The 57,671-nt window shown below is 63.1% G+C and carries 46 protein-coding genes, 4 tRNA genes and 1 pseudogene (2 of these 51 running past the window's edge); 33 read left to right on the top strand and 18 right to left on the bottom strand.

Annotation, left to right across the window (positions count from 1 at the left end):
- The 4 genes from YQ44_RS27450 to tatC all read left to right on the top strand — a co-directional run.
- Positions 1–108, top strand: the end of a protein-coding gene (locus YQ44_RS27450) for a histidine triad nucleotide-binding protein (RefSeq protein ID WP_071326791.1). Its footprint begins 264 nt before the window's first position; only the last 108 of its 372 coding nucleotides appear in the window; the start codon falls outside the window, past its left edge; its stop codon occupies positions 106–108.
- Between the two features lie 80 nt (positions 109–188).
- Positions 189–425 (top strand): Sec-independent protein translocase subunit TatA, encoded by a 237-nt coding sequence (gene tatA, locus YQ44_RS27455; protein WP_071326067.1) that lies wholly within the window; start codon positions 189–191, stop codon positions 423–425.
- Between the two features lie 48 nt (positions 426–473).
- The gene (gene tatB, locus YQ44_RS27460) at positions 474–1,016 is read left to right on the top strand and encodes a Sec-independent protein translocase protein TatB (RefSeq protein ID WP_071326068.1); all 543 of its coding nucleotides are present in this window, start codon (positions 474–476) and stop codon (positions 1,014–1,016) included.
- Entirely contained in the window at positions 1,013–1,768 is a 756-nt protein-coding gene (gene tatC / locus YQ44_RS27465) for a twin-arginine translocase subunit TatC (protein WP_071326069.1), read from the top strand. Before tatB ends, tatC begins: the two co-directional genes overlap by 4 nt.
- A gap of 235 nt (positions 1,769–2,003) precedes the next feature.
- Here tatC and YQ44_RS29220 read toward each other — a convergent pair whose 3' ends face one another.
- The 6 genes from YQ44_RS29220 to YQ44_RS27490 all read right to left on the bottom strand — a co-directional run bounded on the left by YQ44_RS29220 (position 2,004) and on the right by YQ44_RS27490 (position 11,329).
- The gene (locus YQ44_RS29220; protein ID WP_156894987.1) at positions 2,004–2,165 is read right to left on the bottom strand and encodes a hypothetical protein; all 162 of its coding nucleotides are present in this window, start codon (positions 2,163–2,165) and stop codon (positions 2,004–2,006) included.
- A 77-nt stretch (positions 2,166–2,242) separates the two neighbouring features.
- Positions 2,243–2,464 carry a hypothetical protein gene (locus YQ44_RS27470; RefSeq protein WP_071326070.1) on the bottom strand — a complete coding sequence of 74 codons (222 nt, stop codon included), beginning with the start codon at positions 2,462–2,464 and terminating at the stop codon, positions 2,243–2,245.
- 172 nt (positions 2,465–2,636) lie between these two features.
- Positions 2,637–4,463, bottom strand: a complete 1,827-nt coding sequence (locus YQ44_RS27475) for a DUF885 domain-containing protein (protein ID WP_232251007.1) — start codon at positions 4,461–4,463, stop codon at positions 2,637–2,639.
- 200 nt (positions 4,464–4,663) lie between these two features.
- Positions 4,664–5,152, bottom strand: a complete 489-nt coding sequence (locus YQ44_RS27480; protein ID WP_071326071.1) for a hypothetical protein — start codon at positions 5,150–5,152, stop codon at positions 4,664–4,666.
- 55 nt (positions 5,153–5,207) lie between these two features.
- On the bottom strand, positions 5,208–9,389 hold the full coding sequence (locus tag YQ44_RS27485; protein ID WP_071326072.1) for a DEAD/DEAH box helicase: 4,182 nt from the start codon (positions 9,387–9,389) through the stop codon (positions 5,208–5,210).
- Positions 9,386–11,329 carry a dipeptidyl-peptidase 5 gene (locus YQ44_RS27490; protein WP_071326073.1) on the bottom strand — a complete coding sequence of 648 codons (1,944 nt, stop codon included), beginning with the start codon at positions 11,327–11,329 and terminating at the stop codon, positions 9,386–9,388. Before YQ44_RS27490 ends, YQ44_RS27485 begins: the two co-directional genes overlap by 4 nt.
- A gap of 196 nt (positions 11,330–11,525) precedes the next feature.
- On the opposite strand from YQ44_RS27490, the gene hemE reads away from it, so the two are divergent.
- Both hemE and YQ44_RS27500 read left to right on the top strand, forming a co-directional pair.
- A complete protein-coding gene (hemE, locus tag YQ44_RS27495) occupies positions 11,526–12,611 on the top strand; it encodes a uroporphyrinogen decarboxylase (RefSeq protein ID WP_071326074.1) in 1,086 nt (361 codons plus the stop codon).
- Between the two features lie 870 nt (positions 12,612–13,481).
- Positions 13,482–15,512: a primosomal protein N' gene (locus tag YQ44_RS27500; protein WP_071326075.1), complete on the top strand. Its 2,031-nt coding sequence runs from the start codon at positions 13,482–13,484 to the stop codon at positions 15,510–15,512.
- 1 nt (position 15,513) lies between these two features.
- Here the strand turns inward: YQ44_RS27500 and YQ44_RS27505 are convergent, their stop codons facing one another.
- The gene (locus YQ44_RS27505; RefSeq protein WP_071326076.1) at positions 15,514–16,404 is read right to left on the bottom strand and encodes an ArgP/LysG family DNA-binding transcriptional regulator; all 891 of its coding nucleotides are present in this window, start codon (positions 16,402–16,404) and stop codon (positions 15,514–15,516) included.
- Between the two features lie 130 nt (positions 16,405–16,534).
- On the opposite strand from YQ44_RS27505, the gene YQ44_RS27510 reads away from it, so the two are divergent.
- Both YQ44_RS27510 and YQ44_RS27515 read left to right on the top strand, forming a co-directional pair.
- The gene (locus tag YQ44_RS27510) at positions 16,535–17,983 is read left to right on the top strand and encodes a dihydrolipoyl dehydrogenase (RefSeq protein WP_071326793.1); all 1,449 of its coding nucleotides are present in this window, start codon (positions 16,535–16,537) and stop codon (positions 17,981–17,983) included.
- A gap of 175 nt (positions 17,984–18,158) precedes the next feature.
- Complete coding sequence (locus tag YQ44_RS27515; protein WP_071326077.1) at positions 18,159–19,280, top strand: HD-GYP domain-containing protein; 1,122 nt, start codon at positions 18,159–18,161, stop codon at positions 19,278–19,280.
- Positions 19,281–19,386: 106 nt separating this feature from the next.
- Here YQ44_RS27515 and YQ44_RS27520 read toward each other — a convergent pair whose 3' ends face one another.
- Positions 19,387–19,872 carry an SRPBCC family protein gene (locus YQ44_RS27520; protein ID WP_071326078.1) on the bottom strand — a complete coding sequence of 162 codons (486 nt, stop codon included), beginning with the start codon at positions 19,870–19,872 and terminating at the stop codon, positions 19,387–19,389.
- Between the two features lie 208 nt (positions 19,873–20,080).
- On the opposite strand from YQ44_RS27520, the gene YQ44_RS27525 reads away from it, so the two are divergent.
- From YQ44_RS27525 to rbsD, 19 genes and pseudogenes are all read left to right on the top strand, one after another.
- The gene (locus YQ44_RS27525; RefSeq protein ID WP_071326079.1) at positions 20,081–22,141 is read left to right on the top strand and encodes a UvrD-helicase domain-containing protein; all 2,061 of its coding nucleotides are present in this window, start codon (positions 20,081–20,083) and stop codon (positions 22,139–22,141) included.
- Positions 22,142–22,599: 458 nt separating this feature from the next.
- Positions 22,600–22,818: a SlyX family protein gene (locus YQ44_RS27535; RefSeq protein WP_071326794.1), complete on the top strand. Its 219-nt coding sequence runs from the start codon at positions 22,600–22,602 to the stop codon at positions 22,816–22,818.
- 154 nt (positions 22,819–22,972) lie between these two features.
- Positions 22,973–25,135, top strand: a complete 2,163-nt coding sequence (locus YQ44_RS27540) for a M3 family metallopeptidase (protein ID WP_232251008.1) — start codon at positions 22,973–22,975, stop codon at positions 25,133–25,135.
- A 226-nt stretch (positions 25,136–25,361) separates the two neighbouring features.
- A complete protein-coding gene (locus YQ44_RS27545) occupies positions 25,362–27,506 on the top strand; it encodes a M3 family metallopeptidase (RefSeq protein ID WP_071326082.1) in 2,145 nt (714 codons plus the stop codon).
- Between the two features lie 109 nt (positions 27,507–27,615).
- Positions 27,616–27,828: a VF530 family DNA-binding protein gene (locus YQ44_RS27550; RefSeq protein ID WP_071326083.1), complete on the top strand. Its 213-nt coding sequence runs from the start codon at positions 27,616–27,618 to the stop codon at positions 27,826–27,828.
- A gap of 11 nt (positions 27,829–27,839) precedes the next feature.
- Complete coding sequence (locus tag YQ44_RS27555; protein ID WP_034753883.1) at positions 27,840–28,118, top strand: DUF4404 family protein; 279 nt, start codon at positions 27,840–27,842, stop codon at positions 28,116–28,118.
- A 357-nt stretch (positions 28,119–28,475) separates the two neighbouring features.
- A complete protein-coding gene (locus tag YQ44_RS27560; RefSeq protein WP_071326084.1) occupies positions 28,476–30,737 on the top strand; it encodes a YgiQ family radical SAM protein in 2,262 nt (753 codons plus the stop codon).
- Positions 30,738–31,031: 294 nt separating this feature from the next.
- Positions 31,032–31,127, top strand: a pseudogene (locus YQ44_RS29800) (zinc-ribbon domain-containing protein); the annotation flags it as partial.
- A gap of 510 nt (positions 31,128–31,637) precedes the next feature.
- A complete protein-coding gene (locus YQ44_RS29630) occupies positions 31,638–32,141 on the top strand; it encodes a hypothetical protein (RefSeq protein WP_156894988.1) in 504 nt (167 codons plus the stop codon).
- A 49-nt stretch (positions 32,142–32,190) separates the two neighbouring features.
- Positions 32,191–32,916 (top strand): hypothetical protein, encoded by a 726-nt coding sequence (locus YQ44_RS27575; RefSeq protein ID WP_156894989.1) that lies wholly within the window; start codon positions 32,191–32,193, stop codon positions 32,914–32,916.
- A 75-nt stretch (positions 32,917–32,991) separates the two neighbouring features.
- Complete coding sequence (locus YQ44_RS27580) at positions 32,992–34,122, top strand: hypothetical protein (RefSeq protein ID WP_071326088.1); 1,131 nt, start codon at positions 32,992–32,994, stop codon at positions 34,120–34,122.
- A gap of 83 nt (positions 34,123–34,205) precedes the next feature.
- The gene (locus YQ44_RS27585; protein WP_156894990.1) at positions 34,206–35,237 is read left to right on the top strand and encodes a hypothetical protein; all 1,032 of its coding nucleotides are present in this window, start codon (positions 34,206–34,208) and stop codon (positions 35,235–35,237) included.
- Positions 35,238–35,389: 152 nt separating this feature from the next.
- Positions 35,390–36,271: an EamA family transporter gene (locus tag YQ44_RS27590; RefSeq protein ID WP_071326090.1), complete on the top strand. Its 882-nt coding sequence runs from the start codon at positions 35,390–35,392 to the stop codon at positions 36,269–36,271.
- Between the two features lie 208 nt (positions 36,272–36,479).
- Positions 36,480–37,439 carry a sugar ABC transporter substrate-binding protein gene (locus YQ44_RS27595; RefSeq protein ID WP_071326091.1) on the top strand — a complete coding sequence of 320 codons (960 nt, stop codon included), beginning with the start codon at positions 36,480–36,482 and terminating at the stop codon, positions 37,437–37,439.
- Positions 37,440–37,524: 85 nt separating this feature from the next.
- Positions 37,525–39,075 carry a sugar ABC transporter ATP-binding protein gene (locus YQ44_RS27600; RefSeq protein ID WP_071326092.1) on the top strand — a complete coding sequence of 517 codons (1,551 nt, stop codon included), beginning with the start codon at positions 37,525–37,527 and terminating at the stop codon, positions 39,073–39,075.
- Between the two features lie 18 nt (positions 39,076–39,093).
- Positions 39,094–40,065, top strand: a complete 972-nt coding sequence (locus YQ44_RS27605) for an ABC transporter permease (RefSeq protein ID WP_071326093.1) — start codon at positions 39,094–39,096, stop codon at positions 40,063–40,065.
- Between the two features lie 21 nt (positions 40,066–40,086).
- On the top strand, positions 40,087–41,136 hold the full coding sequence (locus YQ44_RS27610; protein WP_071326094.1) for a LacI family DNA-binding transcriptional regulator: 1,050 nt from the start codon (positions 40,087–40,089) through the stop codon (positions 41,134–41,136).
- Positions 41,133–42,047 carry a ribokinase gene (gene rbsK, locus YQ44_RS27615; RefSeq protein ID WP_071326095.1) on the top strand — a complete coding sequence of 305 codons (915 nt, stop codon included), beginning with the start codon at positions 41,133–41,135 and terminating at the stop codon, positions 42,045–42,047. Before YQ44_RS27610 ends, rbsK begins: the two co-directional genes overlap by 4 nt.
- A 4-nt stretch (positions 42,048–42,051) precedes the next feature.
- Complete coding sequence (gene rbsD / locus YQ44_RS27620) at positions 42,052–42,444, top strand: D-ribose pyranase (RefSeq protein WP_071326096.1); 393 nt, start codon at positions 42,052–42,054, stop codon at positions 42,442–42,444.
- 94 nt (positions 42,445–42,538) lie between these two features.
- Here the strand turns inward: rbsD and YQ44_RS29635 are convergent, their stop codons facing one another.
- A complete protein-coding gene (locus YQ44_RS29635) occupies positions 42,539–42,685 on the bottom strand; it encodes a hypothetical protein (protein WP_232251010.1) in 147 nt (48 codons plus the stop codon).
- On the opposite strand from YQ44_RS29635, the gene YQ44_RS27625 reads away from it, so the two are divergent.
- From YQ44_RS27625 to ahpF, 4 genes are all read left to right on the top strand, one after another.
- The gene (locus YQ44_RS27625) at positions 42,684–45,437 is read left to right on the top strand and encodes an EAL domain-containing protein (protein ID WP_232251011.1); all 2,754 of its coding nucleotides are present in this window, start codon (positions 42,684–42,686) and stop codon (positions 45,435–45,437) included. The genes YQ44_RS29635 and YQ44_RS27625 overlap by 2 nt on opposite strands.
- A gap of 171 nt (positions 45,438–45,608) precedes the next feature.
- Positions 45,609–46,001, top strand: a complete 393-nt coding sequence (locus tag YQ44_RS27630) for a DUF3597 domain-containing protein (protein ID WP_071326098.1) — start codon at positions 45,609–45,611, stop codon at positions 45,999–46,001.
- 201 nt (positions 46,002–46,202) lie between these two features.
- Positions 46,203–46,766 carry an alkyl hydroperoxide reductase subunit C gene (gene ahpC / locus YQ44_RS27635; protein WP_071326099.1) on the top strand — a complete coding sequence of 188 codons (564 nt, stop codon included), beginning with the start codon at positions 46,203–46,205 and terminating at the stop codon, positions 46,764–46,766.
- A gap of 106 nt (positions 46,767–46,872) precedes the next feature.
- Positions 46,873–48,468 (top strand): alkyl hydroperoxide reductase subunit F, encoded by a 1,596-nt coding sequence (ahpF, locus tag YQ44_RS27640; protein WP_071326100.1) that lies wholly within the window; start codon positions 46,873–46,875, stop codon positions 48,466–48,468.
- A 76-nt stretch (positions 48,469–48,544) separates the two neighbouring features.
- Here ahpF and YQ44_RS27645 read toward each other — a convergent pair whose 3' ends face one another.
- The 8 genes from YQ44_RS27645 to YQ44_RS27675 all read right to left on the bottom strand — a co-directional run bounded on the left by YQ44_RS27645 (position 48,545) and on the right by YQ44_RS27675 (position 52,435).
- The gene (locus YQ44_RS27645) at positions 48,545–48,886 is read right to left on the bottom strand and encodes a CzcE family metal-binding protein (protein ID WP_083412074.1); all 342 of its coding nucleotides are present in this window, start codon (positions 48,884–48,886) and stop codon (positions 48,545–48,547) included.
- 129 nt (positions 48,887–49,015) lie between these two features.
- Positions 49,016–49,213, bottom strand: a complete 198-nt coding sequence (locus tag YQ44_RS27650; protein WP_071326102.1) for a hypothetical protein — start codon at positions 49,211–49,213, stop codon at positions 49,016–49,018.
- Positions 49,214–49,229: 16 nt separating this feature from the next.
- Entirely contained in the window at positions 49,230–49,376 is a 147-nt protein-coding gene (locus tag YQ44_RS29235) for a hypothetical protein (RefSeq protein ID WP_156894991.1), read from the bottom strand.
- A 132-nt stretch (positions 49,377–49,508) separates the two neighbouring features.
- Positions 49,509–49,585 (bottom strand) — tRNA-Asp (locus tag YQ44_RS27655).
- 56 nt (positions 49,586–49,641) lie between these two features.
- Positions 49,642–49,717, bottom strand: a tRNA-Val gene (locus YQ44_RS27660).
- A gap of 217 nt (positions 49,718–49,934) precedes the next feature.
- Positions 49,935–50,011, bottom strand: a tRNA-Asp gene (locus YQ44_RS27665).
- 54 nt (positions 50,012–50,065) lie between these two features.
- A tRNA-Val gene (locus YQ44_RS27670) sits at positions 50,066–50,141 on the bottom strand.
- Positions 50,142–50,251: 110 nt separating this feature from the next.
- On the bottom strand, positions 50,252–52,435 hold the full coding sequence (locus YQ44_RS27675; protein WP_083412075.1) for a S9 family peptidase: 2,184 nt from the start codon (positions 52,433–52,435) through the stop codon (positions 50,252–50,254).
- Between the two features lie 230 nt (positions 52,436–52,665).
- Between YQ44_RS27675 and dinB the strand changes: the two genes are divergently transcribed.
- Both dinB and YQ44_RS27685 read left to right on the top strand, forming a co-directional pair.
- Positions 52,666–53,784 (top strand): DNA polymerase IV, encoded by a 1,119-nt coding sequence (gene dinB, locus YQ44_RS27680; protein WP_071326104.1) that lies wholly within the window; start codon positions 52,666–52,668, stop codon positions 53,782–53,784.
- 129 nt (positions 53,785–53,913) lie between these two features.
- A complete protein-coding gene (locus tag YQ44_RS27685; RefSeq protein ID WP_034754435.1) occupies positions 53,914–54,810 on the top strand; it encodes a recombination-associated protein RdgC in 897 nt (298 codons plus the stop codon).
- A gap of 148 nt (positions 54,811–54,958) precedes the next feature.
- Here the strand turns inward: YQ44_RS27685 and YQ44_RS27690 are convergent, their stop codons facing one another.
- Positions 54,959–57,671: the 3' portion of a TonB-dependent receptor gene (locus tag YQ44_RS27690; RefSeq protein WP_071326105.1), read on the bottom strand. It continues 23 nt past the right edge of the window; the window shows 2,713 of its 2,736 coding nt (coding positions 24–2,736); its start codon lies off the right edge, out of view; its stop codon occupies positions 54,959–54,961.

A 57,671-nucleotide genomic window follows, 5' to 3' on the forward strand; every position in this document is an offset into this window, starting at 1 on the left:
GGCGGCTTCAAGACCATGATCAACAGCGGCCCGGACGGCGGGCAAGAGGTGTACCACCTGCACATGCACGTGTATGGCGGCCCGCGTCCCTGGCGCGGCCAGCACTGATTTCGCCGCGCGCCGGGTTCGCGTGTATACTACCCGCATTGGTTGACGCTATTCGGGCACCGTCCCGCAAGGAGAATGTGATGGGTTCATTGAGTATTTGGCACTGGCTGATCGTTCTGGTCATTGTGATGCTGGTCTTCGGCACCAAGAAACTGGGCAATATCGGCGGTGATATCGGCAAGGCCGTCAAAGGCTTCAAGGATGGCGTCAAGGGCGAAGATGATGCCCCGGCAGCCAACACTCCTCCTGCTGCGCCATCGCAAGTGGCCGACAAAAGCACCATCGACGTCGAGACGAAAGAGAAAAGCAAGTCCTGATAGCGTGGCGGGGCGATTGCCTCGTCCGGTAACGGCACTTGTCCGCTTATGATCGATCTCGGTCTCTCTAAAATCGCCATCATCGGCGTGGTTGCACTGATAGTCATCGGCCCTGAAAAGCTGCCGAAAGTGGCGCGCATGGCCGGTACCCTGTATGGCCGCGCGCAGCGCTACCTGAACCAGGTGAAATCCGAAGTCTCGCGCGAAATCGAAATGGAAGAGCTGAAGAACCTGCAGAAGGAAGTGCAGGAGGCGGCCCATTCCGTCAAGCAAAGCGTGGAGAAATCCATGCATGGCGTGGAAAACTCGATCTCGGGCAACCTGGCCGAGGTGGAAAACGCATGGCGCGGCGACTCCGCCACGTATGCGGGGCATGACGATGGGCACGATGCCCATGAAGCCATGCTGCGCGCCACCAACGATGACCTGGCCCGCAAGGCGCGCGAATTCCGCCGCAAGAAGCTGGTGCGCAATTCCGCCATTCCCGGCTGGTACAAGCAGCGCCATGGCGGCAAGATGCACGTGCAGTCGGCTGCCGCCCGCGTGGCGCGTTTCCGTCCGCGCGCCAGTTCCTCCTCCTTTTACTCATGAGTAGCAAATCCCCGGTGGAAGAAACCTTTATCTCGCATCTGGTCGAGCTGCGCAACCGCCTGGTCAAGGCCTCGATCGGCATCGCCGTCGTCTGCGCCGTGCTGTTTTACTGGCCAGGCCCGTCGCAGATCTACGACTTCATCGCCGCGCCGATGATCGCCTCGCTGCCGGCCGGCTCGAAAATGATCGCCACCGGCGTCATCTCGCCCTTCCTGGTGCCGATGAAAGTGACCCTGGTGATCGCCTTCATCGTCGCCCTGCCCTGGGTGCTGTACCAGATGTGGGCCTTCATCGCCCCCGGCCTGTATACGCATGAAAAGCGCCTGATCGCGCCGCTCGTCATTTCCTCGTCGCTGCTGTTCATGGCCGGCGTGGCCTTCTGCTACTTCTTTGTCTTTGGCCGCGTGTTTCACTTCATCAGCGACTTTTCGCCGTCGTCGATCGCCGTGACCCCCGATATCGAAAACTACCTCGATTTCGTCATGTCGATGTGCCTGGCCTTTGGCGCCACCTTCGAAGTGCCCGTCGTGGTGGTCATCCTCGTGCGCATGGGCCTGGTGTCCATCGCGAAGCTCAAGGAAGTGCGCCCGTACGTGATCGTCGGCGCCTTCGTCATTGCCGCCATCGTTACGCCGCCGGACGTGGTCAGCCAGTTTTCGCTGGCCATTCCCATGTGCCTGCTGTTCGAGCTGGGCTTGCTGGTGGCGCCCATCTTCGTCAAGGCCACGCAGGCGCCGGAAGAGGCATCCTAAAGCCAGCTCCACCACGTGCAGATGCAGGCCGCTGCTTCCTCGGGAGCCGCGGCTTTTTTATCGAGCGGGACGTTAGTGGGTGCTTACTGCGGCATCAGTTTGCCGAGGATGTCTTCGTCAAGGCCACGCAGGCGCCGGAAGAGGCATCCTAAAGCCAGCTCCACCACGTGCAGATGCAGGCCGCTGCTTCCTCGGGAGCCGCGGCTTTTTTATCGAGCGGGACGTTAGTGGGTGCTTACTGCGGCATCAGTTTGCCGAGGATGGCCAGGTTGAGCAGCATCAGGCTGCGCATCATCCAGTGCACGTGTTTCCTGTCGGCGCCATGGCGCAAGTCCAGGCATTCCAGGAAGGCGTCGAATTTTTGCCCCAGCGTCTCTATCCTGGTATTGCGTGTCAATGCCAGGGCATCCAATTCCAGGGCATCTATCCTCGTGTCGAGCTGATGCTCCAGTGCATCTATTCTGGTAGCGAGTGTCAGTTCCAGGGCATCCCCCTGGTGTCGACCTTTTGCGCCAGCGGCGTGAATTCCCCCGGCAGATTGCGCTCCAGCGCCGCCAGCTCGCCACGCACGACGACGGCCGCGCCCAGCACATCACCGACGGGCGCCGCATGGACTGTCGCTTGCGGCGTGACCATGCCTGCCGAGGCGAGGCGTTTGGCGTAATCGCGGGTGTCGCACTGGACGGACATATGCATGGACCTTCCTGACCATCACCCTAGCAGAAAAATTGGCAATTGCCGGTGAGGAGAGCGGTGGCGCCTGCCTTCCTGTCAGCGTAGGCGCTACGGCGCCGGGCGGTTTGCGGTGGCGCAAACGCATGCAAAAAGGGCGCCGCAGCGCCCTTTGCAAGCTGAGGATGCGTGCGGCTTAATTCATCAATTCCTTGATGACTTTCACGGGCGCGCTGCCATAGCTGAGGAATTGTTCATGGAAATCCTTCAGCACGAATTTGCTGCCCAGCGCTTGCTTGCGCTGTTCGCGCAAGTCCATGATTTCGCTGTAGCCGCTGAAATAGCTGGTCAGCTGCACCGAGCTCAGCTGCACGCGGCGCCATTTCTCCGTCGCTTCGCGCTGCGTCTGGAAGGCCTGGCGCGTCAGCAGGTCGAGCGCCTGTTCTCGCGTCATGCCCAGCACGTGCACGCTGTAGTCGAGGATGGTGTTGGTGACGCTGCGCAAGTTCCACTTCGAGTACATCAGCCACATTTCCGGCGCGTTATTGCCATAGCCCGATTCGAGCATCATGCGCTCGCCATACACGGCCCAGCCTTCGATCATGGCGCCATTGCCGAAGATCGACTTGGCCAGCGACGGCGACTTGTTGGCGTACACGAGCTGCGTGTAGTGGCCGGGGATGGCTTCGTGGATGTTCAGGATCTGCAAGATCCAGTGGTTGTATTCGCGCAAGCTGCTTTCCGCCTGTTCCGGCGTTTCGCCGTCGAGCGGCGTCACGTTGTAATAGGTGCGGTCTTGCGGACGATACGGGCCGGGCGCCTCGATGCTGGCGCCGGCCACGCCGCGCTGGTAGGCCGGCGTTTCACGCACGACGAGCGGCTTTTTCGGGTCCATCGTCAGCAGGTTGTGGCTGGCCACCCATTCCTGCAATTCCGGGATCTGGCGGCGGATTTCCGGCACGAAATCGGCTGGCGCCACGTGGTTGCTCGACAGCTTGTCGATGACCATGCCGATCTTCGCCGTGCGGTCGGCCGGCTTGGCCGCGTTGCCCATGGTTTTCAGCCACAGCTCGTCGGACAGGCTGTCCATGTGTTCAAGCAGTTTTTCGCGCGCGGCCAGGGCCTTCTGGTACATCTGTTCGGCGCTGACGCTGGCCTGGATATCGTAGGTAAATTTCTGCTCGTACAAGTCCTTGCCGATGCGGAAGGAGCGGGCGTTGCCATTTTGCGCCAGTGCCGCATCCTGTTCCGTCAGCCAGGCAGCATAGCCTTGCACGGCCGTGCGGGCCGCGGCGATGCGCGCGTTGTACAGCTGCTTCTCGGTCGCCGTCAGGATCGAGCCTTGCGCCGTCTTGTTCAAGTCGTCAAGCACGCTGAGCACGCCAGCGCTCTGGGCGATGGCCAGCTGCGTATGTTCGCGCGTGGGCTGATGGATGCTGGCGCGCGCGGCCACATAGTATTGCGGCACGGTGGCGATGCGTTTGAGCAAGGTGCGCAGGCGCTGCGGCTGCGACGCGTATTCCGTGTTCAGGATGAAGTCGATGGAACCGGCCACGTTGTAGAGGGCGGGATTCCATTCGAATTCGCGGAAGGTGGTCAGGTACCAGCGGTCCGACTGCAGTTTATTGGTCAGCAAGGCCAGGTCGGTACGTTGCTTGTCGGACATCTTGCCCGCATTCAGCTTGCCGAATTTACCCAGCCATTCTTCGATGAAGGCCAGCTGCTTCTGGCGGCTGGCCGCGTCGGGAATGCTCAGGTTGGCGGCGCCGTCGTATTTGCCGACGGCAATGGCACCTTCCGGATCCATGCGCCACAGCGCGGTGAGGAACTGGCCGCTCAGGTTATTCATGGAACGGTCGCTGCTGTTCTCGCTGGCGACGGCCGCTACCGTGGCTGCCGTGGCGGCGCTGACGACGGCCGCCTTCTTGGCGACGGTTTTTTTCTTGCTGCTGCTGGTGCTGGCCTTGCCGCTTTTCTGCGGTTTCTTGGCGGCGCTGGCCGGTGTCAGGGTGAATGCCATCATCAATGCGGCGAGCGCAACTTTATTTCTTGTCAGCATAGTTCATCTCTTGAATATTTGGTTGTTTGTTAAATCCAGTCACGAATAAACTGATAATATAAATAACAAACAACTATTGAAAGGTCGGCCTTGCTTGCCAGGGCGGCCCAAAGATTAGCACTAATTGCCGCGCTTGCGCAGTTTTTTGCCGGCCGGCCGCCGGGCTAGACGACGATGGCGCTGCCGTGCAGCAGCTCCTGGTGGCGCGCATTCAGGGCCGCCACGGCATCCTTGCCGCGCGCCATGCCGGTGGCGTGGATTTCGACTTCTTGTGTGTAACGCTGGCTGACGCGGATCGTGTAGGACTGGAACAGCCAGCTCCAGAAGTTGGTTTCATACACGGCTTCATCCATGTCGCGCCATTTGACGCCCGTCAGTTTCTTCTTCCACGGCAAGATGCCGGACGCCAGCCACACGCCCGCCTCGTCGTAGTACAGCTGGTAGCTGCGGGTCGTCAGCAGGCGGTAGCCGACGATCAGGGCCGAACCGATCAGCACGACGAGGGCGGCGCGCGTGTTGTACTTGAAGGCCAGCGGCAGGGCGGCGAAAAACAGCAGCACGGCCATGATGAAGGTGCCGGCATAGGCCGTCCAGGATTTGCCGCACAAGAAGGTGGCGCGCTGGCCGGCGCTGGTGGCGATATAGTCGGTCATGGCATGGGATCAAAACAGGGAAAAACGATCATCGCATGGAACGCGGCTTCCCCGTTCATTTTTTCAAGCCTTCCTGCAGCATGCCCAGCATGTCGCTGGCCGACATGCGCGCGGCCGCGTCGCTGCCTTCCAGCAGACTGTCGGCCAGGTCGCGCTTGTGCTGGTGCAACTCGACGATGCCTTCCTCGATCGTGTGCTTGGCCACCAGGCGGTAAATGGTGACGGGACGCAATTGCCCCATGCGGTGGGCGCGGTCCGAGGCCTGGTCTTCCACGGCCGGGTTCCACCACGGGTCCATGTGGATCACGTAATCGGCCGCCGTCAGGTTGATGCCCATGCCGCCCGCTTTCAGGCTGATCAGGAAAACATCGCCCTCGCCCGCCTGGAAGGCGTCGACGCGGCGCTTGCGCTCCTGCATGGGCGTGGCGCCATCGAGGTACTGGTAGGCCACGCCATGCTGCTCCAGGTGCTGGCGGATCAGGGTCAGGTGGTCGACGAACTGGCTGAAGACAAGCACCTTGTGGCGGTTTTCCAGCAAGCCCGACAACAATTGCGCGAACGCGGCCAGCTTGCTGCTGGCCAGGCCCAGCTCGGGCGCCACCAGCTGCGGGTTGCAGCAGGCGCGGCGCAGCTTCATGATCTCGGCCAGGATCTGGATGGCTTTCTTCGATGCCGGCCCTTCCACCATGGCCAGCTTTTCCAGCGCTTCGCGGCGCAGCGATTCGTACAGCGCCGTTTCGGGCGGCGACAGCTGCACTTCCAGCACGATTTCCGTGCGTGACGGCAACTCCGACAGCACTTGCGTCTTCGTGCGGCGCAGGATGAACGGCGCGATCAATCTGCGCAGGCGCAGGCGGGCGCCGGCCGCCGCCCGCTTGTCCTGGTCTTTCTCGATGGGACCGGCGAAGCGCAGGTTGAACTGGTCGAGCGTGCCCAGCAAGCCCGGATTGATGAAGCGGAACAGATTCCACAATTCGCCCAGGTGGTTTTCCAGCGGCGTGCCGCTGGCCACCATGCGGAAGTCGCCCTGCAGCGCCATCACGGCTTGCGAGCGCTTGGTGGCGCCATTCTTGATCGCTTGCGCCTCGTCGAGCACGATCGTATGCCAGCGCACGCCCGCGAACATGGCCGCTTCCTGCTGCAGCAAGCCATAGCTGGCCACCACCACGTCGAACGGCTGCAAGGTGTCCAGCATGTCGGCGCGGTCGCCTGTGCCGAACAGCTTCACCTTCAAGGTGGGCGCGAAACGCTGCGCTTCGCTGATCCAGTTCATGCACACGGACGTGGGCGCGACCACCAGGGTCGGGCCGTGCGGCGCGCGCGCCAGGATCAGGGCCAGCGCCTGCAAGGTTTTGCCCAGGCCCATGTCATCGGCCAGGCAGGCACCTACGCCCCAGTGCGCCAGGCGCGCCAGCCATTCGTAGCCGGCCAGCTGGTAGTCGCGCAAGTCCGCCTGCAGGGTGCTGGGCAGCTGCGGCTGATGATCGTCGAGCGCGCGCAGGCGCAGCAAGTGTTCGCGCCACAATTTGTCGGCCTGCACGCCGCCCGCATCGGTGGCCAGTTCTTCCAGCGCGAAGGCGGCCAGCGGGTGGATGTGCACGCCATCGGCATGCGCCTCGCCATACGCGGCCAGTTCCGACAGGCGGCGGTGCAATTCGTCGCTGAGGGCGAGGAACTGGTTGTCGCCGAGGGCCACGAAGCGGCTTTTATTGTGCTGCATCAAGTCCAGCAGGGCGCGCAGATCCATGACCTTGTCTTCGTCGATCTGCACTTCGCCGCTGGCGGCAAACCAGTCTTTTTCACTTTTGATCTTCAGGCGCATCTGGCCGCTGTCGATGCGTTTCGACACGCGCATGGTTTCGCCTTCGGGCCAGGCCAGCACGATGTTGGCGGGATCGAGCGCCTGCAATTCCACCAGCAGCTGCAAGCCCAGGGCAGGCTGGCCCAGCAGCCATTCGCCATGCTCTTCTTCCGCCTCTTCCAGCACCAGGCAGCGACCGATGAGCTGGCGCTGCGCCTCGCGCTCCGCGTTCAGGTCGCGCCGCGCCTGCACGGCCCGGCCCGCCACATCGGCAAACACGCTCTCGGCGCCGCTACCCGGCGCGTAATAGGCGCCGTTGTCGAGCAGCGGGCGCACGAGGATCTGCATTTTCAGGCCCTGCTGGTAGGGCAGCAGGTGCACGTGCAGGCGGTGGTCGGCCGTGATCGCCTGCGCGTCGCCCGCGCCGCCGCCGATATCGGACTGCACGGTGACCATCGAGGAGATGGCGCCGATGGCCTGCATGACCTGTTTTTCCGCATGCAGGGGCACGGACAGCCCCAGCCCCACGATGGCGCCGATGCGCCGGTGCTCGTCGAGGATGTGCACGACGCGCAGGCGCGTCGGCGTCTCGCGCTGCACCACGACATGGCTGCCGCTGTCGGGCAGCGGCGGCTGCATGCCCAGCCACAGCTGCCCCTCGTGCGACTTGATGAGGAGCTCGGGCGCGCCGGCGATCAGTTCCACGCGCGTGTCGGGGTGGTCGAGCCAGAACACGAGCGGGTGGCCCACCAGCAGCACGGCGGCCTTGTCCAGCTCGATTTCATAGCGCGGCGCCGACGAATAATACTGTTTGAATGGCGCGATGCTGCCGGCCGCGCGCGCGTCCTGCGGCGTGAGGAAATCGATGTCGCCCGCCTCTTCGGCCAGGCGCTTCAGGCCCATGGCGCGGCCCTTGCTCCAGCCGCCGCGCGCGTCGCGTTTCTGCTCGCGCACTTCCACGGCCGTCAGGCCGAAGCGCGGGTCGAACGCCACCAGCCACACGAGGCGCGAGACGCCGCCCAGCGCTTCGGCGGGGGCATTCTGCTGCAGGTTGATCAGGGCGCTCAGCTGGCGCTGCCACGCTTCCTGGCGCTCGAACCACGGCGCCATGTCCGTCAAGCCATGTTGCGCGCGCTTGCCCGTCGCATAGCGCTCCTGTTCCGGCTCGCTCATCAAGCCCAGCAAGCCTGCCGCCTGTGCCGCGATCAGGTTGTAGCCGGCCGCGTCCGCCTGCTGCACCAGCAGGCGCAGCTGGGGTTTGCGTTCGCTCAATTGCGGTAGCGCCAGCCAGTAATACAGCAAGCCCTGGAACAGCTGCGCCTGCAAGCCCGTTTCCCAGTTGCGCGTGGGGATCGCTTCGGCCTGCAGCACGCCGGCGCGCACCAGGCGCAAGGTATTGAGTTGCTGGTAGACGATGCTGTCGTGGTTCGGCTGCGCGTGCAGGGCGATGTCGAGATAACTTTCCGCGGCTTTGAGCAGCTTGGCGTCGTTGCCGCGCAGCAGTGCCAGCACATACAGGTGGCCGCCGATGCCCGTAAAGCACAGCTTGCGCTTGCCCGCTTCCTTGCGCAGCCCTTTCAAGGCCGTCTCGAAGCCGGCCACGGCGTGCGCGTGTTCACCGTGCAACAGGGCGATGCTGCTGTCGATAAACAGCACCTGCGGGCCCTGCTGGCCCGCCAGGTAGCGCGCAGCCGTGTCGAGTTCGCCGCACAGCAGGGCATCCTCGGCCAGGGCCAGCGGCAGGGCGGCGCCGATGTGGTCGCCGGCGGCCGCCTGGCGCGCGTGGTGCTCACGCGCATAGCCGCGGATGGCGCGCGCCGTGGCCGGCTCGCGCGGCGCATTGCCCAGCAGCACGGCCAGTATGTCATCCTGCAATTGCGGCATGACGAAGGACAGCATCTCCGGCTCGAACGGGCGGCCGAAGATCTCGATCAGCGGATGCAGCTGCTGCGCTTCGTAGCAAGCCATGCAGGCGGCCAGGACGGCGGCCACGTGGCGCACCTCGTCGTTGCGCAACAGGGCGATGCGCAGGCGCGCCACGCCCTGGCGGTAGCTGCGCAGCTCCACATAGCCATCCCAGTTGCGGCGCACGGGATTGATCAGCTCGATCGCCTGGCACAGGTCGCGGAACACCAGGTGCTCGATGGCCGCGCGCATGGCGGGCCAGCGCAATTTCGCTTCGCAGGCAAAGCCGCGCCCGACGATCTCGGACGCCAGCGCCAGGCGCGTCAGCCGCTGCAGCATGGCCGTCACGACGGGCAGGGAAAACGGCGTGCCGTCCGGTTCGACCACATTGGCGCGCTGCAAGTGTTCGTAGACGGCATGCTTGCCGACCGGTTCGCCCGTGATCGCCAGCAGGGCCAGGATCATCTGTTCGTGCTGTTCCAGTGCAGCGAACTCGTCCAGCAGATGTTGGTCTATATGCTGCTCGGTCATGCGGGCAAGTTGGCGATCTGCACGGGCGCATCGCCGGCCGGCACGGGCAGGCCGAACACGCGCTGGTAGAAATACAGTTCCGCATCCAGCGTGCGCACGATGTTTTCCGCCTTGCGGAAGCCGTGGCCCTCGCCTTCGAGCGGCACATACGCGACGGGCACGCCACGCGCCTGCAGGGCGTCGACCATCAGCTGCGACTGCTGCGGCGGCACCACCTTGTCATCGAGGCCCTGGAAGAAAATCATGGGGCGCGACAATTTATCCGTGTGGTGGATGGGCGAGCGTGCGCGGTACAGGGCCTCGGCCTGCGGCTGCGAGGCGATCAGGTAATCGTTGTAGTGCGATTCGAACTTGTGCGAATCGAGATCCAGGCCCTTCAGGTCGGATACGCCGTAATAGCTGGCGCCGGCCTTGAAGACGTCATGGAAGGTCAGGGCACACAGGGTCGTCAGGCCGCCGGCGCTGCCGCCGCGGATGATCAGGCGCTCGGGGTCGGCCAGGCCGTGGGCGGCCAGGTAGCGCGCGCCGGCGATGCAGTCTTCCACGTCGACGATGCCCCATTGCCCGCGCAGCGCGTCGCGGTATTCGCGGCCGAAACCGCTGCTGCCGCCATAGTTGACGTCGAGCACGCCGATGCCGCGGCTGGTCCAGTACTGGGTCGCCAGCTTCAGGGTATTGCTGGCCATGCTGGTAGGGCCGCCATGGCTGATGACGATGACGGGAGGTAACGTTCCATCGGGCGCTAGCGCGTCGCTGTTGGTGGGCGCATAGAAGAAGGCGTGGGCCGTGCGATCATTGCTGCTCGGAAAGCTCAAGCTGCGCGGCACGGACAGGTGGCCGAGCGCGGGTAATTGCGCGATCGATTGCGCCAGCACTTCCAGCTCGTGGTTCGACAGGTCGATGCGCGCCAGTTCCAGCGCAATCGTGGGGCTGCCGCCCAGCAGCGCGACAAAGCCGGGGCCGACGCGCAGTTCGCGGATTTCCTGGTACGGGTGCGGTATCGGCTCGAGCTTGGCCGCGGCCACGTTCAATTGCGCCAGGTAGCTGATGCCGGCCTGGATATACGTGCAGACGATCTCGTCGGCGGACAGGAAGCCGTACATGCTGCCGCCGAAGGTCCAGTGCGGCGTGGCAAATTCCGCTTCCATCGGGCATAGCGCCTCGATGTCGGCGCCGTGCAGGCGGTACAGGTTCCACCAGCCGCTGCTGTCGGAAACGAAGTGCAGCAAGCCGTTCGGCGACCATTCTGGCTGGCAAATCGATTCGCGCGCGCCGCCGGCGATCAGGCGCGGCGAACCGAGGCTGCCGTCCGCATGCACGTCGGCCAGCCACAGTTCCGTACCTTGCCATGGCAGGCGCGGGTGGTCCCAGCTGATCCAGGCCAGCTGGCTGCCGTCCGGCGACAGGCGCGGCGCCGCATAGAAATCGTGGCCGCGCGCCAGCACCGTTTCACTGCCGTCGAAGCCGATGGCGGCCAGGCTGTTTTCCGGGTGGGCATGGCCTTCTTCCGGATGCTGCTCGCGCACGGCGATCAGGCGCGCGCGGGCCGCATCGACGACGAAGTCCGCGTAGCGCGTATTGCCCCCCGCGCTGAAGGCTTCCGCGGCGCCATCGGCGGCGACGCGGTACAGGCGGTTATCGGCGAAATGCGAAAAATACACGGTATCGCCAGCGACGGCATACGCGCCGCCGCCATATTCGTGCACGCGCGTGCGCACGTTGAACGGCGCCGGCGTCAGTTCATCGACACGCGCGCCGCGCTGGCGCAGCAGGGTGTTGCGGCCCGCTTCGCTGGCGCGGCCGGCCAGCCAGAAGACATCGCCGCCATCGGCGCCCCCCAGGGCCAGCTGCGTCAGCGGCGAGGCGCCGGCCGCGACGATGGCGGCGCTGATCGGCGATGGCCAGGTGCCATAAGGGGTGCTGGATGCGGTTGAGGTCATGCGGGCTCCGTGTGTGGTGGGATCAAGGGCCGCCAGGCAGGGGCAGGGCGCGTGGCAGCGTACATCATCATAATGGAAGGGCAGGCACAACGAAAGCGCTGCCGTGCATGGCAAATGCTGCTAAGCGGCACTGGAATCAATGAAATGGCGGCGATTGGATGCGATAATACCGCTTCTCCAAGCTCGATTGCCTGCCATGCCACAATTTGCTCCGCTTCAGAATGATACTTTCCTGCGCGCGCTGCTGCGCCAGCCAACCGAGCACACGCCTGTCTGGCTGATGCGCCAGGCGGGCCGCTACCTGCCCGAATACCGCGCCACGCGCGAGCGGGCCGGCTCCTTCCTGGGCCTGGCAAAGAATCCCGATTACGCCACGGAAGTGACCCTGCAGCCCCTGGAGCGCTTCCCGCTCGACGCGGCCATCTTGTTTTCCGACATCCTGACGGTGCCCGACGCCATGGGCCTGGGCCTGTATTTCGCCGATGGCGAAGGACCGAAGTTCGAGCGCCCGCTGCGCACGGAACAGGATGTGATGGCCCTGCAAGTGCCGGACCTCGATACGCTCGACTATGTCTTCAAGGCCGTCACGCAGATCCGCACGGAATTGAACGGCCGCGTGCCGCTGATCGGCTTTTCCGGCAGCCCGTGGACCCTGGCGTGCTACATGGTGGAAGGCGGCGGCTCGAAAGAGTTCCACACCATCAAGAAGATGCTGTACAACCGCCCGGAACTGATGCACCACATCCTGGCCATCAACGCCACGTCCGTGGCGCAATACCTGAATGCGCAAATTGATGCCGGCGCGCAAGCCGTGATGATTTTCGATTCCTGGGGCGGTGCGCTGGCCGATGGCGCCTACCAGGAATTTTCGCTGGCCTACATGCAGCAAGTGGTGGCGCAACTGAAACGCGACAAGGATGGCGTCAAGATCCCTGCCATCGTGTTTACCAAGGGCGGCGGCCAGTGGATCGAGCAGATCGCCGACATCGGCGCCGACGCCGTGGGACTGGACTGGACCGTCAACCTGACGCGCGCTCGCCAGCTGGTGGGCCACAAAGTGGGCTTGCAGGGCAATCTCGACCCCGCCATCCTGTTCGCCAGCCCCGAGCAAATCCGCGCCGAAGTGGCGAAAGTGCTCAACGCGTTTGGCGCGCCATCGGCAGGCACGGGCCACGTGTTCAACCTGGGCCACGGCATTTCACAGTTCACGCCGCCGGAATCCGTGGCAGCCATGGTGGAAGCCGTGCACAGCATGAGCCGCGCCATGCGCAGCGGCCAGTAAATAGTCAATCAACAACGTCATCAGCGGCGCCCCAGGGCGCCCGGCATGGCAAAAAGGCGGGTTTTCCACAGGAAGCCTGCCTTTTTTCATGGCTGTCACCCCTGGGGCAATACCGACTTATGCACAATTTTTTTTACTGCGGAAATAAAAGGCAGTCGAAAAGCCTAGCCCGGGAGATGACTGCAAGTATTTGATTTTTAAGAAATAAAAATTTCAGGTATTAACGATCCTTGCCACAATGAGCAAGGTTGTTCTTCTGGCCGGCAGGCTTATAAGTTCATTGTCCACAAAGTTATCAACAGATTCTGTGGATAAAATTGAAAAGTAATTTGTTAACGGGCACTTAGCGCGCATGTTCAGGTTTCACCTGAAGTGTATGTTGCACTGCATGATATTTAAACAATTTTCTGCCGCGGCGTGGCCGCATTCGCGGGCCTTGCCCGGCAAGCGGCCATTTTGCCAGTGAAAATGTCGAAATCCTTGATTGGCGTCATGCAAAATACATGGATGCTCATGCAAAAAAATTCACAAATGGTTCAGTTATGCACAGAGGGTGGAAAAGTCGCTTGGTTTTTTGCCCTCCCGGGCGTGTATTTTTAAGTGATTGATTTTAAACGATTAAATTTTCTTTCGTGCCCCCTTGACGAGGGTCAAAATTTTCTATCCACATTATTCTGGAAGTTAATTTTGCTTTGTCCACAAAGTTATCCACAGAATTTTCTTCAGGGCAGGTGAGGGCGTCCGCCGCCTCGTGCCGCCCCCCGTTAGGCGTTTGACGGGCGAAACAAGTATCATGGCCGGCTGGCGCCATGCCTGACCTCACGCATCGCCGCACGGCATGCTTTTTTATTAAGATAGGCCATCCCACCCATGCCGCAGTGCATCTTGAAAGTCGCGCTCGACACGCCCCTGAACGCCCTGTTCGACTACCGCTGGCAGGCGGGGGCCGACGCTGACGCGGCATTGCCGCAGGTGGGGCAGCTGGCGCTGGTGCCGTTCGGCCGGCGTGAAGTGATGGGGTTGATCGTCGGCGTGTCCGACAGCACCGACGTGCCCGACGCGAAATTGAAGGAGGTGCTGGCCGTGCGCAGCCAGCTGGCGCCGCTGTCGGCACAGTGGCTGGCGCTGGCCGCCTTTGCCGCCGATTACTACCAGCGTCCGCTGGGCGAAGTGGCGCTGCCGGGCTTGCCGAAGAATTTGCGCGTGCTGACGACGGTGGCGCTCGACCGCGCCATCAAGAAGCTGGCCAAGCTGGCCGACGCGCATGACGGCACGCCGCTGAACATGCCGGCGCTCAATCCGGCGCAGCAGGAAGCGGCCGACGCCATCGGCGGCGCCCAGGGTTTTCAACCGACCCTGCTGTATGGCGTGACGGGCAGCGGCAAGACGGAAGTGTATCTGCAGGCGTGCGCCCAGGTGCTGGCGCGCGACGAGGCGGCGCAAATCCTGATCCTGGTGCCGGAAATCAACCTTACGCCCCAGCTCGAAGGCAATATCCGCGCGCGCTTTCCTGGCGTCATGCTGGCCACCCTGCACAGCAGCCTGTCCGAGGGCGAGCGCATGCTGCACTGGCTGGCCGCCCACCAGGGCCAGGCGCGCATCGTGCTCGGCACGCGGCTGGCCATCCTGGCGTCCTTGCCGCAGCTCAAGCTGATCGTCATCGACGAGGAGCACGACCCGTCCTACAAGCAGCAGGAAGGCTTGCGCTATTCGGCGCGCGACCTGGCCGTGTGGCGCGCCTGGCAATTGCAGATTCCCATCGTGCTCGGTTCGGCCACGCCGTCGCTGGAAAGCTGGCACCATGCGCAGACGGGGCGCTACCGCAAGCTGGAATTGCGCGAGCGGGCCGTCAAGAATGCCGTCTTGCCGCGCGTCAAGATACTCGACATGGAGCGCGACAAGCCGAAAGATGGCTTGACGTCGCACCTGGTGGCGGCATTGAAGCTGCGCATGGAGCGCGGCGAGCAGTCGCTGCTGTTCCTGAACCGGCGCGGTTATTCTCCCGTCATCTGCTGCGAATCGTGCGGCTGGATCAGCAATTGCACGCGTTGCACCTCGTTCATGGTGCTGCACAAGCCCGAGCACCGCTTGCGCTGCCATCATTGCAGCCTGGAATTGCGCATCCCCCGTCACTGTCCTACCTGCGGCAACGTCGACTTGCAGCCGCTGGGACGCGGCACGCAGCGCGTGGAAGAAGGCTTGCAGCAATTGTTTCCCGAGGCGCGCATCCTGCGCATCGACGCCGATTCCACGCGCAAGAAGGGCAGCGCGCAGGAAGCGTTCGATACCGTGCACCGCGGTGAAGTGGATATCCTGATCGGCACGCAGATGGTGGCCAAGGGCCACGACTTCAAGAAACTGACGCTGGTCGGCATATTGAATCCGGACACGGCTCTGTTTTCCCAGGATTACCGTGCCAGCGAGCGGTTGTTCGCCCAGCTGATGCAGGTGGCGGGCCGGGCCGGACGGGCGGCGCAGACGGAGGGCGGCAGCGTTTCCGAAGTGCTGATCCAGACGCGCTATGCGCGCCATCCGCTGTACGACGCCGTCGTCAACCACGATTACGACCATTTCGCCACCACCCTGCTGGAAGAGCGGGCCCAGGCGGCGCTGCCGCCGTACCTGTTCCAGGCCCTGCTGCGCGCGGAAGCGCCCGAGCTGGCCACGGCCATCGAATTCCTGCAGGCGGCCAAGGAATGCATGGAGCACCCGCAGGTCACCATCAATGATCCGATTCCCATGAGCATGACGCGCGTCTACAACGTCGACCGCGCCCAGCTGCTGCTGGAGTCCCCCTCGCGGCCCGCCCTGCAAGCGTTTTTAAAAGAATGGCTGGGGGAATTGCGCGCCATGAAGACGCGCGTGAAATGGTCGCTGGAAGTGGACCCGCTGGATATCTGATTTAACGGAGGTAATCGCGGCCGGCGCGCACGATCTGTTCCGACAGCAGCTTGGTAAACGGCGTGTCCAGGGTCCACGCATGCCAGCTCAGCGGCACGTCCAGGGTGCGCCCCGGCATCAGGTCCACCAGGCGGTCGGCCAGCAAGGCTTGCGCGGCCAGGCGCTGCGGCACCAGGCCGTAGGCCAGGCTGTCCTGGATGCAGGCGCGGCGCGCCGTTTCCACCGGCAAGCTGTGGTGCGGAAACGGTGCGCGCAGCTGTAATTGTTCGGCGAGGAAACGCGCCAGCAGACCGTGCTGGCCCACCACGGCCGGCGCCAGCTGCACCGCCTCGCTGCTGAAACCATCGCCAAACCAGTGGCCCGCAAACACGGGCGTGGCCACGCAGACATAGCGCAAGGTGCCCAGCGGCGTCACGCTGGTGGCGGCGGACGCATCGGGCGCGACGCCGGACTCGGCCGCCACGCAGCCGAAGACGGAACCATCGCGCACCAGTTGCAAGGCGGCATCGCTGTCGGCCAGGCGCACGTCGAGCTGGCAGCGCGGCGGCGCCAGCAGGGCGGGCAAGGTGTCGGGGAACCACGTGGCCAGGCTGTCGGCATCGATGGCGATGGCGATTTCCGGCATGCTGACGCTATTGCCCAGGTCGATATCGAGCGACGCTTCCATCAGCTTGACGTTGCGGTGATGCACGATCAGGCGCTGGCCCAGCCCCGTCGGCACGGCTGGCTGGCCCCGGATGATCAGCAGGCGTCCGCTGGCGTCTTCCAGCGCCTTGATGCGCTGCGAGACGGCCGACTGGGTGATGCCCAGGGCCAGGGCTGCCTTGTCGAAACTGCCGTGGCTGGCTACGGCGTCCAGCACGGCCAGCGCGCGATAATCGAGTGATCCCATTAGCTGTGCTTATAAATTCTAAAAATGATTAGTTATACTAATGCATATATTGCTGCAAAGTAAAACCTTATTTTCAGCAAACGGGTAGTATCGAATGCTGTGAGCAATCTGAAACGGGATGGACAGCAGCATGAAAACACTACGAGTGGATGTGGCCGTGATCGGCAGCGGCACGGCCGGCATGACGGCGCACAAGGCGGCGCGCATGCAAGGCAAGCGCGTGCTGATGATAGAAAGCGGGCCCTACGGCACGACGTGCGCGCGCGTGGGCTGCATGCCCAGCAAACTGCTGATCGCGGCGGCCGAGGCGGCCCATGCGGTGGCTGCCGCGCCCGGCTTCGGCGTGCATCCTGGGCCCGTGCGCATCGACGGCCAGCAAGTGATGGCCAGGGTGCGCAGCGAGCGCGACCGCTTTGTCGGCTTCGTGCTCGATGGCGTCAACGCCATTGCCGATGAGGAAAAATTGCGCGGCCATGCGCGCTTCATCGCGCCGGGCAAGCTGCAGGTCGATGAACATACCCTGGTCGAAGCGGCCAGCGTGGTGATCGCCACCGGTTCCACGCCCATCGTGCCGCCCGAGTGGCAGGCGGCGGGCGAGCGCGTCATCACCAGCGATGCCGTGTTCGAATGGACGGACTTGCCGCAGTCGGTGGCCGTCGTCGGCAGCGGCGTCATCGGCCTGGAACTGGGCCAGGCGCTGGCCCGCCTGGGCGTGCGCGTGACCCTGTTTGCGCGCGGCACCAAGGTGGCGCAGCTGACCGACCCGCTCGTGCTGCAGGAGGCGGGCGCCGTGCTGGCGCGCGAGCTCGACATACGCTTCCAGACCAGCGTTGCCCACGTGGCAAAAACGGCCGATGGGGCCGGCATCCTGCTGACCAGCCGCGATGGCGCCGGCCAGGAAAAAACCGAGCAGTTCGAGTATGTGCTGGCCGCCATCGGCCGCCGTCCGAATGTCGACCGGATCGGCCTGGAAACGGCGCAGATCGAGCTCGACCGCCATGGCATACCGCTGTACGACAGGCACACCATGCAATGCGGCAAGAGCGCCATCTTCATCGCGGGCGATGCCGACAATGCATTGCCGCTGCTGCCCGAGGCTGCCGACGAGGGCCGCATCGCCGGCGACAATGCGGCGCGCTTTCCGCACGTCAAACCGGGCTTGCGCCGCACGCCGCTGACGATCGCCTTCACGGAACCGCAGGTCGCCACGGTGGGCGCCACTTACCAGCAATTGTGCGCGAGCCACGCGGGCCGCTTCGCCGTCGGCGCCGTGTCGTTCGGCAACCAGGGCCGCAGCCGCGTGATGCTGCAAAACCAGGGTGTGCTGCGCGTGTATGCGGAATTCGGCAGCAAGCGCTTTCTCGGCGCCGAGCTGATCGGCCCACGCGCGGAACACCTGGGTCATCTGCTGGCCTGGGCGTGCCAGGCGCAGCTGACGGTGCCGGCCATGCTCGACATGCCGTTCTACCACCCCGTCATCGAGGAAGGCGTGCGTACGGCCTTGCGCGAACTGGCGCTGCACCTGGAAAAGGACCCGGAACACGCGCCCGGCTGCGCCGATTGCTCGCCTGGCGTGTGAGGGAAATGTGTTGCAACTTTGCGATTTATATAATTATGTAGACAGGCGCACATGATTGCGCGATCATCGCTGCCACATTGAAACATTGATTAAAAGCAAAAAACATTTCAAATGGTTCATGCCAACGATGCCTGGGTGGTACAACTGGCAGTGGCAGCGATGACACGGAGACGATGTGACAATTCGGCGCATACATGCGGGGGAACTGGCGCTGGGCCTGTCCCTGCCCTGGGACGTGCACGGCGAGGCGGGCGGCTTGCTGGCCAAGGTAGGCCATGTGATCCGCAGCGAGCACCAGATCGAGCTGCTGCTGGCGCGCGGCATGATCGCCGATGCCAGCGATGACGAGAGGCGCCCCGGCACGGAGGCGCCGTCGGCCCTGCGCATGCTGAACCGGGCCACGTCCGGCCTGGCGCTGGTCTTGCCGGCCATCGTCGCCGGGCAAGTTGTAGCGCAGGATCAACTGGCGCCGCTGGCGCAACTGGTGGAAGAGGCCGTCACGCTCGACGCCGACGTGGCCCTGGCCTGCATCCTGCACAACCAGGGCGCGGGCGACTTCGCCGTGCGCCACAGCGTCGACACGGCCGTCATCGCGACCATGCTGGCGCGGGCCCTGAAACTCGATGACGCCGCCTTGCGCAGCGTGGTGCTGGCCGCGCTGAGCATGAATGTGGGCATGCTGGCGCGCCACGCGCATTTCCAGCACAAGGCGGATCCGCTGGACGCGCAGGAGCGCGCCTACATCCGTGCCCATCCGCAAGCGGGCGTGGACTTGCTGCGCGCGGCCGGCGTGACGGATCCCGCCTGGCTGCAAGCCGTGCTGCAGCACCATGAAAATGTCGATGGCAGCGGTTATCCGCTGGGCGCCACGGGCGCCGAGATTGGCGTGGGCGCCCGGCTGATCATGCTGGCCGACCGCTATTGCGCGCGCGTGTCGCGGCGCAGCTACCGCAAGCCGCTGTTGCCGAACGTGGCCCTGCGCGAGATGCTGATGGCGGAAAAAGCCACGCTGGACGCGCCGCTGGCCTCGCTGCTGGTGCGCGAGCTGGGCATTTACCCGATCGGCACCTTCGTGAAACTGTTGAATGGGGAAATCGGCGTCGTCACGCGCAAGGGCTTGAGCGCGGCCACGCCCCATGTGCAGTCGCTGATCGGACCGCGTGGCGCGCGCCTGGACGTGCCGCTGCGGCGCGACACGCGCGTGGACTTGCACGCCATCCGCGAAGTGCTCAGCGCGGAGCAGGCGGGATTGCAGTTCCGCCCGGACCAGCTATGGGGCCGCAGCGCCAGGGTGTAGAGCACCTGGAAAGACGCCCATGGCGTTGGGGCATTGCCTCGTCGTACTGGCGTACGGCCTTCGGCAAGGCGCCTGGCGCTGAACGTTTCCAGACGTATATAGCCAATTAATTGAGCAGCACGCCGTCCAGCCGGCCCTCGGCCGCCAGCTCGCGCATGACGCGCACCGTGTCGATGTCCGATTCCTTGTAGGCGGAACGGCGGAATTCGTCGTACATGGCGTTGGCCGCGTCGGTGGCCGCATCGTGGCCGTCGTCGTACTGGAAGCGCACCCACAGGCTGATCTCGTCGGGCATCTCGATGGTCATCACGAGCGAGGACTTGCTGATATCCTTTTGCGCCGCCACTTCATAGCGCACCTGCATCTGCGGCACCAGCACCACCCTGTCGTTGATCACCAGCTCGCCGTAGCGCAGGCTGCGCGCGAAACCGTTCTCGCTGCGCTCGCTGATCTGGCATTCGTCGAGGTGCGGCACGAACAGTTTCGGCGATTCGGCACGCAAGACGAGGCCGCGCCATACTTGTTCCAGGGACAAGGTGTCGATCAGGGGATTGAGTGGATCGTTGATTTCAATCAGGTGTTCAAATTTCATAGGACTGCCATTCGGTAAGGGGCGCGCACGGGCGATATAGGCGGAATGGTACTCCAGGCGTGGCAACGCCGCACGCCTTCCATGCGCCAAAATGGCGTCAAATGGCGATATATCAATGCCATTGCCTGTTTTTCAGGCATGCGCCAGCGTGCAAAAGGCGGGCGCGACGCTGTTACAATGGGCCGCTGTTCCCTCCGGAAATACCCTGATGTCCAAAGCGCCACAATTCGGTCTGAATGCCCCCCAAAGCGAAGCGGTGACCTACCTCGACGGCCCCTGCCTCGTGCTGGCCGGCGCCGGTTCGGGCAAGACGCGCGTGATCACGCAAAAGATCGCCCACCTGATCGAAGACCGAGGCTACGACCCGCGCACCATCGCCGCGTTGACGTTCACCAACAAGGCGGCGCTGGAAATGCAGGAGCGCATCGCCAAGCTGTTGAAACAGCCGCGCCAGGCCAAGCAGTTGACGGTGTCGACCTTCCATTCGCTGGGCGTGAAAATCCTGCGCCAGGAAGCCAATGGCGTGGGGCTGAAAGACCGCTTTTCCATCATGGACAGCGACGATTGTTTTTCCCTCGTGCAAGATCTTGCCATTACCACCGATAAACAGGTGATACGCGGCATCCAGAACGCCATGTCGCTGTGGAAAAACGGCCTGATCGATCCGGACATGGCGCTGGCGCAAGCCAAGGATGAAGACGAGGCGAACGCGGCGCGCATCTACCGCAGCTATGTGGCGACCCTGTCCGCCTATCAGGCCGTCGATTTCGACGATCTGATCCGCCTGCCCGTGGAATTGTTCCGCAACAATGGCCCCGTGCGCGATAAGTGGCAGCGCCGTTTGCGCTATCTGCTTGTCGACGAATACCAGGACACGAATACGTGCCAGTACGAACTGGTGAAACTGATGGTGACGGGCATCGGCAAGAAGCCGATGTTTACGGCCGTGGGCGACGACGACCAGGCCATTTATGCGTGGCGCGGCGCCACCGTGGAAAACCTGAAGACGCTGGAAACGGATTTCCCCGATTTGCGCGTCATCAAGCTCGAGCAGAATTACCGCTCCACCATGCGCGTGCTGAACGCGGCCAATGCCGTCATCGGCAATAACCCGAAGCTGTTTGAAAAGTCGCTGTGGTCCGAGCATGGCCTGGGCGAGCCGATCAAGGTGCTGGGCATGCAGACGGACGAGCAGGAGGCGGAGCAGGTCGCCATCATGATCTCGGCCGACCATTTCGAGCGCAAGAACAAATTTTCCGATTACGCGATCCTGTACCGCGGCAACCACCAGGCGCGCATCATCGAGCAGTGCCTGCGCAAGGAACGCATCCCGTACACGATTTCGGGCGGCCAGAGCTTCTTCGACAAGGCTGAGATCAAGGACATCATCAGCTACCTGCGCCTGCTGGCCAACGAAGACGACGATCCGGCCTTCATCCGCGCCGTGACGACGCCGCGCCGTGGCGTGGGCCAGTCGACGCTGGAGGTGCTGGGGGCGTTCTCGGGCCAGTGGCAGTGTTCGCTGTTCCAGGCCGTCTTCAAGGGCGGCATCGAGGCCAAGCTGACCGATCGCCAGCTGGGGCCGCTGCGCGACTTCTGCAACTTCATCAACGACCTCGAATCGCGCGCCAGCCGTCCCGGCGCGGCCGGCAGCGGCGACAACGCGGCCGAGGTGCTCGATGACATGATGAAGGAAATCCACTACGAATCGTATCTGTACGATGCCTTCGAAGAACGGCAAGCCCAAAGCAAGTGGCAGAACGTGCTCGAATTCGTCAACTGGCTCAAGGAACGGGGCCGGGGCGGCAAGGACCGCGACGGCGAAGAAAAGAACGTGCTGGAACTGACGCAGATGGTGGCCCTGATGACCATGCTCGAGGGCAAGGACGAGGAGCAGGATGCCGTGCGCATGTCCACCCTGCATGCATCGAAAGGGCTGGAGTTTCCGCACGTTTTCCTGGTCGGCGTGGAAGAGGGGATTTTGCCGCACAAGGGCGACGCCGATGCGCCGGCCGAGACCATCGCCGCGCGCATCCAGGAAGAGCGCCGTTTGATGTATGTGGGCATCACGCGCGCCCAGCGCACCTTGCACATTACCTGGTGCAAGAAGCGCAAGCGCGCCGGCGAGCAGGTGCATTGCGACCCGTCGCGCTTCATCAAGGAAATGCAACTCGACGTGGGCGACGCCGTGCCGACGGAGGCGGAAGTGATTTCGCCCAAGGAACGCCTGGCGCGCATGAAGGCGTTATTGGCCGCGCCGAAAGTTTAAATCGCGCTCACGCTTCCACGGCGCCGTCCGGCGTGGCCTTCGGCACGATGGCCAGTATCACGGTGCCCAGATTGGTTTCGTGAAAATACACGCGCCAGCCGGGCCCCGTCTGCAAGAACCGCAACTCGCATACGCCTTCCCCTACCGGCCGCCAGTCGTCCTTTTTACCGTGTTGCAAGTGCTTGATGCGCGCGTCAATGGCGGCGGCCGCCATGTCGTGCAGGGAATCTTCCCAGCGCCGGTATCGGCCGTCTTGCGCGTATCGCTCAGCGTTGGTTCGGTTGGGGATGCAGTCATTGCAATCGTTTGTTCTCCTTCGTCAAGCGATTTGAGTCGCCCCAAACGAAAGAATCGGCAGCCATCGGGCCCCGTCCGACGACGAATGGACGAGGTTTGTCCTGGCTCACGCCGTGGCGGCGGTAGAATGCCGCTTTCAGTGAGAAATGAGCGTGAGCACCATGGACAATGCAGAACAGACGGAAATACGTTTCGTCGATATCGAAATCAAGCTGGCGCAGCAGGAAGACCTGGTCGAATCGCTGAACCAGATGGTGTACCAGCAGGGCAAGCGCATCGACCAGCTCGAGGCCATGCTGCACAAGCTGGGCGAGCACGTGCGCGATGGGGCGCAGCAGGCGAATGGCGGGCTGGTCAACGAGCGTCCGCCGCATTACTAAATTGGTATCTTGATGTGGAGGGCATGAAAACCGTTCATCACCGGCTGGCGCGCTACCATCGGTAGTTGCTGGTGACGCAAGTGTTTCAGGCTGTTATTATTTCAGGCTGGCCCGCGACACAATCGCGGCTCTCTTGCGTTTCTTGAAAGAAGACATGACCCGTCCAACAATGCTCGTCATCGCCGCCAGCCTGATGCTGGCGCCAGCCGCCTTTGCCGCTACCGCCGCGCCAGCCACTGTTAAAGCCACAGCTACCGCTGCCGCCACGCTGCCCGCCTCGAACCCGTTTGCGCAAGCCAGCAGCCTGCCATTCAATTATCCGCCGTTCGACAAGGTGCAGGACGCCGACTACGCGCCTGCCTTTACGGCAGGCATGGCCGCCAACCTGGCGGAAATCACGGCGATCGCCAACAACCCGAAAGCGGCCACCTTCGACAACACCATCGTCGCCATGGAACGCTCGGGCCAGCTGCTGGGCCGCGTGCGCACCGTGTTTTCCGTGATGTCCGGTTCGAACACGAATGACACGATCCAGGGCCTGGAACGCGAGCTGGCGCCGAAGATGGCGGCCCACAGCGACGCGATCATGCTCAACGACAAATTGTTCAAGCGCATCGACAGCCTCTACGCCAAGCGCGACAAGCTGGGCCTCGATGCGGAATCGAAACGCTTGCTCGAGCGCTACCACACGGACTTCGTGCGCGCCGGCGCCAAGCTGTCGGCGGCCGACAAGGAAAAGCTGCGCGCCTATAACGGCCAGCTGGCCGCCCTGTCGACCAAGTTCGCGCAGAATGTACTGAAGGAATTGAACGCGTCGGCCGTCGTCGTCGATACGCGCGAAGAGCTCGACGGCCTGTCGCCGGCCGCCATCGAAGTGGCCGCCGGCCTGGCCAAGAAGCGCGGCCTGGACGGCAAGTACGTGATCGCCCTCGTCAACACGACGGGCCAGGCGCCGCTGGCGCTGCTGACCAACCGCGCCTTGCGCGAACGCATCATGGCCGCCTCGCAAGCGCGCGGCAGCCGTGGCGGCGAGTTCGACAATACCCAGGAAGTGCTGGAACTGGCGAAACTGCGCGCCGAACGTGCCGCGTTGATGGGTTACCCGAACTACGCCGCGTATTCGCTGGAAGACCAGACGGCGCACGACACGACCGCCGTGAACGCCTTGCTGGGCGAATTGGCGAAGCCGGCCGTCGTCAATGCGCGCCGTGAAGCGGACGATATCCAGAAGGTCATCGATGCCGACAAGGGCGGTTTCAAGGTCGCGGCCAGCGACTGGGCCTTCTACAGCGACAAGGTGCGCGCCGAACGCTACAACTTTGATGAAAATCAGCTGAAACCGTACTTTGAAATGCACAGCGTGCTGACCAAGGGCGTGTTCTTTGCCGCAGGTAAATTGTATGGCTTGACCTTCAAGCAGCGCACCGACTTGCCCGTCTACACGGCCGACATGCTGGTGTACGACGTCTTCAACGAAGACGGCACGCAGCTGGCCATCTTCACCCTGGATCCATACGCGCGCAGCAACAAGCGCGGCGGCGCCTGGGCGAACGCCTACGTGGGCCAGTCGAGCTTGCTCAATCGCAAACCCGTCATCGCGAATAACCTGAACATTCCAAAGCCGGAAGCGGGCCAGCCGACCCTGATGACGTTTGACGAAGTCAACACCATGTTCCACGAATTCGGCCATGCGCTGCACGGCATGTTCTCGAACGTGAAATACCCGCGCTTTGCCGGCACCAGCGTGCCGCGCGACTTCGTCGAATACCCGTCGCAAGTCAATGAAATGTGGGCGCTGTGGCCGGAAGTGCTGCAAAACTACGCCAAGCACTATCAAACGGGCGCGGCCATCCCGGCCGAGCTGCTGGCGAAAGTGACGGCGGCCGACAATTTCAACCAGGGCTATAAAACCACGGAATACCTGGCATCGGCCCTGCTGGACCAGCGCTGGCACCAGCTGACCCCGGCGCAAATTCCCACCGACGTGCTGGCGTTTGAAAAAACCGCCTTGAGCGACGCCGGCGTCGATTTCGCCCCGGCGCCGCCGCGCTACCGCACCACGTATTTCTCGCATGCGTTCGCGGGCGGCTACTCGGCCGGCTACTACGCCTACCTGTGGTCGGAAAAGCTCGATGCCGACACGGTCGAGTGGTTCAAGGAAAACGGTGGCCTGACGCGCAAGAACGGCGACTGGTTCCGCAGCAAACTGCTGTCGCGCGGCGGCAGCGCCGATGCGCTCGACATCTACCGCAACTTCCGCGGCCGCGATGCGAAGATCGAGCCGCTGCTGGAACGCCGTGGCCTGAACGGCAAGTAAAAGCCTTGTTCCCGGTGTCAAAGCCGGGTCAATGAAAATGGCTGCCAAGCGATTGGCGGCCATTTTTATTTGGCAATTCTGTTTGAAAACCGTGGTAAACCGCGCAGTTGGCGTGATACACCACAGGATAGCCCATGCTGGATGACGCCTGTGTGACAGGCTGCTATGATCTGCAACTGGCCCGCGACGCGATCGCGGTTCTTCCCCGCGCTTCCTGAAAGATGTCATGATCCGTCCACAACTGCTCGTCATCGCCGCCAGCGTCATGCTGGCCCACGCCGCCCCTTCCGCCCTGGCCGCCGCCGCTGCGCCTGCCGCCGCCATCAGCGCCCAGAACCCCCTGCTGAAAGCCAGTCCGCTGCCATTCCAGATGCCGCAGTTCGGCCTGATCAAGGATGCGCACTACGCGCCGGCGTTTGCCGAAGGCATGAAGCGGCAGCTGGCCGAAGTCAATGCGATCGCCGGCAACCGCCAGGCGCCCACGTTCGAGAACACCGTCGTTGCGCTCGAGCGCACGGGGCAGCTGCTGCACCGCGTGCAGAGCATCTTCAGCAACATGACGTCGACCAACACGAATGCCGTGCTGGAAGCGGTGGAAGTGGAGATGTCGCCGAAATTGGCCGCCCACACGGATGCCATCAACCTGAACCCGAAACTGTTCGCCCGCATCGACACCCTGTACGCCAAGCGCGACAAGCTGGGCCTCGATGCGGAATCCCTGCACCTGCTGGAACGCTATCACACGGATTTCGTGCGCGCCGGCGCCAAGCTGTCCGATGCGGACAAGGACAAACTGAAAGCCTACAACGCCGAGCAGGCGGGCCTGGAAACGGCCTTCGCGCAAAATGTGCTGAAGGAAACGAATGCCAAGAGCATCGTCGTCGACACGCGCGCCGAGCTGGCCGGCATGACGGACAGCGATATCGACACGGCCGCCGCGGCCGCCAAGGAGCGCGGCTTGACGGGCAAGTTCCTCATCGCCCTCGTCAACACCAGCGGCCAGCCGCCGCTGGCCGTGCTGACCAACCGCGCCACGCGCCAGCGCCTGATGGAGGCGTCGCTGAACCGGGGCAGCCAGGGCGGCGAGTTCGACAACCGCGCCATCGTGCTGAAACTGGCGAAACTGCGCGCCGAACGGGCTACCTTGCTCGGCTACGCCAATTACGCCGCGTATGCGCTGGAAGACCAGACGGCCAAGACCACGACGGCCGTCAACACCCTGCTGTCGGAATTGGCGAAACCGGCCGTCGCCAACGCGCGCCGCGAAGCGGCCGACCTGCAGCAAGTGGTCGACGCGGAAAAGGGCGGCTTCCAGGTGGCGGCGGCCGACTGGGCCATCTACACGGACAAGCTGCGCAAGCAGCGCTTCAATTTCGATGAAAACGAGCTGAAACCGTATCTGGAACTCAACAGTGTCCTGAACAACGGCGTCTTCTTTGCCGCCAACAAGTTGTATGGCATCAGCTTCAAGGAACGCAAGGATTTGCCGGTGTATAACCCGGACGTGCGCGTCTACGACGTTCTCGATGCCAACGGCAAGCCGCTGGCCCTGTTCATCGCCGACTTCTATGCGCGCGGCAACAAGCATGGCGGCGCGTGGATGAATGAATACGTGTCGCAATCGTCGCTGATGGGCACGCACCCGGTGGTGGCCAACCAGCTCAACATCCCGAAACCGCCGGCCGGCCAGCCGACCTTGCTGACCTTCGATGAAGTGACGACCATGTTCCACGAATTCGGCCATGCGCTGCACGGTATGTTCTCGAACGTGAAATACCCGCGCTTTGCCGGCACCAGCGTGCCGAGCGACTTCGTCGAGTATCCGTCGCAAGTCAATGAAATGTGGGCCGTGTGGCCGGAAGTGCTGCAAAACTACGCCAAGCACTACCAGAGCGGCGCCGCCATGCCGCAGGAATTGCTCGACAAGGTGACGGCGGCGAAGAAATTCAACCAGGGCTTCATGACGACGGAATACCTGTCGGCGGCCCTGCTGGACCAGCGCTGGCACCAGCTGGCGCCAGCGCAGATTCCGACGGACGTGCTGGCCTTTGAAGCGGCCTCGCTGAAGGACGCGGGCGTCGATTACGCGCCCGTGCCGCCGCGTTACCGCACGGCCTACTTCTCGCACAGTTTCTCGGGCGGCTACTCGGCGGCGTACTACGCCTACCTGTGGTCGGAGAAACTGGACGCGGAATCGGTCAACTGGTTCAAGGAAAACGGCGGCCTGACGCGCAAGAATGGCGACTGGTTCCGCGCCAAGCTGCTGTCGCGCGGCGGCAGCGTCGATGCGCTGCAACTGTTCCGCGACTTCCGCGGCCGCGACGCCACCGTCGAACCGCTGCTGGAACGCCGCGGCTTGAACGCCAAGTAAACCGCCCTCATCTGAAGCTTGCGCTGCGTCGTCATGGCGCACGCAAGCTTTCTGTGCCGGCGGCGTAGAATTGAGTAAGATGTCAATAAGAAGGCAGTCGAAAGAGTATATGAGTCAGCAAGATTTGAATGGCATTACCCTGGAAGGTATCGTGACGCGCCTGCACGCCCACTACGGCTGGGACGGCTTGGCCAAGCACATTGATATCAATTGCTTCATCAGCGATCCCAGCATCAAGTCGAGCCTGAAGTTTTTGCGCAAGACCCCGTGGGCCAGGAGCAAGGTGGAACAGCTGTACCTGGACACGCAATTTACGGACTGACAGGAAAAAACATGGATAGCAAACTCAAGGAATCGCTGCAACAGCTGCACTCGACGCTGGAAACCAGCGGCCCCGTCGATGAAGAACTGCATGGTTTGCTGCAAAAACTCGATGTCGACATCAAGTTGCTGATGGAAAAGCGCGCCGCGCAGGAGCAGGAAGAAGAATCGACCACCTACGGCCTGGCCGAGCGCAGCCAGGAATTGTCGGCCAAATTCGCGGTGAAACATCCGAAACTGGAGCCGGCATTGCGCGAATTGGGTGAGATTCTCGCCAATATGGGTATCTGATGCAGCGCTGAAAACCGACTGCGCAGCCCACTGCCGGGCATGTCTTGCTTACCGTGCCTGCGTACGGTTCCGCTATTCAACCCGGCATTGCGCTTGCCCGCGACGCTTTCGGGCGGCGCCGGGACGATGTTAATGCAATGATAAAAAACCGCTCCTCAGTTACAATTTCCCAATGGGAATTCCCCAAGTGATTGAAAAATAAACGTTTTTTGTACTGAAATCCAACAGTAAAAAGCAGGCCGTCAGGTTGGAAATGGCCAATTCCGGTACAATCCGTACCCTATGAGCTCCCCTACCAATTTATTTGCGACCGTTCCCAAGCGGTCTGCCCGCGCTGCCGTTGCGCCTTTCCTGCCGATGTCGCGCGCCGAGATGGACGCGCTGGGCTGGGACCAGTGCGACGTCATCCTCGTCACGGGCGACGCCTACATCGACCATCCGAGCTTCGGCATGGCCCTGGTCGGCCGCCTGCTCGAAGCGCAGGGCTATCGCGTCGGCATCATCAGCCAGCCGGACTGGCTGTCGGCCGACGCCTTCCGCATCCTCGGCAAGCCGCGCCTGTACTACGGCATTACCGCCGGCAACATGGACTCGATGGTCAACCAGTACACGGCCGACCGCAAGATCCGCTCCGACGACGCCTACACGGCCAACGCGGAACCGAACAAGCGCCCGGACCGCGCCGTCACCGTGTACGCCCAGCGCGCGCGCGAAGCGTACCCCGACGTGCCCATCGTCATCGGCAGCATCGAAGCATCGCTGCGCCGCATCGCCCATTACGATTACTGGTCGGACAAGGTCCGCCGTTCCGTCTTGCCCGATTCCAAGGCCGATTTGTTGATCTTCGGCAATGCCGAGCGGGCGCTGGTCGACCTTACGCACCGCCTGGCCGCTGGCGAACACATCAAGGATATCCGCGACTTGCGCGGCACGGCCTTCATGGTGCCGTCCGGCTGGCTGCCTGGCGACGACTGGGGCGTGCACAATTCCACCCGCGTCGACGTGCCAGGCAAGATCGATCCACACTACAGCCCGTACGAGATGGTGCAGGAAGACAAGACCGCCTGCGCCACGGAAAACGCGTCGAAATCGGCCGAGGTCATCAAGCCGATCCGCATCATGAGCCGCGAAGAGCGCCTGGCCATGGCCAAGGAAAAGCACGACAAGACGGTGGTGCGCCTGCCCGCCTACGACGTCGTCAAGGATGACCCCGTCATGTATGCGCACGCTTCGCGCGTGTTCCACCTGGAATCGAATCCCGGCAATGCACGCGCCATGGTGCAGGCGCACGGCGAACGCGACGTGTGGCTCAATCCGCCGCCGCTGCCGCTGGCCATGGACGAGATGGATGGCGTGTACGACATGAATTACGCGCGCGCGCCGCACCCGAGCTATGGCAAGGCGCATATCCCGGCCTGGGAAATGATACGCTTCTCCGTCAACATCATGCGCGGCTGCTTCGGCGGCTGCACCTTCTGCTCGATCACCGAGCACGAAGGCCGCATCATCCAGAGCCGTTCGGAACCGTCGATTTTGCGCGAGATTGAGCATATCCGCGATAAAACCAAAGGCTTTACGGGCACCATTTCCGATATGGGTGGCCCGACGGCGAATATGTACCGCCTGGCGTGCAAGGAAAAAGAGATCGAAGTCTCGTGCCGCCGCCTGTCCTGCGTCTACCCGTCCATCTGCGTCAACCTGGGCACGGACCACAGCAAGCTGATCTCGCTGTACCGCAAGGCGCGTGCCATTCCGGGCATCAAGAAAGTGCTGATCAGCTCGGGCTTGCGCTACGACCTGGCCGTGCGTTCGCCCGAGTATGTGAAGGAACTGGTGACGCACCACGTCGGCGGCTTGCTGAAGATCGCGCCCGAGCACACGGAAGAGGGCACCTTGTCGAAGATGATGAAGCCCGGCATCGGCGCCTACGATGAATTCAAGGAAATGTTCGACCGTTTCTCCTTGGAAGCGGGCAAGAAGCAATACCTGATTCCGTACTTCATCGCCGCCCACCCGGGCACGACGGACGTGGACATGCTGAACCTGGCCCTGTGGCTGAAGAAAAACAATTTCAAGCTGGACCAGGTGCAAACCTTCATGCCCACGCCGATGGCCATGGCCACGACGATGTACCACACGCGCAAGAATCCGCTGCGCAAGGTCACGGCCGACTCGGAAGTGGTGGAAACGGCGCGCAGCGGCAAGATCCGCCGCACGCATAAAGCCTTCCTGCGCTACCAGGACCCGGCCAACTGGCCGATCCTGCGCGAAGCGCTGGTGAACATGGGCCGTGGCGACCTGATCGGCAATGGCGACAAGCATCTGATCCCCGCCTGGACGTCGTCGGAGTCGGGCGGCCTGGCTGCTGGCGAACGCAGCCGCCAGACGCATGGCGCCGGCACGCCGGACAAGTTCAAGGTGGCGCCAGGCAAGAGCCGCATCGCCCTGGGCGGCACGGCGGCCGCGCCAAAGGCCACGGCTGTCGAGTCGAAAGTGCGTCCATCGATCCTGTCGACCATCAAGACCAAGGCCAAGCCGGCCGCCGTGCCGATGGGCCGTGGCAGCAAGCCACCGGCCAAGGGCGGCCATGGCGCGCAGGCGCGCGGCGGTCGCAAGTAGGTCGCAAGTCAGGCATTCCGCGCCGATCCTGGCGCCGGACGATGCACAACCCGGCAACGCAGCCTGCGTTGCCGGGTTTTTTTATGCGCCGCGCCGACCCGGACGTGCATGGCAGGCGGGAAAATTTTTTACCAATATTTAAAAATTGGATAGAGCAAAAGGCAATTTTCCCTTGTGGCAACTAGTGGTTTGAAAATATACTCGCTGAATATTTAGCCGTACGGCAACAAAGCTGTAATTCTGGCAATCGCCGAATGCAGGCGGCTCCAGCGTTTATATGAAAAGAGATGCCAATTGAAATGCCTTTCCTGCCAGGCCGAGAATAAGCCGGGCGCCAAATTCTGTTCTTCCTGCGGCACGACGTTTGCCGCTGCCGTGCCCGTGCAGGGCAAATCCTGTGGCCAGTGCGGCCATGACTGCAAGCCGGACGCCAAGTTCTGCCCCAGGTGCGCGTTCAGTTTTGGCGTTGCCGCGCCTGCCGTGGCCGCGCCGCCCGCCGCTGCATCCGTGCCGCCGCCGCTGCCCGAACCTGTCTTCACGCCAGCTTCTGAGCCCGCTATCGGGCCGGTGATGGAGCCGGTTGCGGAAACCGCTCCGGAAACCGCTCCGGAAACCGTTCCGGAAACCGTCGCCGAAGTGCTGGCGCCGGTCGCCGTGCCCCTGAGCCTGAGCAAGTCGCCGCCGCCTCCCGCGCTGGAGAAGCGCATTGCCGAGCCTGTTCACGCACCGGAGCCAGAACCTGCACCTGAGGCAGTACGCGTGCCTGCGCCCGTACCTGAGCCTGAAGCGCTGCCTGAACCTGCGCCTGAATCTGCGCCCGCTGACGGCAAGCGTAGCAAGCTGATCGCTGTCGCCGCTGCGGCGTTGGTGCTGGCCGCCGCTGCCGGTGCTTATTACTACATGTCAGGCATCCCGTCCGCATCAGTGCCTGCGGCGGACGCTGTTCCGGCGGCGCTGGCCACCACGGACGCGGCGCCAGTGGCGGAGGCGCCGCTGGACATCAGCGATCAGGCCCTCGATGGCGTCACGGCGGCCGAGCCTGCCGCGACGCCCGCCGTGGCCGAACCGGCGCCGGCGCCAGTCCCGGTTTCCGCCCCTGTACCAGTCCCCGCGCCCGCGCCGCTGCCGGCGCCAGCACCGGTGCCCGTCGTGGAAAAGCCCGTCAAACCCGTCAAGGTGGCACCGCCGGCCGCGCCTGCCAGCAAGCCGTCCGGTCTCGAAGGCGTGATCACGGACAGCCTGTCGGAAGCGAGCCACTGCATGAGCCAACGCAAGTATGACTGCGCCATCGCCAACGCGAATGCCGTGCTGCGCATGGACACGGGCAACCGCTACGCGCTCGACATCAAGCGCAAGGCGAAAGAGGCGCAAGACAAGGCGCTGTCGCAAATCCAGATCGAGTAAGCCGCGCGCCTTGCCTTCCATTCCTATTTTGATCTTTCCGGAGAATAACGTGAAAAACTTGAAACAAATGGCCAAGCCCCTGGTGGCGATGCTGGTCGTATCCTCGATGCTGGCCGGTTGCGCCGCGCCGGGCGGCCCTGGCGCCACCGGCAATACCACCACCGCAGGCACGGAAGCGGCCAGCGGCGAATGCAATACGGCCATGCTGGCCGGCATCGGCGCCGTCGTCGGCGGCTTGCTGGGCGGCGGCAACAACACGGTGCGCGGCGCGGCCCTGGGCGCCAGCCTGGGCGCGCTTGCCTGCGTGGCCTTGAATTATCAAAGCCAGCAAGTCAAGACGGCGCAGCAGGTGCAGAGCGATTACAAGGTAGCCAACAAGGGCAAGCTGCCTGAGCAGTCGACCCTGGTGAAATACGAAACGGGCTTTACGCCGGCCTCCGTGCGTCCGGGCCAGAAGGCGCAGACCAATTCGTATATCGAAGTGGCCGCCGGCACGCGCGATCCGAACCCGCTGGTGGAAGAGGAATTGAGCCTGTACAAGCCAAATGGCGACTTGATCAAAACCGTGCGCAAGGTGGTCAGCAGCAACAACGGCAGCGGCGCCTACAAGGGCGGCTTCTCGATTCCCATGCCGGAAGGCGTGCCACAGGGCATTTATCCCGTCCGCACGGCCCTGTACCTGAATAACAAGCGCGTTGGCGGCCAGGACGTCAAGTTGCAGATCGTCCAGCGCCAAACGCCTGCAGCGGAGCTGCAGCTGGCGCGCGCGTACTAAGCTCGCCGTCAAAACTGATTGCCACGGGCGGCCAGGCTGGCCGCCCTATCCCGATTCACCCCATCCAGGCCTTACATGACCATTTCCAACGAAGCACATCAACCCCTGCCGTTTTCCTCCGCCCTCGGTTCGCTGATCGAAGCGACCGATGCCATCAAGAACTTCCGCGCGATTGCCCTGCTGGCCCTGACCTTCATCGGCGCCGTGCTCGTCGGCGGCGTCCTGACAATGCTCGCCGGCAGCATGAGTAGTGTCGTGCTGGCTTTCCTGGGCGGCTTGATGGCCTTCCTCGTGATGTTTTACGGCTCCAACGCCGTCGGCATCATGCTGATGCGCGATGCGCAGGGCCAGCCTGGCATGAGCCTGGTTGATGCCGTGCTCGTCTCGCTGTACACGAGCCACCGCCTGATCGCCGTCTTCATCATCGAATTCCTCATCGTGCTGGCGGCCATGATCGTCATCGCCATCATCTTGTTTGTGTGCAAGATTCCCGTGCTCGGTCCCGTGCTGTACACGGTTGTCTTCCCCCTCTCGGCCATCGTGCTGGGCGTGCTGGTGTTCGCGCTGTTCTACGTGATGCTGCCGCTGGCCGGCCCTGCCGCCTGGTCGGGCGCCACCGTGTTCCAGATCATTGCCCGCCTGAACCTGATCGTGCGCACCAAGCTGGTGTCGGTGATCTTGCTGGAAGTGCTGCTGTTCCTGATCACCGCGTTTACGGCGCTGCTGATCTTTGGCGTGCTGGGCACGGGCGTGTCGCTGACCAGCGGTATGTCGGCTGGCATCCTCAGCCTGGGCGAGATGAATATGTATGCGCTGGCTGCGGGCCTGGGTCGCGGCGGCTCCGGTTCCGGCTATCTCATCGCAGCCGGTCTCGGCGGCGGCTTGCTGATGGCGGCAGCGGCCGTCGTGCCGGGCCTGATCTTCACCAAGGGCGTGTGCATCATTTACCTGAACGCCACGCGCAATGTCGATTTCAGCGCTTCCGAAGCGAGCCTGAACGACGGCCTGGCCACGGTCAAGAAAAAAGCCGAGGAAGCGCGTGAACGCGCGCGCGCCCTGGCCGAGCAGGCGGCCACGCCCGCCACGCCAGCTGCACCGGCAGCCGCCGCCGCTCCTGCGGCCGAAGGCTTGCAATGCCCGAGCTGCAAGGCGCCGGTCGCGGCCGACGATGCGTTCTGCGGCGAATGCGCGCATAAACTCAAGTAAGGCTGACCATGGCGCAATTCTGTAAAAAGTGCGGCACCGCCCACACGCCCGACGCGCGTTTCTGCGATGAGTGCGGCAACGCCGTGAACACCGCGCCGGCGCCAGCATCGTCGCCTGCAGCGGCGCAGGTGCCGACGCCGGCGCCGGCACTGTCCGGCGTGAAGCGGCGCCACCTCATCCTCGCCGGCGGCGTGCTGGCGGTCGTCGTCGTGGCCGGCGGCGCCCTGGCGTGGCTGCTGGCGCCCGAGGCGGCATCGGCTGGCAGTTTCAGCCGCGCCATCGACGCCCACCTGGCGGCGGACGAGGCGGCGCGCGACAAGCTGCTGTGCCTGTCCAACTTGCCGTACCAGAAGGAAGAAATCCGCGTGGCGTCGTACGACAGTTCCACGCGGCAATGGCTCGATGCGCTCGTGCGTAGCGAGCTGTACACAGGTCCCGTCGAGCAGAGCAGCGGCGGCTGGATCGCGCAATCGCAGTTTGTCTACACGCTGGCCGCCCCCGGCAAGGCGGCCTTGCGCGGCGACAAGCTGTGCGTGGCCAAGGGCGTGAAAGTGGCCAGTGTCAGCGGCTACGAGCAGGTGCGCGAGCTGGGCGGCCAGCAGGTGGCGATGGCCACGGCCAAGCTGGCCTTGACCGATGAGGCGGCGTGGCTTGCCAAGTCGGCGGACCGCGCGCTGATCCTGGAACGCCTGCCGCACGGCGACCTCGAAGTGCAGCTGCCGCTGGCGCTGGTCGACAAGCAGTGGCAAGTCACGGACCGCGTGCAGCTGAACCAGGCGGCCATGGCCATGGCCGCCGCCATCGGACAGTCGCCGGCCGTGCAGGGTGCGGGCATGCTGGACAAGCTGAAAAGCGTGTTCAGCTTTGGCGGCCACCCGCTGGTGGGAAAATGGCAGGCGCCGAGGGGCAATGTCCTGGAATTTACGCGTGACAGCGTCATCGAAAATGGCAAGGTGACCAAGGGCACGTTTACCACCGAAGGCAATGTCGTGACGCTGGCGCCGGAAGGCGCGGGCGGAACGGTCATGCGGATTAGCCTGAGCAACAATAACAACACGGCGCAGGTCAGCCTTGGCGGCATGCGCGTGGGAACCCTGCAGCGCGTGCGCGATTAAGCATTCCGGCGCGGCAGCTTGCTGCCTTGCACCGTCCCAGAGCCCGGCGATGCCGGGCTTTTTTCATGCCGGCATTGCGCTGGGCGGGTATTTATCTTGACATCAAGATAGTTTGCATCCACACTGAATTATCTTAATGTCGAGATAGTCGTATGACCTCTGCTCCTGCCCGCCCCGCCTGGGGCGATATCGTGCTCACGGCGCTGGCGCCCCTGATCTGGGGATCCACGTACATCGTCACATCCGAACTGCTGCCGCCCGACCGTCCCTTCACGGCGGCGCTGATCCGCGTCTTGCCGGCCGGCTTGTTGCTGCTGCTCGTCATGCGGCGCCTGCCGGCGCGGCGCGACTGGGGCAGGGTGCTGATATTGTCCGCGCTGAATATCGGCGTCTTCCAGGCCCTGCTGTTTGTGGCCGCCTACCGCTTGCCCGGTGGCCTGGCGGCCGTGGTGGGCGCCATCCAGCCGCTGCTGGTGATGGGCCTGGCCTGGGGCGTGGAAGGACGCCGTCCGGCCCGCCTGGCCCTGCTGGCCAGCGTGCTGGGCGTGGCCGGCATGGGCGTTTTATTGTTGTCGCCGCGCACGGTGTGGGAACCGGTGGGGATTGCCGCCGCGCTGGGCGGCACGGCCTGCATGGCGGCCGGCACCTATCTGACGCGGCGCTGGAAGCCGGACTTGCCCGTGCTGGCGCTGACGGGCTGGCAATTGCTGCTGGGCGGCCTGATGCTGGCCCCCGTCGCCTGGCTGGCCGATCCTGCGTTGCCGGCCTTGTCGCTGCAGCAAGTGCTGGCTTACGCTTACCTGTGCCTGGCCGGCGCCTTGCTGGCCTACGCGCTGTGGTTTCGCGGCATCGCCCGCCTGTCGCCCGTGGCCGTGTCCTCGCTGGGATTGCTCAGCCCCCTGATGGCCGTCGTGCTGGGCTGGGCCCTGCTGGGCCAGGCCATGACGGGCTGGTCGATGCTGGGCTTGCTGCTGGTGCTGGCCAGTGTGCTGGCCGTGCAGTGGGCCAGCGCCCAATCCGCAACTACGCGCTGATTTTTGCGCAATGCTCCGCAACAGGCTGATGCCATCAGCCTGTTCGCTTCCCTCTGGGCGTCGTCTTTTTGCTGCACCGCACATACAGTTTTGCTTGCACTGGAATGGGGCATTGAGGCACTATTCGCTTCGCGCAAACGTTTGCGCGCCGTGAAATTCCACAAAAGCATGATGTAGACGTGCTTGACCAACAACTCTGGAGACGCTCATGACATCCCGTATTCGCCTGAAAATGATTGCCGCCGCTGTCCTGGTGTGTGCCTTGCCCGCCGTGCCGGCGATGGCGCAGACACCTGCCAAACCGAAGGTGGCGCTGGTGATGAAGTCGCTCGCCAATGAATTCTTCCTGACCATGGAAAACGGCGCCAAGGCGCACCAGAAGGCGAATGCCGCCAAGTACGACCTGCTGTCGAACGGCATCAAGGATGAAACGGATACGTCGAGCCAGATCAAGCTGGTCGAGCAGATGATCGTCTCGCGCGTGAACGCGCTGGTGATCGCGCCGGCCGATTCGAAAGCGCTGGTGCCGGTGCTGAAGAAAGCCATCGACGCGGGCATCATCGTCGTCAATATCGACAACAAGCTCGACGCGGGCGCCTTGAAAGAGAAGGGCATCACCGTGCCGTTCGTCGGCCCGGACAACCGCAAGGGCGCCAAGGTGGTCGGCGATTACCTGGCCAAGCAGATCAAGAAGGGCGACCCGGTCGGCATCATCGAAGGCGTGTCCACCACGTATAACGCGCAGCAGCGCACCCTGGGCTTCCAGGACGCCATGAACGCGGCCGGTGCAAAAGTCGTCAGCGTGCAGTCGGGCCAGTGGGAAATCGCCCCCGCCAACACGGTGGCGGCCGCCATGCTGAATGCCAACCCGAATATCAAGGCTTTGCTGTGCGGTAACGACAACATGGCCATCGGCGCCATTTCCGCCATCAAGGCGGCCGGCAAGACGGGCAAGGTCCTCGTCGTCGGCTACGACAACATCAACGCCATCAAGCCGATGCTGGCCGATGGCCGCGTGCTGGCTACCGCCGACCAGTTCGGTTCGCAGCAAGCCGTGTTCGGCATCGACACCGTGCTGAAAGCGCTGGCGCAGAAGAAGAAACAGGCCGAGCTCGGTGGCGTCATCGAAACCAAGGTCGAACTGGTCGCCAAGGGCGCCCAGTCCTGATCGTCTGATCCCGCCGGGGCCGGCGCCTGCCTACTCATGCGAGTAGGTGGCGCCGGCCCCGCCGCCACCATCGCGGAGTTTTATCATGCCTACCGACATCCCCCCGGCGCCAGCCGCCATCCCCTTGTTAACGCTCGATAATATCGGCAAGTCCTATGTCGGCCCCGTGCTGGGCGGCGTGGCCCTGCGCTTCGCCCCTGGCCAGGTGCTGGCGCTGACGGGAGAAAATGGCGCCGGCAAGAGTACCTTGTCGAAGATCATCTGCGGCCTGGAGCAAGCCACCACGGGCACCATGCTGCTCGACGGCAAGCCTTACCAGCCCGCCTCGCGCGGCGCCGCCGAGGCGCTGGGCATCCGCATGGTGATGCAGGAACTCAATCTGATTCCCACCCTGTCGATCGCGGAAAACCTGTACTTGAAAAACCTGCCGCAGCGCTTCGGCTTCATCGACCGCGCCCGCCTCGAGCGCGATGCGCGCGAGCAGATGGAAAAAGTGGGCTTGGGCGGACTCGACCCGTGGACACTCGTCGGTGCGCTCGGCATCGGTCACCAGCAGATGATCGAGATCGCGCGCAACCTGATCGGTTCCTGCCGCTTGCTGGTGCTGGATGAACCGACGGCCATGCTGACGCACCGCGAAGTGGAATTGCTGTTCCTGCAGATCGAGCGCCTGAAGGCCGAAGGCGTGTGCATCATCTATATTTCGCACCGCCTGGAAGAACTCAAGCGCGTGGCCGACCGCATCGCCGTGCTGCGCGATGGCCAGCTCGTGTGCGACGACGACATCGCGGGCCATTCCGCCGCCGACCTGGTCAGCCTGATGGTGGGCCGTTCGGCCGACGACGCCGTCGACCTGAGCGGGCGCACCATCGGCGCGCCGCTGCTGCGCGTGCGCGGCCTGGCGCGCGGCAAGGTGGTCCACCCCACCTCGTTCGACTTGCGCGCGGGCGAAATCCTCGGCATCGCCGGCCTGATCGGCTCGGGCCGCACGGAATTGCTGCGTTTGATCTTCGGCGCCGACCGCGCCGACGCCGGTGCCGTGTACCTTGGCGACAGCGAGGTGCCCGCCGCCTTGCACTCGCCGCAGGCGGCAGTGAAAGCCGGCATCGCCATGATCACGGAAGACCGCAAGGGACAGGGCTTGTTGCTGCGCCAATCCATCGCCGTCAACACGACCCTGGCGTCGCTCGACTCCGTCAGTGGCGCCGGCTGGCTCAATGACGCGGCCGAAGCGTCGGTGGCCGACGACTATATCCAGCGCCTGGGCATCCGCTCGCGCAACAGCGCGCAAACGGTGGCCGAGCTCTCTGGCGGCAACCAGCAAAAGGTGGTGATCGCCCGCTGGCTGTACCGCGACTGCCCCGTCATGCTGTTCGATGAACCCACGCGCGGCATCGATATCGGCGCCAAGTTTGATATTTATCAGGTGCTGGCCGAACAGGCACGCCAGGGCAAGGGCCTCGTCATCGTGTCGAGCGACTTGCGCGAACTGATGCTGATCTGCGACCGCATCGCCGTCATGAGCGCGGGCAGCATCGTCGACACCTTCGAGCGCGGCGCCTGGAGCCAGGACGCGCTGCTGTCGGCCGCCTTCTCCGGCTATTTGACTCCTACTTCCACTCCAGCTGCGGCCTGATCCGCCGGAAAGATTCCCATGACCACCAACTCCTCTCCTTCGTATCTGCAGCGCAGCCTGGCCGACCTGAAAAACTATGCGGGCCTGATCGGCGCCCTGCTGGCCATGTGCGTGCTGTTCTCGTTCGCCAGCGAAAACTTCTTCACGCTGGCCACCCTCAGCACCCTGTCGAACAACATCCCGACCCTGGTGGTGATGGCCGTCGGCATGACCTTCGTGCTGATCATCGGCGGCATCGACCTGTCGGTCGGCTCCGTCATGGCGCTGGCCGCCTCCGTGCTGTCGCTGGCCGTCGTGCACTGGGGCTGGCCCGTGTGGAGCGCGGCCCTGCTGGGCATGTTCGTCGCCGCCCTGTGCGGCGCCACCACGGGCCTGATTTCCGTCGGCTGGCGCATCCCCTCGTTCATCGTTTCGCTGGGCGTGCTGGAAATGGCACGGGGATTGGCGTATCAAGTCACCAACTCGCGCACGGAATACATCGGCAGCGCCGTCGAAGGCATCAGCTCGCCCATCGCCTTCGGCCTGTCGCCCGCCTTCATCGCCTCGATCGCCATCGTCGTCATCGGCCACCTGGTGCTTACGCGCACGGTGCTGGGACGCCACTGGATCGGCATCGGCACGAATGAAGAAGCCGTGCGCTTGTCCGGCATCAACACGAAGCCGTCGAAAGTGCTCGTGTTTGCCTTGATGGGTTTGCTGGCCGGCATCGGCGCCCTGTTCCAGGTGTCGCGCCTGGAAGCGGCCGACCCGAACGGCGGCGTCGGCATGGAATTGCAGGTGATCGCCGCCGTGGTGATCGGCGGCACGAGCCTGATGGGCGGACGCGGTTCCGTCATCAGCACGTTTATCGGCGTGCTGATCATTTCCGTGCTGGAAGCGGGCCTGGCGCAGGTGGGTGTGTCGGAACCGGTGAAACGCATCGTCACGGGCCTGGTGATCGTCGCCGCCGTGGTGCTCGACACCTACCGCCGCCGCGGCGAGCGCGCCTAATCGCGGCAGAAAGCGCGTCCCATGGCAACCATCAAGCAAGTGGCGCAGGCGGCGGGGGTGTCGTTTACCACCGTCTCGCACGTCCTCAACAATACCCGCCCCGTCAGCGACGAGGCGCGCCGCGCCGTGCTGGCGGCGGCGGAACAATTGCATTACGTGCCCAGCGCGCTGGCGCGTTCCCTGCGCAGCCGCAGCACGGGCACCATCGGCCTCATCATCCCCAACAATACGAACCCGTATTTTTCGGAAGTGGCGCGCGGCATCGAAGACAGCTGCTACGCGGCCGGCTACAGCGTGATCTTGTGCAATTCCGATGACGATCCCGTCAAGCAGCGCGATTACCTGAACGTGCTGCTGACCAAGCGCTGCGACGGCCTGATCCTGTCCGCGCTGGCCGACAGCGATGGCGAACTGCTGCGCAAGATGAAGGTCCCGGCCGTGCTGCTCGACCGCGCCCCCAGCGACTTGGCCATCGACGCCGTGGCCGTCGACAACCGCGCCGGCGGTGCCCTGGCCGCGCGCCACCTGCTGGACCTGGGACGCCGGCGCATCGCCTGCATCGCCGGACCCCGCGAAGTGAGCATTTCCAACGAGCGCATCGCTGGCGCACGCGGCGCCATGGCGGAGGCGGGTGCGGTGCTGGAATCGGCCCTGTGCCTGCATAGCGACTTTAGCAGCGCGGGCGGTTATGCGGCCGCGCTCGGCTTGCTGGCGCTGCCGCCAGGCCAGCGCCCGGACGCCCTGTTTTGCTGCAATGACTTGATGGCGTTTGGCGCCCTGCGTGCCGCCGCCGAGCGCGGCATTGCCGTGCCCGGAGAACTGGCCGTCGTCGGCTTCGACGATATCGACCTGGCCAGCTTCGTGCATCCGGCCCTGACCAGCGTGGCGCAAAACACGCGCGAGCTGGGCCACATCACGGCCGCCTGCCTGCTGGCGCGCATCGCCGAACCCGGCTTGCCGCGTCAGCAGCGCAGCATCGCCCCCGAGCTGCACGTGCGCGGCTCCAGCGTGGCGGCCACGCCAGTACCTTTTTCTTTACCTGCAACTGAACTGATGGGAATGACATCATGATCGTGGTTATCGGCAGCATCAATATGGACCTGGTCTTGCGCGTGCCGCGCATGCCCCTCCCCGGCGAAACCCTGACGGGCGGCGCTTTTCGAACCATTCCTGGCGGCAAGGGCGCCAACCAGGCCGTCGCCTGCGCGCGCATGAGCGGCAAGGTCGAGGCGGGCGGCCAGCAAGTGGCCATGGTCGCTTGCGTGGGCGACGACGCCTTCGGCGCCACCCTGCGCGCGGCGCTGGTGGGCGATGGCATCATCGATAGCCACATCAGCACCTTGCCGGGCGTGGCATCCGGCATCGCCTCGATACTCGTCGATGACAACGGCCAGAACAGCATCGTCATCGCCGGCGGCGCCAATGATTTATTGAGCCCCGCGCACATTGACGCGGCGCAAGGCTTGATCGAACAGGCCGACATCGTCGTGCTGCAGCTGGAAACGCCGATGGCCACCGTCGTGCATGCGATCAAGCTGGCCCGCTCGCTGGGCAAGACCATCGTGCTGAATCCGGCGCCGGCCGCCAGCCTGCCGGAAGGCGTGCTGGACCTGGTCGATTACCTGATCCCGAATGAAATCGAAGCGGCCATGCTGGCCGGCGTGAGTCCCGAGTCCGCCATCGACATTCCCGCGCTGGCGGCCGCGCTGCAAAAGCAGGGCAGCGACAACGTCATCATCACCCTCGGTAACAAGGGCGTGCACGCGGCCCTGTATGGCGGCGACACCATGTTCCCGGCCGAAGCCGTGCAAGCCGTCGATACGACGGCCGCCGGCGACACCTTCATCGGCGGTTTCGTCGCGGGCCTGGCGTCTGGCATGGACGAGGCGGAAGCGATCGGCCAGGGCCAGCGCGCTGCCGCCTGGAGCGTCACCAAGCCCGGCGCGCAAACGTCGATCCCTTACCTGCACGAGCTGTTCTGAGACCATGAAAAAATCACCGCTGCTCAATATTGCGTTGTCGCAACTGATCGCTTCGCTCGGTCATGGCGACATGCTCGTCATCGGCGACGCGGGCTTGCCGTCGCAGCCTGGCGTGCCGCTGATCGACCTGGCCCTGACGCGCGGCATTCCCGGCTTCATCGACACCGTGCAGACGGTGCTGAGCGAAATGCAAGTGGAATACCATTTGCTCGCCAGCGAACTGCCGCAGCACAATCCGGCCATGGCGGCCCAGGTGGCGGCGCTCGGCTTGCCCGATGCGCGCCAGGTGACGCACGAGGAGTTCAAGCAGCTGTGCAAGGGCGCGCGCGCCATCGTGCGCACGGGCGAATGCAGTCCGTATGCCAACGTCATCCTGGTGGCTGGCGTCGTGTTTTAGCGCAAAGAAGTGTGAGATTGTTTGCCAAAAACATCAACGATCTTGCTGCCAGTGAAATAATTATCCATTGGCAAAAGGGACGGCTACAATAGGCTTATCCTGCCTGCCCGGCAGTTTCCTGATGGTTGACTGCCATGCCGATGGAAGCATTGCGCGCTTGCCGTTCCCCCTTGCCGCCGCGTACAGGCAGGCGCGCGCTCGCCTGGCTGCTTTTTCTCGCCTGCTTGTATTGCTGCGCCATGCCGGTCCATGCGCTGGAGCGCGTCGTCCTGCAGCTCAATTTCACGCACCAATTCCAGTTTGCCGGCTATTACGCGGCCATCGAGCAGGGCTATTACCGCGAGGCGGGCCTCGACGTGACCCTGGTCGAAGGCGGTGACGGCCGGCGCGCCGAGACGGCCGTGCTGGCGGGCCAGGCCGAATATGGCGTGGGCAACAGCACGCTGTTGCTCAGCCGCCTGGCCGGCAAGCCCGTGGTGGTGCTGGCCGTGGTGTTCCAGCATTCGCCCAGCGTGCTGCTGATGCGCCAGCATGGCGGTGCGCCCGATGTGCACCGGCTGGCGGGCGCCCCCGTGATGATAGGCGCGCCTGCCGATGTGGCGTCCGCTTCCGATGAAGTGTCGCTGTTCCTGAAGAAAATGGGCGTCGCGCCGCAGCAGATGCGGCATTTGCCGCCCAGTTACCGGGTCGAGGACTTGATCGACGGCAAGGTCGATGCGATTGCCGCCTATTCCACCAACGAGCCCGACTATCTGGACCGGGCCGGCTTTCCCTACTACCAGTTCACGCCGCGCACGGCCGGCATCGATTTCTATGGCGACAACCTGTTTACCAGCGAGCATGAACTGCGCCGCCATCCCGAGCGGGTGAGAGCGTTCCGCGCGGCCAGCCTGCGCGGCTGGCAATACGCGATGGCCCATCGCGAGGAAATGGCGCAGTTGATCCATGCCAAATACAGCCAGCGCCACGACAGCGCGCACCTGCTGTACGAGGCGCAGCAGATGGAGCTGCTGCTGCAGCCCGTGCTGGTGGAACTCGGCTACATGAATCCCCAGCGCTGGCAGCACATCGCCGATACCTACGCGGCCATGGGCTTGCTGGCGCCGGACGCGACGGCCAGCGCCGCCTACCGCGGCTTCCTGTACCGCCCCGTGCCTGGCGCCGACCTGGGCTGGCTGTACCTGTCGCTGGGCGTGGCCGGCAGCCTGCTGGCCGTCTCGGCAGCGTTTCACTTCAGCAACTTGGCACGCGAGCGCCGCCGCACGGAGGAAACCATCCGCCAGGGGGAGTTGCGTTTTCGCACGATGTTCGAGGAAGCACCCATGGGCATCGCCCTGATCGATACCCTGAGCGGACAGTTTCTCGATATCAATCCACGCTATCTGGCCATCGCCGGGCGCAGCCTCGAGCATATGAAGAAATCGAGCTGGATGGAAATCAGCCATCCCGACGATGTGGCGGGCGAGCAGGAGCAGGTGGCGCAGCTGCTGGCGCGGCGCCTGAGCGGCTTTCGCCACTCGAAGCGCATCGTGCGCCCCGATGGCGGCGTGGTGTGGGTCGACGCCTCCGTGACGGCCATCGAGACGGCGCGCCACGGCGGTCCGCACCATCTGTGCATGCTGGAAGACGTGACGGACAAGCGGCAGTCGGAAGCGCTGATCTGGCAGCAAGCCAATTTCGATACCCTCACGCAATTGCCGAACCGCCGCATGTTCCACGAGCGCCTGCGCCTGGCGCTGGCGCAGGGACGGCGCGACACGAGCCGCGTGGCCATCCTGTTCATCGACCTCGACCACTTCAAGGAAGTCAACGATACGCTTGGTCATCACCAGGGCGACATCCTGCTGATCGAGGCGGCGCGGCGCATCCGCGTCGGCGTGCGCGAGACGGATACGGTGGCGCGCCTGGGCGGCGACGAATTCACGGTGATCCTGTCCGACCTCGATGACTTGCAGCAAGTCGACCGCATCGCGCGGCAGATACTCGACGGCTTGCTGGCGCCGTTCCTGCTGGGGCAGGAGCAGGCGTTCGTCTCGGCCTCGATCGGCATCACCCTGTATCCGGACGACGCGGGCAATATCGAAGACTTGCTCAAGCATGCGGACCAGGCCATGTATGTGTCGAAAGGCGCCGGGCGCAACCGCTACAGCTATTTCACGCCGGCCCTGCAGGTGGCGGCCGTCAACCGCATGCGCCTGGGCGCGGACTTGCGCACGGCCCTGCGCGAGCAGCAGATGCAGCTGTATTACCAGCCCATCGTCGCGCTGCACAGCGGCCGCATCGACAAGGCGGAAGCCTTGCTGCGCTGGAACCATCCGCAACGGGGCCTCGTGTACCCGCCCGACTTTCTCGCGCTGGCCGAAAGCAGCGGCCTGATCGTGGAAATCGGCGACTGGGTGCTGCGCGCGGCGGCCGCGCAGTTGCTGCGCTGGCGCGCGGACGGCCACGCCATCGGGCAGACGGGCTTGCAGCTGTGCCTGAACCTGTCGCCGCTGGAGTTGCAGCGCGAGGCGGAAGCGCCCGGCACCTGGCTGCGCCAGCTGATGGCGCTCGACGTGCCGGTCTCGGCCATCGTGCTCGACATGCGCGAGGATGCGCTGCTGGGAACGGGCAGCGGCGCCGGCAGCGGCATGGCGCAGCGGCTCCAGCATTTGCGCGATGCGGGCGTGCAGATCGCCCTCGACGATTTTGGCAGCGGCCATGCATCGCTGACGCAATTGCAGCAGTGCGGCATCGATTACCTGAAGATCGACGGCGCCATGATACGCAAGCTGGCACCGGGCGCCAGCGAGCTGGCCTTGTGCGAAGCCATCGTCAGCGTGGCGCACAAGCTGGGCATGCGGGTCATCGCCGAAGGGGTGGAAACGGCGGCGCAGCGGACGTTGCTGCATGACATAGGCTGCGACTATGCGCAAGGCTATCTGTTCGCCCCGCCCCTGACCATCGAAGCGTTCGATGCGCTGCTGCACGCGCAGCGGCCCTTGCCCCCTTGAAATGGGAGCGTCGCGCCAGCACATGCCAGCCAGGCCTGCGGGACAGGGCTCGCGGCGGGAACAGGCTTATACTCGATACGCTGGCGCCTGCGCCCGGCTTCAGCTGTCACCGGTCATCGACCGGTTGCGCAGGCAAATTTTCTTCCATTCACTCCAACTCGAGGTGTACTCATGGGCATTTTCAGCAATATCTACAACAAGATCTTCCACCATTCGTCCGATGCCGCCCCGGCTGCCACGCCGGCCGCCGCTACCGAGGCACCGGCAGCGAGCGCTCCTGCGGCCGCCCCGGCCGCCGCCGTGCCCGTGGTGGACGTGGAAGTGGTGCTGGTCGACCTGGCCAGCAAGAATGCGGAAAAACTCAATTGGCGCACATCCATCGTCGACCTGATGAAGCTGTTGCAACTCGACAGCAGCCTGGCGTCGCGCAAGGAACTGGCGCAAGAGCTGCATTTCACGGGCGATACCAATGATTCGGCCAGCATGAATATCTGGCTGCACCGCCAGGTGATGATCAAGCTGGCGGAAAACGGCGGAAAAGTCCCGGAAGAGCTGAAGAGCTGAAGAACTAAGAACTGCACACCTGGCGGCAGCAGGAATATCTCGCTGCCGCTATTCAATCCTGTGGGAACTGCCTATGATGGAGTTCCCATAGTGTCATGATAGCTAAAACCAATTGAAACTATTGTGACAATCAATTTTGCATATGGGTTAAAACCCCTTACACTAGAGTCTTACTGATTCACCACACGAGAGGAAATGACTATGTCGCTCATCAATACCCAAGTTAAACCATTCAAGGCAACCGCATACCACAATGGCAAGTTCGTCGACCTGACGGAAGCGTCGCTGAAAGGCAAGTGGTCGGTATTCGTGTTCTACCCAGCCGACTTCACCTTCGTTTGCCCAACCGAACTGGAAGATCTGGCCGATCACCACGCTGAATTCCAGAAACTGGGCGTCGATGTGTACGGTATCTCGACCGATACCCACTTCGCGCACAAAGCATGGCACGACACCTCGGATGCGATCAAGAAAGTGCAATACGCACTGATCGGCGACCCAACCGGCGCCCTGTCGCGCAACTTCGAAGTCATGATCGAAGAAGAAGGCCTGGCACTGCGCGGTACCTTCGTCATCAATCCGGACGGCTTCATCAAAGTGCTGGAAGTGCATGACAACGGCATCGGCCGTGACGCTGCAGAACTGCTGCGCAAAGTCAAAGCCGCCCAGTACGTGGCGAGCCACCCAGGCGAAGTATGCCCGGCAAAATGGACGGAAGGCGCAGCAACGCTGACCCCATCGCTGGACCTGGTTGGCAAGATCTAAGTTTTGAAGCTTTGAAACATCTAGCAGCAAACAAGTAGTTACCGCGATGCCGGACCGGGTGTCCGGCCCGGCATTCGCCTAAATATTTGTAGAAAAGGAAAAAATCATGTTAGACGCAACCCTCAAAACCCAACTGAAATCCTACCTGGAAAAAGTGGTGTATCCGCTTGAGCTGGTCGCTTCTCTCGATGACAGCGCAAAAGCCCGCGAGATGAAGGAATTGCTCCAGGAGATAGTCCTGTTGAGCGACAAGATCACGCTGGTCGAGCGCATTGACGCTGGCGTACGGACCCCGTCGTTCAGCATCAACCGTACAGGCTCCGACATCGGCGTGCGTTTCGCCGGTGTGCCGCTGGGCCATGAATTCACGTCGCTGGTGCTGGCGCTGCTGCAAGTGGGCGGCCACACCATCAAGTTCGACGATGCCGTGATCGAGCAGATCCGCAACCTCGACGGCGACTATGTCTTTGAAACGTTTATTTCGCTGAGCTGCCATAACTGCCCGGAAGTGGTGCAGGCGCTCAATGCGATGTCGGTGATCAACCCGCGCATCAAGGTCACCACCATCGACGGCGGCGTGTTCCCGAAAGAAGTGGAAGAACGCCAGATCATGGCCGTGCCGATGATGTTCCTGAATGGCGAGCATTTCGGCCAGGGACGCACGAATGTCGAGGAAATCCTCGCCAAGCTCGACACCAACGCCGGCGCCCGTCAGGCCGAAGCGCTGAACAAGAAAGACGTGTTCGACGTGCTGATCGTCGGCGGCGGCCCTGCCGGCGCGGCAGCGGCCATCTATGCGGCCCGCAAGGGCATCAAGACGGGCGTGCTGGCCGAGCGTTTCGGCGGCCAGGTGCTCGATACCCTGGCCATCGAGAATTTTATTTCCGTCAAGGAAACGGACGGTCCCAAGTTCGCCATGGCGCTGGAACAGCATGTCAAGGAGTACGAGGTCGACATCATGAACACCCAGCGCGCGACGAAGTTGACGCCGGGCAAGCTGGTCGAGATTGAAACGGCGAATGGCGCCGTCCTGAAAGCCAAGACCGTGATTTTGGCCACCGGCGCCCGCTGGCGCGAAATCAACGTGCCGGGCGAGAAGGAATACCGCAACCACGGTGTCGCCTACTGCCCGCACTGCGACGGTCCCTTGTTCAAGGGCAAGCGCGTGGCCGTGATCGGCGGCGGCAACTCGGGCGTGGAAGCGGCGATCGACCTGGCCGGCCTCGTGAAACACGTGACCCTGATCGAGTTCGGCGCGGAACTGCGTGCCGATGCGGTGCTGCAACGCAAGCTGCACAGCCTGCCCAACGTGACCGTGATCACCTCGGCGCAGACGACCGAGATCCACGGCGACGGCAAGATCGTCAATGGCCTCAGCTACACGGACCGCATCAGCGGCGAGTCGAAAAAGGTCGAACTGGAAGGCGTCTTCGTGCAGATCGGCCTGGTGCCGAACACGGAGTGGCTGAAAGGCACCCTGGCCCTGTCGCGCCACGGCGAAATCGAAGTCGATGCCCGCGGCCAGACCTCGATCCCCGGCGTGTTCGCGGCCGGCGACGTCACCACGGTGCCGTACAAGCAGATCATCATCGCCACCGGCGAAGGCGCGAAGGCAGCCCTGTCCGCCTTTGACCACCTGATCCGCTCGGACGACGAGGAAGTGGTTGAAGAGTCTGCAGCGAAAGAAGCACTGACGGCGTAAGCGTTTTAACGTTGCGCTGGATCAAAAAAACCGGAAGGACCGCGAGGCCCTTCCGGTTTTTTTACGTGCAAGAAATTCAGCTGCCCGCGTACAGCGGGTTGCCGGCGACATACACCAAGACGCCGTCGACGGGCATGTCCGCGGGAGCGATGGCGGCCAGGGCGAATCTGGTTTGATGGTTGAAGGTTTGCACATGCCACGTAAAGCGCTGGCCGGCGCGGACGATGGTGACGGTCTCGCCGCGCGTGACATTGACGTGGCGGGTATCGTCCTGCAGGGTGATGGTGCGCTGGGCAGCGGCATGCGGGGCGGCGCTGCCATAGTCGGCGGCCGTGCCCGTCGGGCCGGCGGCGATGGCGGACGTGGCAAGGGCGGCGCACAGGATGGCCAAGGCGCTGCGGTGGGTGTTCAACATCATGTTCTCCAAGAATAGTCATGGCGGGCTGGTAAGCCGCCGTTTGTTGTCGTGGCTGCGCCGGGATCGCCGGTTTTTGCAACACGGCATCGTAAGCTGTAGCGGCCCCATCTGCAAAGCTGTATTTCCTGACTATATTTCGCGCGCAGGCAGCAGGGCGCCGCCCGCCAGCTTCGGCAAGGTGGTCTTGCCGGCCCCATGCGCGCCGCGCAGCCAGGTGACGCCGGCGCCGAATGGCTGGCGGCAGCCCTGGAACACGCTGCGCGTGGGGAAATGAAAATCGAGATGCTCGACTTGCAGGACGGGGGACGAGGCAGTCCATGCCATCATTCGCCTCCGGTGGCGCTCAAGGCAAGGCAAGAAAACCGGGCAGGGCGATGACGCTGAGCAGGCCCAGCAAGACGGGCGCGGCCAGGAAGACGAGGATTTCCATGGAACTGGCCAGGCTGGGGACAAATTGCAGCAGCGCATGATGGGCCAGGCGCAGGCGCAAGGTAGGGGGGGAAGATGGCGGGGCAGGTGCAGCAAGGCAGGAGCGGCAGAGTCGGCAAGAGCGCTGATGTATTTCTGGCCCCACAATGGGAAAAGCCCTTCGGTTCCAGGAACCAAAGGGCTTTTCTTTTATTGGCGGAGCGGACGGGACTCGAACCCGCGACCCCCGACGTGACAGGCCGGTATTCTAACCAACTGAACTACCACTCCAAGCTCGTATGATCTGTGTTGCTGATCCATGAAGCACTGGATAATTTTCTGTTTGGTGGTGGGTGCTGAGAGGCTCGAACTCCCGACCTACGCCTTGTAAGGGCGCCGCTCTACCAACTGAGCTAAGCACCCGCATACCCAGAAAACTATCCCGACGTTTGTCACCACGTCTGGAAGAGGCACTATTATAGGGGGCGCCTTCCCGCTTGTGCAACTATTCTTGAGGGATAAAAGCGGTTTTTTTGCGAAAAAGCGCAAAAATGCCGGGGAGGAGAAGGCGGGGCGCATTTTCTGGCGCGGAAATGGGAAAAGCCCTTCGGTTCCAGGAACCAAAGGGCTTTTCTTTTATTGGCGGAGCGGACGGGACTCGAACCCGCGACCCCCGACGTGACAGGCCGGTATTCTAACCAACTGAACTACCACTCCAAGCTCGTATGATCTGTGTTGCTGATCCATGAAGCACTGGACAGTTTTCTGATTTGGTGGGTGCTGAGAGGCTCGAACTCCCGACCTACGCCTTGTAAGGGCGCCGCTCTACCAACTGAGCTAAGCACCCGTTGCTTGTCTCAGAAAACCATCCCGACGTTTGTCACCACGTCTGGAAGAGGCGCTATTATAGGACGGGCAAAATCCTTCTGCAAGCGCTTTTTCCAACTTTTTACCGTTTTAGCTGTCGATGCCCCATTGCGACAGCATCCACGCCATATTAAAAGCGTTTTCGGCGATGGCGTTATAGCGGCCCGAGGCACCGCCGTGGCCGGCGCCCATATTCGTTTTCAGCAGCAGGGGATTGCCGTCCGTTTTGTACGCGCGCAGCTTGGCCACGTATTTGGCCGGTTCCCAGTACATGACCTGGCTGTCGTTGAGGCCCGTCGTCACCAGCATGGCGGGATAATTCTTACGTGCAATGTTGTCGTAAGGCGAGTAGCTGAGCATGTAGTCATAGGCCGCCTTCTGGTTCGGGTCGCCCCACTCCAGGTATTCGCCCGTGGTCAGCGGCAGGCTGGCGTCCATCATGGTGTTCATCACGTCGACGAAGGGCACGGCCGCGTGCACGGCGTGGAACAGTTCGGGACGCATGTTGACGACGGCGCCCATCAGCAGACCACCGGCGCTGCCGCCCTGGATGATCAGGCGGTTCGGGCTCGTCCATTTTTCGCGCACCAGGTAGTCGGCGCTGTCGATGAAGTCATTGAAGGTGTTTTTCTTCTTCATCAGCATGCCGTCCTCATGCCAGGCTTCGCCCATGTCGGTGCCGCCACGGATATGCGCTTGCGCATAGATGACGCCCCGTTCCAGCAGGCTGATGCGGCTGATGGCAAAGCTGGCTTCCGTCGAGATGCCGTAGGAACCATACGAGTACAGCAGCAGCGGCGCGGAACCGTCGAGCTTGACGCCCTTCTTGTAGACGATCCACAGCGGCACTTGCACGCCATCGCGCGCCTTCACCCACAGGCGCTGCGTGGTGTAGCGGCTGCCGTCAAAGCCGCCGACGATTTCCTGCTGCTTTAGCACCGTGCGCTTGCCATCTTGCATGTTCACGTCGATGACGGTGGGCGGCGTGACGGGTGACTGGTAGGACATGCGAAATTGCGTGGCGGAAAATTCCGGCGTGCCGGCCGCGCTGGCCAGGTAGACGGCATCGTCGAACTGCACGGTTTTCCAGTTCTTCTGCGCAAAATCATGGATGCGCGCGCGGTTCAGGGCGCGCGCTTTTTCCATCACCACCAGGTAGCCCTGGAAGACGTCGATGGACTGGATCACGGCATCCTTGTTGTGCGGCACCAGCGTCTTCCAGTGCCGGGCCTGCGGATCCGACAGCGGCGCGCTGACGATGCGGAAATTCTTCGCCTCCTTGTTGGTCAGAATATACAGCTGGCCGTCGCGGTGCTCGACGACGTAGCGGTGGCCCTTCTCGCGCTTCAGCACGGGCTGGAAGCTGCCTTCCGGCTTGTTGGTTGGCAACAGCAGCACTTCCGTCGTATCCGTGCTGCCCGAGGTGAGCACAAAGAATTGCTTGTCGTGCGTGCGGCCCACGTTGATGGCGAACTGTTCCACCGGCTCGTGGTAGACCTGCTGCGGCGTGCCGCCCAGGGCCAGGCGGAATACGCGGTCCGAACGCTTGGTGGTGGCGTCTTCCTGGGCCAGCATCAGGGTGGCGTTGTCCGACGCCCAGGCCAGCGACGTTACGCGTGGCATGCTGTCGGTAAGCAACTTGCCCGTCTTCAAATCCTTGACGTGCAATTCGTACTGGCGGAAACCCGTCGTGTCGGTGGTGTAGGCCAGCAGCTGTTCATTCGGGCTGATGGAAAACGCGCGCACGGCAAAGAATTTTTGGCCTTCGGCCAATTGATTCTGGTCCAGCAGGACTTCCTCAGGCGCTTGCGCATCATAGGCGCCGCCCTTGCCGACAGGGCGGCGGCAATGGATAGGGTACTGCTTGCCCGCTTCCACGCGCGTGTAATAGTAGAAATTGCCCTGGCGTGCAGGCACGGACAGGTCCACTTCCTGCATGCGGCCCTTGATTTCGGCATACACCTTGTCGGCCAGCGGCTGTATCGGTGCCGTGACGGCCGCCGTATAGGCGTTTTCCGCATTCAGGTAGTCGATCACGGCTGGATCGCTCTTCTTTTGCAGCCAGCGGTAGTCGTCCGTGACGACCGTGCCGTGGCGTGTTTCCTGCCATGTTGTCTTGGCGGCAACGGGGGCTGCGACGGGTGCGGTGGCCGTGGCGACGGTGGTGGCGGCGTCGGCGGCTGTCGCGGATGGCGAAAGCGTGGACAGCAGCAGGGCCGGCATGATGGATGAGCAGGCGGCCAGGCGGCGTAAGGCGTAAGGTACTGTGGACAAGGCAACTCCCTAGGTTTCGTTGTTGTGCAGCGATTCTATTCTTGCTAAATAGAAAAGCCAATCATGATTTCAGTCAATGCTGCGCCGGCGCTTGCATCCACGGGCATTTCCAGCGATACTGTATATAACAACAGTATTTAACAGCATCCCGCCGCGAGGTGCCCTTGACCCTATCTGCCCCTACATTTCCTGAGTCACCCGCGCCGCGCCGCTGGATTGCCCACCTGGACATGGATGCCTTCTTTGCGTCCGTTGAATTGCTGAAATATCCGGAATTGCGCGGCGAAGCCGTCGTCATCGGCGGTGGCCGCTTGCAGCAGCCCGTGCTGCAGGAAGATGGCACGCGGCAGTTTGCGCGCATGCGCGATTACGTGGGGCGCGGCGTCGTCACCACGTCGACGTATGCGGCGCGCGCGTTCGGCGTGTTTTCCGCCATGGGCATCATGAAGGCGGCCAAGCTGGCGCCGGACAGCATCCTGCTGCCGGCCGACTTCGAGGCGTACCGCGAGTACTCGGCCCGCTTCAAGCAGGCCGTGGCCCACCTGTGCCCCATCATCCAGAACGTGGGCATCGATGAAATCTATGTCGACCTGACGGAATATGGCGGGCAGGCGCCGGCCATGGCCGCGCGCCTGAAGGCGGCCGTGTCCGAGGCGACGGGCCTGTCGTGCTCGATCGGCCTGGCGCCGAACAAATTGCTGGCGAAAATCTGTTCCGACCTGGAAAAACCTGATGGCCTGACCATCCTGTCGCCCGAGGATGTGGCAACGCGCGTGTGGCCGCTGCCGGCGAAAAAAATCAACGGCATCGGGCCGAAGGCCACGGCCAAGCTGGAAGCGCTGGGCATCGTCAGCATCGGCCAGCTGGCGCAAGCCGACCTGGCCATGCTGCGCACGCAGTTTGGCGACGTGTACACCAGCTGGCTGCGGCAGGCGGCGCTGGGCATCGACGAGCGCCCCGTGCAGACGAGCCGGGAAACCAAGTCCGTCAGCCGCGAAACGACGTTCGAGCGCGACTTGCAGGTGGTGCGCGACCGCGCCACCCTGTCGGAAAAGCTGGAAAGCCTGTGCACGCGCGTGGCGGGCGACCTCGACAAGCAGTCGCTGGCGGGGCGCACGGTGGGCATCAAGCTGCGCTTCGAGGATTTCAGCACGGTGACGCGCGATGTCACCTTGCCCAGCGCCACGGCGGATGCCGCCGCCATCCTGCGTGCCAGCCGCGATTGTTTGCGGCGCGTGCCGTTCGAGAAAAAAATCCGCCTGCTGGGCGTGCGCATCTCGACCCTGTCCGATCCTGCCCTGGTCACGCGGCAGGTGCCGGCCCAGGCCGAGCTGTTTCCCGCCCTGTAGCGGCATCGCGCGGCCACCAATCCTGTTGTACAAGCATCGCGCCAGTCCGCGCCTTTGACGGCATGAGCGTGTCGAAAGTGTAGAATGGCGTTCCCCTGGCACTACTGAAACAAACGGAAGACAAAAACTATGTGGTTCAAGAATCTTCAGATTTACCGCCTGCCCGCACCATGGGCTTATACGCCAGAACAACTGGAAGAGGCGCTGTCCTCGAACAAATTTACGCCGGCGACCAGCATGGATCTGATGCGCCAGGGCTGGGATACGCCACGCCCGAATGGCGGTTTGGTGCACGTGGTCAACAAGCAGATGCTGATCCTGCTGGGCACGGAAAAGAAATTGCTGCCAGCCACCGTCATCAACCAGGTCGCCAAGGCCCGCGCCGCTGAAATGGAAGAAGCGCAAGGCTTTGCGCCGGGCAAGAAAGCCATGAAGGAATTGAAAGAGCGCGTCGCCGACGAACTGCTGCCGCGCGCCTTCAGCATCCGCAGCAATGTCTGGACGTGGATCGATCCCGTCAATGGCTGGCTGGTGGTCGATGCCGCCAGCCCGGCAAAAGCCGATGAAGTCATCAAGCTGCTGCTGAAAGCCGTCGACAAGCTGCCGCTGGAAAGCCTGCGCGTGCAGCGCTCGCCGGTGGCGGTGATGACGGAATGGCTGCAGGCCGACGATGCGCCTGCCGGCTTCACGGTCGACATGGATACGGAATTGCGCGCCACGGGCGAGAGCAAGGCCACCGTGCGCTATGTGCGCCACACGCTGGAAGCGGACGACGTGCGCCGCCACATCGCGGCCGGCAAGCAGTGCACGCGCCTGGCCATGACGTGGAACGACAAGATCTCGTTCGTGCTGACGGAGTCGCTGGCCATCAAGAGCGTCAAGCCGCTGGACGTGATCAAGGAAACGGAATCGAGCACGAAGAACGACGAAGAGCGTTTCGACGGCGACGTGATGCTGATGACGGGCGAGCTGAGCAAGCTGATGGCCGACGTGGTCGAGGCATTGGGCGGCGAAGCGACCGCGTAAACGCCGTCATGCCGGTACGGAAAAGGAGCTCACGCTCCTTTTTTTTCGCCTGCGCAGTTTCACCTGTGACGATGTTGCGGCATAAAAAAAGCGCCTTGCACGGTGAAGTGCAAGGCGCTTTTCAGACAAGCTAATTTACAACGTCAAATTAGAACTTGTAGTTGCCGGTGATGTAGAACGAACGCATCATTGGATCGGCGTAGCGTGGGTCGAAACCGATCTGGTGGCCCGACGAAGCGCGCAGCGACAGCGGTGGTGCACGGTCGAACAGGTTTTTGATGCCTGCGCGGATCGTGGTTTGCTTGTCAAAGGCGAAACGCGCTTGCCAGTCGAACGTCGTGTACGACGGTACTTGCAGGCGGAAGTTTTTCTCTTCCTTCTTGGTTTCCTGGTTGTACACGGTCGCAGGAGCATCGGTGTAGCCGTTACGGTAGTTGACGGTGACCGTGTTGCTCAGACGGCCAGTGTCCAGGGTCGTCGTCAGCTTCATCAGGTTGCGGAACGTGACTTCGTTGGTGTCGCCGAAGAAGTTCATGTTGCTGGTGTAGATATTGTCGCTACCGGCCTTGGTGTAGTTGGCGTGCAACATGTGCGTACCGCTCAGCTGAGCCGTCAGCTTACCGAAGGAGAACTTGTGGTTGGCCGACAGATCCCAGTCGATACCACGGTATTCCTTCTTGCCGATGTTGACCGACAGTTTCTTGAATGCGTAGTACTTGATGCCGGTCGATGGTTCGATGTATTCGCCAAAGCTCGACGCGTACTTGATCGGATCGGCAAATGCCTGCTCTTCGGAGACTTCCGAGACGGCATTGCGCAGTTTCACATCCCACAGGTCGGCGCCGAACGAGAAGGCCGCGCTAGGCTCGACACGGAAGCCCAGGGTGAACTGCTTCGATTTTTCCGATTGCAGGTCTGGATTGCCTTGCGATACCGCGTTGTATTGCGTTGCTTCCGCGCGGCACAGTGGCGAACCTGGGTATGGGCAGTCAAATTTCTTGGCGGTAAAGCCGGCGTTGACCAGCGGCTGGGCGATTTCCAGCATGCTTGGCGCCTTGAAGCCCGTGCCGTAGGAACCGCGGATCAGCACGGTCTGTACCGGCTGCCAGCGTGCCGATACCTTGTAGGTATTGGCGCTGTCTTTCTTGCCGACAGTTTTGTGGTTCAGCTTGTCATCGATCGCCTTGACAGCATCGTGACGGCCGCCAACGGTCATTTCGAACGACTTGGTCAGCGGAGCCAGCAACTCGACGAACGCGCCGTAGGTGTCGCGGCTCATGTCGTAGGCAGCCTTCGTGTTGAAGCTGTAGATGTCGTCGCCGGTGGCATTGCTGCCTGGCGATTGCTCATAGGTATAGGTGCGGTAGTCGCCACCGATACCCAGGCTGGCTTTGCCGCCTGGCAGGTCGAACAGTTCACGCGAACCGTGCGTGTCGAGGCCGCGCATCGTGGTCGATGCGGTGCGCACCGAACCGACGAATTGCGCGCCTGCGACTTGCGCTTGCACGGATGGCTTTTGCGTCGCTGCAAACGGGTTGAATTCCGGATTGGCCAGGATATCCTTGAACGCCTGGTTTTTCTGGTAACCGCCCGTGTAGCGCTCGTCGATCGAGTTTTGCGACCAGGTCAGGCCGCTTTCGAAGTTCCACGCGCCCAGTTCGCCTTCAACGCCCAGCACGACGTGCTTGGTTTCGGTGATGGTGTTGCTGGCGCGCAGGCCGAAGTCGGTGCTGCGGTAGTTGGCCGTCACGGATTTGACGTCGGCGCGTTGCGCTGGCGTCAGGTATGGCGACACATAGGTGTTGTACAGCGCGCTGTCCTTGGCGATCGAAATCGGGATAGGATTGGCGGCGATACGCGCCGTCAGGTCGTAGCGCGAGTAGGCCAGTTCGGCGAACGCGTTCAGGTTGTCGTTCAGCTTGTACGTTGCTTTGGAGAACAGGCTGTCGCGTTTCGATTGCGGCACGATTTCCACGGTGGAACCGGTGTCGAAGCCACAAGCGCGTGGATTGGCGGTGGTGATCTCGAAGCCGTCAGGGCAGGCGGTACCGTTATGTTGCGCCAGGTACGGCGAAAATGCGGTCGACGGAGCGCCGCTGTTGTAGGCAACGGTGGCGCCGGCCGGCGAAGCCGAGGTGCTGGTGCGATCCCAGATGTAGTTCTTGCCGTTGCGGCTGAATGGCACGAAGGAGCTGGCGGCGAACTTGCGGTCGGTGGCGCGCAGTTTCGATTGCTCGTCATGGCGGTACGACAGCAGCACGTTGAAGCGGTCTTCGTCCAGGTCGCCGAAACCGTAGGTGACGCTGGTATTCCAGGCGTTGCCGCCCTTGTCTTCCGGACCGCCGTAGGTGGCTTCCAGGGTGGCGCCTTGCTGGTTTTTCTTCAGGATGAAGTTCAGTACGCCGGCGATGGCGTCCGAGCCGTACAGTGCCGAAGCGCCGTCGGTCAGGATCTCGACGCGCTCAACGGCGCTCATCGGAATGGCATTCAAGTTGACCGTGGTGCCCGAACCTTGTGGCGCGATGCGGCGGCCGTTCAGCAGTACCAGGGTATAGGACTCGCCGATACCGTGCAGCGATGCACTGGTGTTACCGCCCGAGTCGGAACCAGCGGCGACTGCGCCGATGGTGAAACCTTGCATGGCTGGCAGAGCCTGGATCAGGTCGGCTACCGATGTAGCGCCCGATTTGGCGATGGCTTCTTGCGACAGGCGTTGCACAGGCAATGCGCCTTCGACGGCGATACGCTTGATGCTCGAGCCGGTAATTTCGACTTTTTGAATTGCTTCGTCCGCCATGGATTGGCCGGAGAACAACATGCTGCCTGCCAGTACGGTCAGGGCCAGGCGTACGCTGCGCACG

The sequence above is a fragment of the Janthinobacterium sp. 1_2014MBL_MicDiv genome (assembly GCF_001865675.1).
GTDB lineage: Bacteria > Pseudomonadota > Gammaproteobacteria > Burkholderiales > Burkholderiaceae_D > Janthinobacterium.

Bases quoted from the DNA above. Each gene is read 5' to 3' on its own strand.
- tatA (WP_071326067.1), top strand. From the start codon at position 189: ATGGGTTCATTGAGTATTTGGCACTGGCTGATCGTTCTGGTCATTGTG.
- tatB (WP_071326068.1), top strand. From the start codon at position 474: ATGATCGATCTCGGTCTCTCTAAAATCGCCATCATCGGCGTGGTTGCA.
- tatC (WP_071326069.1), top strand. From the start codon at position 1,013: ATGAGTAGCAAATCCCCGGTGGAAGAAACCTTTATCTCGCATCTGGTC.
- YQ44_RS27470 (WP_071326070.1), bottom strand. From the start codon at position 2,464: ATGCATATGTCCGTCCAGTGCGACACCCGCGATTACGCCAAACGCCTC.
- YQ44_RS27475 (WP_232251007.1), bottom strand. From the start codon at position 4,463: ATGATGGCATTCACCCTGACACCGGCCAGCGCCGCCAAGAAACCGCAG.
- YQ44_RS27480 (WP_071326071.1), bottom strand. From the start codon at position 5,152: ATGACCGACTATATCGCCACCAGCGCCGGCCAGCGCGCCACCTTCTTG.
- YQ44_RS27485 (WP_071326072.1), bottom strand. From the start codon at position 9,389: ATGACCGAGCAGCATATAGACCAACATCTGCTGGACGAGTTCGCTGCA.
- YQ44_RS27490 (WP_071326073.1), bottom strand. From the start codon at position 11,329: ATGACCTCAACCGCATCCAGCACCCCTTATGGCACCTGGCCATCGCCG.
- hemE (WP_071326074.1), top strand. From the start codon at position 11,526: ATGCCACAATTTGCTCCGCTTCAGAATGATACTTTCCTGCGCGCGCTG.
- YQ44_RS27500 (WP_071326075.1), top strand. From the start codon at position 13,482: ATGCCGCAGTGCATCTTGAAAGTCGCGCTCGACACGCCCCTGAACGCC.
- YQ44_RS27505 (WP_071326076.1), bottom strand. From the start codon at position 16,404: ATGGGATCACTCGATTATCGCGCGCTGGCCGTGCTGGACGCCGTAGCC.
- YQ44_RS27510 (WP_071326793.1), top strand. From the start codon at position 16,535: ATGAAAACACTACGAGTGGATGTGGCCGTGATCGGCAGCGGCACGGCC.
- YQ44_RS27520 (WP_071326078.1), bottom strand. From the start codon at position 19,872: ATGAAATTTGAACACCTGATTGAAATCAACGATCCACTCAATCCCCTG.
- YQ44_RS27525 (WP_071326079.1), top strand. From the start codon at position 20,081: ATGTCCAAAGCGCCACAATTCGGTCTGAATGCCCCCCAAAGCGAAGCG.
- YQ44_RS27535 (WP_071326794.1), top strand. From the start codon at position 22,600: ATGGACAATGCAGAACAGACGGAAATACGTTTCGTCGATATCGAAATC.
- YQ44_RS27540 (WP_232251008.1), top strand. From the start codon at position 22,973: ATGACCCGTCCAACAATGCTCGTCATCGCCGCCAGCCTGATGCTGGCG.
- YQ44_RS27545 (WP_071326082.1), top strand. From the start codon at position 25,362: ATGATCCGTCCACAACTGCTCGTCATCGCCGCCAGCGTCATGCTGGCC.
- YQ44_RS27550 (WP_071326083.1), top strand. From the start codon at position 27,616: ATGAGTCAGCAAGATTTGAATGGCATTACCCTGGAAGGTATCGTGACG.
- YQ44_RS27555 (WP_034753883.1), top strand. From the start codon at position 27,840: ATGGATAGCAAACTCAAGGAATCGCTGCAACAGCTGCACTCGACGCTG.
- YQ44_RS27560 (WP_071326084.1), top strand. From the start codon at position 28,476: ATGTCGCGCGCCGAGATGGACGCGCTGGGCTGGGACCAGTGCGACGTC.
- YQ44_RS29630 (WP_156894988.1), top strand. From the start codon at position 31,638: ATGTCAGGCATCCCGTCCGCATCAGTGCCTGCGGCGGACGCTGTTCCG.
- YQ44_RS27580 (WP_071326088.1), top strand. From the start codon at position 32,992: ATGACCATTTCCAACGAAGCACATCAACCCCTGCCGTTTTCCTCCGCC.
- YQ44_RS27590 (WP_071326090.1), top strand. From the start codon at position 35,390: ATGACCTCTGCTCCTGCCCGCCCCGCCTGGGGCGATATCGTGCTCACG.
- YQ44_RS27595 (WP_071326091.1), top strand. From the start codon at position 36,480: ATGACATCCCGTATTCGCCTGAAAATGATTGCCGCCGCTGTCCTGGTG.
- YQ44_RS27600 (WP_071326092.1), top strand. From the start codon at position 37,525: ATGCCTACCGACATCCCCCCGGCGCCAGCCGCCATCCCCTTGTTAACG.
- YQ44_RS27605 (WP_071326093.1), top strand. From the start codon at position 39,094: ATGACCACCAACTCCTCTCCTTCGTATCTGCAGCGCAGCCTGGCCGAC.
- YQ44_RS27610 (WP_071326094.1), top strand. From the start codon at position 40,087: ATGGCAACCATCAAGCAAGTGGCGCAGGCGGCGGGGGTGTCGTTTACC.
- rbsK (WP_071326095.1), top strand. From the start codon at position 41,133: ATGATCGTGGTTATCGGCAGCATCAATATGGACCTGGTCTTGCGCGTG.
- rbsD (WP_071326096.1), top strand. From the start codon at position 42,052: ATGAAAAAATCACCGCTGCTCAATATTGCGTTGTCGCAACTGATCGCT.
- YQ44_RS27625 (WP_232251011.1), top strand. From the start codon at position 42,684: ATGCCGGTCCATGCGCTGGAGCGCGTCGTCCTGCAGCTCAATTTCACG.
- YQ44_RS29635 (WP_232251010.1), bottom strand. From the start codon at position 42,685: ATGGCGCAGCAATACAAGCAGGCGAGAAAAAGCAGCCAGGCGAGCGCG.
- YQ44_RS27630 (WP_071326098.1), top strand. From the start codon at position 45,609: ATGGGCATTTTCAGCAATATCTACAACAAGATCTTCCACCATTCGTCC.
- ahpC (WP_071326099.1), top strand. From the start codon at position 46,203: ATGTCGCTCATCAATACCCAAGTTAAACCATTCAAGGCAACCGCATAC.
- ahpF (WP_071326100.1), top strand. From the start codon at position 46,873: ATGTTAGACGCAACCCTCAAAACCCAACTGAAATCCTACCTGGAAAAA.
- YQ44_RS27645 (WP_083412074.1), bottom strand. From the start codon at position 48,886: ATGATGTTGAACACCCACCGCAGCGCCTTGGCCATCCTGTGCGCCGCC.
- YQ44_RS27650 (WP_071326102.1), bottom strand. From the start codon at position 49,213: ATGATGGCATGGACTGCCTCGTCCCCCGTCCTGCAAGTCGAGCATCTC.
- dinB (WP_071326104.1), top strand. From the start codon at position 52,666: ATGGATGCCTTCTTTGCGTCCGTTGAATTGCTGAAATATCCGGAATTG.
- YQ44_RS27685 (WP_034754435.1), top strand. From the start codon at position 53,914: ATGTGGTTCAAGAATCTTCAGATTTACCGCCTGCCCGCACCATGGGCT.